We start from the raw sequence: 57671 nt of genomic DNA on the forward strand, positions 1-57671 counted from the left end.
TATTACCCACACCTCGCCAAGTCACTTTCAGCCGATGAATGCTAATTTTGGTATTATGCCGCCGTTAGCAGTCAAGGTTCGGAATAAAAAAGAACGGAATCAACAACTCGCAGAGCGCGCATTGAATGATCTGGCAACTTTTCAAACTGAATTACAAGGCGCACATCAGTCCTAAAATTGGAAAATGATCTCGGGTAACCGGGATTTTTTCATGATCACGGGTCGTCATGTTCGCCAAGTACTCAATGAGCGAATAATGGTGGCGGATTGCAGTTTTTTTAGCCCGTCTTCGCCTATATTTACGGCAGGTTTAGTGGCTGAAAACGTCAACAATCGTTCTTTTTATGTTAATCTATTAAGCGGAGGGATGTCGTGATGAAGCCACTTGCAGCGTTTCAGGAATACTTAACCGTTGAGCGCCAGTATTCGCCGGAAACGGTTACGGCCTATTTAAACGACATTCAGGAATTCCAGGCTTTTCTTAAGGCGAATGGTGGGTTTACCGACTTTAGCAAAGTGGACGACTTGGACGTTCAAACCTATTTAACGGACTTGAACAAGCAGGCGTTGGCGCGAACTTCCATTGCCCGTAAAATCAGTAGTTTACGGAGCTTTTATCGGTATCTTGTTCGGATTGATGTTGTGAAACGCAACCCGTTTGAATTGGTTGAGTTAAAAAAGCAGCATCATCATTTGCCGCAGTTTTTCTATGAGGCGGAAATACAGGAACTCTTTAAAACGGTAGAAGGAAAAACCCCGTTGGATCAACGTAATCGGGCATTACTCGAGGTTTTGTACGGTACCGGCATTCGTGTCTCCGAGTGTGCTAACTTGACGTTGAATCAAGTGGATTTTAATACCGGCTTATTGCTGATTCACGGGAAAGGCAACAAGGATCGCTATGTGCCGTTTGGCCGCTATGCCCAGCGTGCGTTGCAGACCTATCTCAAAGACGGTCGCCAGACACTGATGAACAAGCGCGATGTCCAGCATCGATTTGTGTTCGTCAACCAGTATGGTCGACCGATTACTGCACGTGGTATTGAATATATTTTGGATCAATTAATCAAGCAAACGAGTCTGATCGCGAATATTCATCCCCACATGCTCCGCCATAGCTTTGCCACGCATATGCTGGATCACGGGGCTGACTTGCGCACGGTTCAGGAGTTACTGGGGCACGCGAGCTTGTCAACGACGCAGATCTATACCCACGTGACGATGGCGCATTTGAAAAACGAATATATGAAATATTATCCGAAGCATAATTAAGACTAAAGCATGATGTAATTGCACGATGAATTTTTTAAAGTATGAACATTGGCAGATTTAACAACACTGCCAGTTCTGATTGATTATCCGATATCAAGAAACAAAAAAGGAGCATACCATGACAACAATTGCAGCAGTGAGAAAAGATGGCGTGACCGCTTTAGCCGGCGATGGCCAAGTTACTTTGGGCGAAAAAGTGATCATGAAAGGCAATGCCCAAAAGGTACGCCGAATCTATCATGATCAGGTCGTTATCGGTTTTGCCGGCGGGGTCGCCGATGCGTTTACGCTTCAAGACTGGTTTGAAAAGAAACTAGAGCATTATTCCGGTAACTTACGACGTTCAGCAGTTGCCTTGGCTCAAGACTGGCGTAAAGATCCAACCTTGCAAAAACTCGAGGCCATGATGATCGTCATGGATGAGCATGATTTGCTGCTTGTTTCAGGGTCTGGAGAAGTCATTGACCCAGACGAGGACGTGGTGGCGATTGGGTCGGGCGGTAATTTTGCCCAAGCGGCCGCAATTGCAATGTTGCGGCATTCACCAGACATGACGCCGGCTGATATTGCTAAAGAAGCGGTTAATATCGCTGGTAATATTGACATCTTTACAAATCATAATATTATCGTTGAGAGTTTCTAGGGCGTTCGTTGGTGCAGAGGTCTGGATGTAAAGGCTTATTGCGTGCTGGCTCACGCTCCGTAACGCGTTCACCGGCGCAGAAGTCTGCGTGTAAGGCCCTTAGGCGCAATGGCCAAAGCCCGGCCATCACGCCTAAGGCCACTTACACTCCGACTTCTAAGCGCGTCGGTTCACGCTCACTTTCTTTTAGGAGGTTCCCATGGTAGAAGTACAAACACCGAAGCAAATTGTAGAAAAGCTTGATCAGTATGTGATTGGTCAAGATGAGGCGAAGCGGGCCGTGGCGGTGGCTTTGTATAATCGCTATCGGCGGATGCAGTTGTCGCCGAAGATGCAAGAAGAAATCACGCCTAAGAACTTGCTCATGATCGGGCCAACCGGGGTCGGGAAGACTGAGATTGCGCGCCGCTTAGCCAAGATCGTGGAAGCACCGTTTGTTAAAGTTGAAGCGACTAAATTCACTGAAGTCGGCTATGTTGGCCGTGACGTTGAATCGATGGTGCGCGATCTTGCCGAAACGGCGGTTGCCATGGAGGAAGAAAAGCAGTTTAAAAAAGTCCGGGTTCGCGCGGAAAAAGAAGCTAACAAGCGGCTGGTTAAGATTTTGGTACCGGCTATTCGCAAAGAAAAAAATAGCAATCCGATGGCGGAAATGATGAGTATGTTGCAAGGCATGCAAAATGGCAAGATGCCCGCGGGTGACGATGCTGATGCTGGCGGTGAAGTGACGGATGACATTCGCAATCGCCGTTTAAGCGTGGCGGAGCAATTGGAAAAAGGCTTGTTAGAGGATCGTGAAATCACCGTTGCCGTCAATGACGAGAAAAAAGGCGGCGGCATGAGTGATATGTACGGCCAAATGGGCATTGACCTTAGTGACACGATTGGCGCTTTAATGCCGAAGAAAAAAGTTGAACGCACGATGACCGTCAAAGAAGCACGCGAAATCTTCATTAAAGAAGAGTCTGATAAACTGGTCAATCATGCCGATATTTATCATGATGCGATTCAAAGCGCGGAAAATAACGGCATCATTTTCATCGACGAAATTGATAAAATTGCAGCCGGTGATAAACACACGAGCGGTGAAGTTTCCCGTGAAGGCGTGCAGCGCGATATTTTGCCGATTGTTGAAGGCTCACAGATTAACACCAAATACGGACCGATTAATACGGATCACATTCTGTTTATTGGCTCGGGCGCGTTTGCAGAAGCCAAGCCAAGCGATTTGATTGCTGAGTTGCAAGGACGTTTTCCAATTCGCGTTGAGTTAAAAGATTTAACGGAACAAGATTTCGTGCGGATCTTGACCGAGCCGGACAATGCGTTGATTAAACAATACATTGCCTTAATTGGCGCAGACGGGGTCAAAATCACGTTTACGAAAGAGGCCGTTGAACGTATCGCAGAAATCGCCACTCAGGTCAACCATGATACCGATAATATCGGTGCCCGGCGACTGGCAACGATTCTCGAAAAACTGTTGGAAGATGTGCTTTATGAAGGTCCGGATATGGCGATGGGCAGCGTCACGGTTACCCAGCAGTATGTTGACGACAAGATTGGGCATATCGCCGCGGATAGCAACATGACGCGCTATATTTTGTAAGGTAACTTTGAAGAACTGTTAGGTAAAGGATGAGAATGTATGGTAACGATTGCAAATGACTTTTTAACGGTTAACATCAGTCGGCATGGTGCTGAATTGACCAGTATTAAGGATAATCTGACTGGCCGTGAGCGACTATGGCAGGCTGATCCTGAAGTTTGGCCACGCCATGCGCCGGTTTTATTTCCGATTGTCGGTGCATTGGCTGATCAGCAATATCATTACGCTGGCAAGACTTACCATATGGGGCAACACGGATTTGCGCGTGATCGTGACTTTACGGTTGTGTCCGCAACGCCTTTTAAAGCCAGTCTCGTGCTCAAAGATGATGACAAAACGCGGGCGATGTTTCCGTTTGCTTTTCGGCTCATCATTACCTATGCGCTAGAAAATAATAACCTGCACGTCACCTACCACGTCGATAACCCCGCTAAAACGGAACCGTTATACTTCAGCATCGGTGGACACCCGGGTTTTAACGTTCCCATGACGCCGGATACCGAATTTGCGGACTATTACATGAACTTCAAGCCGCGTAAGTCTCTGGTGCAGATTCCGCTTGTCGCTGGGCAAGGTATTGATTACAGTCATCGAACTTTGGCTGCGACCGATGCCAACCTAGCGCTGACACACGAAACGTTTAAAAATGATGCGCTTATTTTTGCGCCGCTTGGTAAAACCACCTTCAATTTACTTTCTGATGAAACCAAGCACGGAGTCAGTGTGACCATGGAAGACGCCCCTTACCTTGGTGTTTGGAGTCCATACCCTAAGACCGGCGATTTTGTCTGCATCGAACCGTGGTGGGGCATTGCGGATACGATCGGCACCACCGGAGATCTGACCAAGAAACTCGGCATCAACCGTTTGGAACCGGGAACGGCTTTTGAGAAAGGTTACACGATTAGCATTTTCTAACTGATTAACGAAGCTTGTTGTGCCATTACAAAAAGACATCCGCTAGGGGATGTCTTTTTGATTGTCAGGTATTTGGGTGATTATTCATGATGACGCTGATTGCGCAGGTATAGGCCGAGCCCAAACGGTACCATATTTTCGTCACCGGCCTTGATGCGTTTGAAATTGGCGCGATGTTTGATGAAAAAGACAACCAGTAAGCCGCAAGCAACTGTCGTCAGTAGCCAATCGTGATACACCAATGACCAGCACGTGATAATCACCATCCCCAGCGTACTGGCCACACTCACCATGGACGTTAATAAGATCAGGCTAAACCAGATGGCAAAGGCGATGAAGAAAAATGGCGGGTTATACGCTAACAAAATACCGGCACTGGTTGCGACAGCCTTTCCGCCTTTGAAACCAATGTAGATCGAAAAAGTATGCCCCAATACCGCTGCCAACCCGACAACCAAGATTAGCCAGTGGTGGTCAATCCCAAATAAAATCGGTAAACTGGCAGACAGTGTTCCTTTTAGAATATCCAATAGCAAGACTAGGGTACCGCCGACCGGTCCTAACATCCGGTAAGCATTGGTGGTTCCGATATTATGGCTGCCACCTTGGCGAATATCCGTATGATAAAATAGTTTGCCAACGACCACCCCAAACGGAATGGCGCCGATGAAATAGGCAAGTATAAAACAAAGCACAAGTACCAAATGTGCCCCTCCTCTCAGACTAAAAACTATTTTAGCATTTTTGACTTTTGAGGGATACGCCGGTAAAATAATACGAACACACATTCGATCTGTGAACTATATTGCATCTTGACAGCTTCATACAGGCGTTTTTGACTGTGATATTTTGCCGGTGATCACAGAAATTGGGTTTTCTTAAACGTTCCTGCGCTCGCCCTCCGCTTCTGCGTGGTGTATTCTATAAATTAGTTGTTTCAAAAAGGGAGTTTATTATGGACAAAGCAACGCAAGCATATAATGATTCATCCATTCAGGTGCTACACGGATTAGAAGCCGTTCGTAAGCGTCCCGGGATGTATATTGGTTCCACCGATAGCCGCGGGTTACATCATTTGGTTTATGAAATCGTGGATAACTCAGTCGATGAAGCGCTCGCGGGGTTTGGGGATGAAATTAATGTCACGATTCACGCCGATAATTCTGTGACTGTGCAAGATCATGGTCGAGGGATGCCAACGGGAATGCATCCTAGTGGTAAGCCGACCATCGAAGTCATCTTAACGGTGTTGCACGCTGGGGGTAAGTTTAACCAGAATAGTTATAAAACATCAGGCGGCCTTCACGGTGTCGGCTCAAGTGTCGTCAATGCGCTGTCTGAGTCATTGACGGTTCGGGTTGTCCGGGACAAACACGCCTTTGAAGAGCATTTTATTAATGGCGGACATCCTGATGGCGGGTTGCAGAAGTTGGGCAAGGTTAACGAACCCAACGGCACGACCATCACGTTCAAGCCGGATCCGACTGTTTTCCAGACCACGGTTTTCAATTACGATACCTTAGCCGAACGACTGCGCGAATCCGCGTTTTTGTTGAAGGCGATCACCATTAATTTAACCGATGAGCGGACCGGTAAGCATGATCAGTATCATTATCCTGATGGTTTGGTTAGTTTCGTGAAATACCTTAATGAAGGTAAAGACGCCTTATCGCAAGTCATTAATTTTGAAGGCAAGAAGGACGGCATTGTCGTTGATTTTGCCGGTCAATACAATGATGGCTACTCTGAAAACATTATTTCGTTCGTCAACAATGTTCGGACTGGCGATGGCGGCACGCATGAAATCGGATTGCGCAGCGGGATGACGCGTGCTTTTAATGAATTCGCCCGAAAAGTCGGGTTATTGAAAGACCGCGATAAGAATCTTGAAGGCAGCGATGTCCGCGAAGGTTTTGCGGGTATTTTGAGTGTCCGCATCCCGGAAGAGATCTTACAGTTTGAAGGCCAGACCAAAGGCAAGTTGGGGACGCCTCAGGCACGGACCGTTGTCGATGGGATTGTGTACGACCACCTTGCCACCTTCTTGATGGAAAACGGTGAAGAATCGCAAGAACTCGTGCGCAAAGCCATTAAAGCCCGCGATGCCCGTGAAGCCGCCCGCAAAGCCCGTGATGACAGTCGGACCGGGCGCAAACGCAAAAAGGATCAGGGGCTGCTTTCCGGTAAACTGACCCCGGCACAGACCAAAAACCCTAAACGCAACGAACTGTATCTTGTCGAAGGGGATTCCGCCGGTGGTTCTGCCAAGCAGGGACGCGATCGTAAGTTCCAGGCAATTTTGCCATTACGCGGGAAAGTTTTGAATACGCAAAAAGCCAAGTTGCAGGATATCGTCAAAAACGAAGAAATCAATACCATGATTTATACCATTGGCGCCGGTGTCGGAGCCGATTTTGACATCCAGCAGGCTAACTACAATAAGATCATTATTATGACCGATGCCGATACTGATGGTGCGCACATTCAGATCCTGCTGTTGACCTTCTTTTACCGATACATGCGGCCGTTAATCGATGCCGGGCGTGTGTATATCGCACTGCCGCCGTTGTACCGCTTGCAAAAAGGTGCTGGCGCTAAAACGAAGATCAGCTATGCGTGGACGGATGAAGAGTTAGCTAAGGAAACCAAGGCGATGGGCAAAGGCTATACCTTGACCCGCTTTAAAGGGCTTGGCGAAATGAACGCCGATCAACTATGGGAGACCACGATGAATCCCGAAACGCGGACGCTGATTCGGGTTCGGATTGACGATGCGCAGCTGGCAGAACGCCGGGTCACGACATTGATGGGCGATCGGGTTGAACCGCGACGTGAATGGATTGAACATCACGTGAAGTTTGATCTGGATGATGAAGGCAGTATCTTGGAAACTCCAACGGCAAACCATGAAAAGTTGCAATTCGGAGCTAAGCAAATCGTTAAGCAATTAGATAAGAAAAGGAAGTAAAAGCCATTGGCCAATCAGATTCAAGAGTTGACCTTAGAAGAGGTCATGGGCGACCGGTTTGGCCGGTACTCGAAATATATTATTCAAGAACGCGCACTGCCAGATGTTCGTGACGGGTTAAAACCGGTCCAACGGCGCATTTTATTTGCGATGAACCAAGACGGCAACACCTATGACAAAGGATTTCGTAAGTCGGCTAAAAGTGTCGGTAATGTCATGGGTAATTACCATCCTCATGGCGACAGCTCGATTTACGAAGCGATGGTGCGGCTTAGCCAAGACTGGAAACTACGCGCACCGTTAATTCAGATGCACGGTAACAATGGGTCAATGGACGGGGATCCGCCAGCAGCGATGCGTTATACAGAAGCGCGGCTAAGCAAGATCAGTAAGGAAATGTTGGCGGATATTGATAAAGAAACCGTTGATATGGTTTTAAACTTTGATGACACTGCCCAGGAACCGACTGTGCTGCCAGCGGGTTTTCCTAATCTACTCGTCAACGGTGCTACTGGGATCTCTGCAGGGTATGCCACTGAAATTCCGCCACATAATTTGCGGGAAGTGTTCAATGCCATTTTGTATCTGCTAAAACATCCGCAAGCTGATTTAGCCGACTTGATGCAGTATGTTAAGGGACCCGATTTTCCAACCGGCGGCATCATCCAAGGGCTTGACGGGATCAAGCAGGCATACGAAACCGGCCGGGGAAAGATTGTCGTTCGCTCACGCACCCACATTGAAACCATTCGCGGCGGCCGCGAGAAGATTGTGGTCACTGAAATTCCGTATGATGTCAACAAGGCCCAAATGATCAAAAAAATCGATGAACTACGACTTAACAAAAAAGTCGACGGTATCGCTGAAGTTCGCGATGAAAGTGATCGATTCGGCTTAAGTGTTGTCATTGAGCTGAAAAAAGAAGCGGATGCCCATGGAATTTTGAATTACCTCTTCAAAAATACCGATCTGCAAATCACATATAACTTTAATATGGTTGCGATTGCCGATATGCAACCGAAATTGCTTGGGCTCAAGGCGATGTTGGAAGCTTATGTGGCGCATCGCCGTGATGTGGTCACACGCCGGACACGTTATGAGTTAAACAAAGCGCAGGCACGGCAGCACATTGTTGAAGGCTTGATTAAAATGTTGTCCATTTTGGATCAGGTCATTGCGGCGATTCGTGCATCCTCAGATAAAGGGGATGCCAAACGCAATTTGGTCAAACAATTTGATTTTTCCGAAGCGCAGGCTGAAGCCATTGTTTCTTTGCAGTTATATCGGTTGACGAATACCGACATTACCGCTTTGCAGGACGAGGCGGCACAACTGGCCAAGGCGATTGCCGAATATCAAGACATTCTAGCGCAGCCGGCTTCGCGTGATCGGGTGATTGAAAAAGAACTTAAACGGATTGCTAAAGAGTACGGGGATGATCGGCGCAGCAGTATTCAAGCCGAGATTGAAACGCTCGAAGTGGCAACGACGGTCACAGTGGCTGATGAAACCGTGATGGTCCAGGTGTCACGCGACGGCTATGTCAAACGCAGCTCCTTGCGTAGTTACCAAGCTGTTGATCCTGAAGATAACGGTTTAAAACCCAATGATTTGGCGATTTTTACCGGAGAGTTAAGCACCCTGCAACATCTTTACATCGTCACGAATGCCGGTAATATCATTTATCGGCCCGTTTACGAAATTAGCGATGCGCGGTGGAAGGACACTGGGGAACATTTAAGCCAGACAGTTGGCTTGGGAACCGATGAAAAGGTTTTGGCGGTCTTTGCTTTTGATCAGCTAGATCTTGCTGGTACCTTTGTCCTTGGCTCCAGTGACGGCTACATTAAGCAGACGGCATTGAGTGATTTGCAGCCGCAGCGCACGTATAAACGCAAACCAATGATGGCAATGAAACTGAAAACACCGGGTGCCGTGGTTACCAACGCTTACTTCACGACCGATCAAGCCCAGGATGTTTTTGTTGTCAGCCGACATGCGTATGGACTCGACTTCCCACTGGATGAAGTTTCCACGGTCGGTGCCCGGGCTACTGGGGTCAAAAGTATGGATCTCAAACCGGAAGATGAGGTGGTTAACTTTATCTTAGTTAAGCAGCCAGAAAAAGCAGTGGTGGGCATTTTGACTCAGCGTGGTGCGTTTAAACGTATGGCGTTAAGCGAAGTCGGTCAAATGAGCCGTGCTCGCCGCGGATTGCTTGTTTTACGCGAATTAAAGCGTGATCCGCACCGCATTGTCGCCATGATGCAAGTCGATGACAACACGCGTCTGGACGTGTTAACCGATGCCGATAAAGTGATCACGTTAACGCCTGTGAACCACCCGACAGGTGATCGCTACTCTAATGGTTCCTTTGTGATTGATACTGATGTCCAAGGAAAACCGGTTTTCGTACGCACACGTGAAGAAACACCGGTTGAACCGTAACACAAAAAATTCTCCATCTGTATTAATACAGATGGAGAATTTTTTATTTATTATATGACAGTACGGTTGTGCACAACTTATCAAGCTAATGATTAAGCTTTTTTTATGAAACAGGAAAGTACACCGAAAAAAACAGCAAAACGCCTGTTATATCAGCGATAAAACGCTTGCATAGATTTGCCTTCGTGTTATACTGAGTTTGTAAGAACTGTCACATCTGTAATTCACTTTAGGAGGCAATACCTATGAAACAGCTTGACGAAACCAAAGTTCCTAATTATTGGGAAGGCTTTAACGGCGGCGACTGGCAAGAAGAAATTAACGTGCGCGATTTTATCGAGCATAACCTGAACCAATATGATGGGGACGAGAGTTTCCTTGCTGGCCCCACTGAAGCAACGACTGTTTTAAATAATCAGGTTTTGAATCTGAAAAAGCAAGAACGTGCCAATGGCGGTGTACTGGATGCAGATAACAATATTCCATCGACCATTACTTCTCATGGCCCCGGTTATCTGAATAAGGACCTCGAAAAGATTGTCGGTGTCCAAACCGATAAGCCGTTTAAGCGAGCATTCATGCCATTTGGCGGTATCCGGATGGCTGAGGATGCTTTGAAATCCTATGGCTTCGAAACCGACGCTAATGAGCACAAGATCTTTACCGAATATCGTAAGACGCATAACCAAGGTGTTTTTGATGCTTATACGCCGGAAATGCGCAAAGCCCGCCACTATAAGATTGTGACCGGCTTACCGGATGCTTATGGTCGTGGTCGGATCGTTTCGGACTTCCCTCGAATTGCTATTTATGGGATTGACCGGCTGATGGCTGAGAAGTTCAACGATTACAACCTGACCGGCGATGGCGAGATGACAGATGATGTTATCAAACTGCGCGAAGAAATTAATGAACAGTATCGTGCCTTGAATGACATGAAGAAGATGGCCAAAGAATACGGCTATGACATTTCCCGCCCAGCTGCTAATGCTCAAGAAGCTGTTCAGTGGATCTACTTCGGTTACCTGGCAGCCGTTAAGACCCAAAATGGTGCGGCAATGTCTGTCGGCCGTATCGATACAGTGATTGATGCCTATATTCAACGGGATATGCGTTTGGGCAAGCTGAATGAAGAGCAGGCACAAGAACTCATCGATCATTTGGTTATGAAGTTACGGATGGTACGTTTCATTCGGACTGAAGAATACAACTCACTGTTCTCCGGTGATCCGATCTGGGCAACACTGTCCTTGGCAGGGATGGGTAATGATGGCCGTCATCATGTTACCAAGACCGCGTTCCGCTTCCTGAAGACCTTGGACAACATGGGCGCGGCACCGGAACCAAACATCACCTTGTTGTGGAGCGAACGTCTTCCTGAAGGGTTCAAACGTTATGCTACTGAAGTGTCCATCCAAAGTTCAACCATTCAGTACGAAAACGATGATCTGATGCGCAACGAATGGGGAACCGACTATTACGGCATTGCTTGCTGTGTTTCCGCACAGCCAATTGCAGATGGTGTTCAGTACTTCGGGGCGCGAGCAAACCTAGCCAAGACCGTGCTGTATGCGATCAACGGTGGTAAGGACGAAATTCAGGAAGCACAGGTGGGACCTGAATACGAGCCGATCACCAGCGACTACATTGACTATGACGAGTTCATGAAGAAGTTCGACAAGATGATGGACTGGTTAGCAGATGTCTATGTCAATGCCCTGAATGTTATTCACTACATGCACGACAAGTACTACTATGAAGCTGCGCAGTTGGCATTGAAGGATACACGTCTGAATCGGACGTTTGCTACCGGGATTTCCGGTTTGTCACATGCGGTTGATTCCATCAGTGCCATCAAGTATGGCCACGTGAAGGCAATTCGGGATGAAAATGGCGTTGCAATCGACTTTGTTGCTGACAATGATGACTATCCGCGTTATGGTAACAATGATGACCGGGCAGACAACATTGCTAAGTGGTTGGTTAAGACCTTCTACAACAAGATGAATACACATCATCTGTATCGCGGTGCTAAGCTCAGTACCAGTGTTCTGACCATTACATCAAATGTGGTTTATGGTAAGAATACCGGGACAACACCAAACGGCCGTCAGAAGGGCGAACCATTCTCACCTGGAGCCAACCCAGCGTATGGCGCTGAAAAGAACGGTGCTTTAGCTTCCTTGATGTCAACCGCCAAGATCCCATATCACTATGCAACAGACGGGATCAGCAATACCTTTGGGGTAACACCGAACACCTTAGGCCATGACGATGAAACTCGTAAGGACACCTTGGTTCACATGGTTGACGGCTACATGGAAAATAGCGGCATGCACCTTAACATCAACGTCTTCAATAAAGAAACGTTGATTGATGCCCAGAAGCACCCAGAAGAATATCCAACTTTGACTGTTCGAGTTTCCGGTTACTGCGTCTACTTTGCAGACCTGACCAAAGAACAGCAAGACGATGTTATCGCTCGGACCTTCTTCGACGAAATGTAATCAAGTCAATCTATTCGCAAAACAGGAGATCATTCCTGTTTTGTCAAAAAACGGCAACGATGCTGTTGCCGTTTTTTGACAAACTGAAATGAAAATCGTTGAAAATTAGGTATTTATTTGCACTGGAGGCGGCATAGATGAAACTCATCGATCAATCACAAAGCCCGTTAAATATTTTGGAACAAGTGGGACAGGATCATGAAGGCCCAATAAAGGGATACGTTCATTCAGTCGAAAGCTTTGGTTCGGTTGATGGTCCCGGGATTCGGTTTGTCGTCTTTATGCAAGGATGCAGGATGCGGTGCCAGTACTGTCACAACCCTGACACTTGGAATATCGGTGTGGGCGAGGAAATGACCGCTGATCAGATCCTGGCAGATGCACAGCGATATAAAGCCTTCTGGGGTGAACAAGGGGGGATTACTTGTAGCGGTGGCGAAAGTCTCGTCCAAATTGATTTTATCCTGGAACTTTTTACCAAAGCTAAGGAACTGGGTATCTCAACTTGTTTGGATACTTCGGGTGGTCCATTCACCCGCGATCAGCCGTGGTTTGGTCAATTTGAGAAACTGATGGCCGTCACGGATATTTCGTTGGTTGATATCAAGCACATTGATTCCGCGGAACACAAAAAGCTGACCGGTTTCCCAAACGAAAACATTTTGGATATGGTTCAGTATATGTCGGATCATGGCGATGATATGTGGATTCGCCACGTACTTGTGCCAGAACGAACCGACTTTGATCCTTATCTCAAACGCTTGGGAGATTATATTGCCACTTTGGATAAACGCGTGGTCCAGAAAGTGGAAATTCTTCCGTACCATACGTTAGGGGTTAAGAAGTACCATGAACTAGGTATTACGTATCCGCTGGAAGGTATCGAGCCGCCTTCAGCTGATCGGGTCAAGAATGCAGAGAACTTGCTACACGTTGAGGACTATACTGGATGGCAAAGTTGGCGACCACAGCCAGCTAACAAGCAGTGATTTAGTTGAAACTTAACGTAACGATTAAAAACGCAGCAAATCCGTTGCGTTTTTTTTAAATGCCACTTATGATGATGGTTGAGTAACGTTATCAAATTATAAACGAAAGGGAAGCCGCCCTATGAAGACGAAACAAGAGCGCATTTTTTCCTCCAAAACTCTCACGTATTTTTTGCAATTAGCAGAAACCATGAACTACACCCAGTCAGCCCAGTTGTTGGGGATTACCCAGCCGGCACTGACGCAGCAAATCAAGAAATTGGAACGAACAGTGGGGGCACCATTGTTTTATTCCGTTGGTAAGAAGTTGCATTTATCCGATGCCGGTCGCACGATGTTGAAGGCGACACACGAGATTTATGAAATTTTGAACCAGACGACTGACGAGATTCAGCAAAGTACCAGTGCCACAGTCGGTAAGATTAATATTGGCTTGTTAAGTTCAATTGAAGACAGTGCGTTTAATGCTTTTATCGCGCACTACTATGATCTTAATCCTGAAGTAGAAATCACGTTGCGAATGATGACACGTCATGAGATCTGGGAAGCATTGGAGAACAACCAGATTGATTTGGCCATCATGAATCTGCCTGATGAGACGATTAAGAACTGGAAACCGTATGCCAGCAAGAAGATTCTTGATGAACAGTTATTGTTCCTGCACCATGATAATTCCCTGGCTAATCGCAAACGCCTGCATTTCAAAGATACGCTGGCTGAGCCGTGGGTAACTTATCCAGACGACTATTTCCTGGGTCAGTTGTTGCATGAGGCATATAAGAATCAGATGGTTGATTTTCCGCATGTTGTGGCGCATTTTACCACGCCATATCAGTTAACTCAGTTTGTCAACCATACCGGTGTTAACACCGCGTTACCAACCAGTTTTGTTGCCGCTCATGCTGATCAAATCAAGGCGCATGCCGTTGCCTTTGAACCAGCGATTCGCTTTGAGACCTCGTTTGTGTATCGCAAGGAAAAAGCTGATATTCCGCGGATTGCCAACTTCTTTAAGACGTTTGACGCACATTTATCTGAGAAAGATTATCTATCGCGGGTCAGCGAAAACAGTGGTAAAATTGAAAGGTAAACTATTCAGCTGAGGAGCGATCAGATAACATGACGACTTTGATTTTTGGACATCAAAACCCTGATACAGACGCGATTACAAGCGCCATGAGTTGGGCTGAATTTCAGAAGCAAGCAGGTAATACCGATGTTGAAGCAGTAGCACTCGGTGAACCAAACGATGAAACCAAGTTTGTATTGGATCATTTTAAGGTTGCTGCGCCGCGGGTCATTAAGACAGCCGCAAATGAAACCGGGCACGTAATGTTGGTTGATCATAACGAATTCCAGCAAAGCGTTGCTGATATCGAAGACGTGCAAATCGATTCAGTGGTTGATCACCACCGCATTGCCAACTTCCATACGGCGTCACCACTATATTACCGGGCAGAACCAGTGGGCAGTACCAACACGGTGATTTTCGAGTTGTTCCAGGAACACGGCTATGAAATTTCACCAACACTGGCAGGCTTAATGGCTTCTGGCTTGATTTCGGATACCCTGCTTCTGAAGTCACCGACTGCAACCGACAAGGACAAAAAGATCTTGCCGGAAATGGCTAAAATCGCTGGCATTGACCTGCAATCATACGGTTTGGCTATGTTGAAGGCGGGCACCAATCTAGCTGCCAAGTCGGATATGGATATCATTGAAGGCGATGCGAAGAGCTTTACGATGGGCGGTAAGTCTATCCGTATTGGACAAGTGAATACAGTTGATCTTGATGATATTTATGCGCGTCAGGATGAATTGGTGGCCGCTATGACCAAAGAAGCACAGGCGAAGGGCTATGATGACTTCCTGTTAATTGCAACCGATATTCTGAACAGCAATTCAACGGGCTTTGCTGTTGGCGCAGATCGTGACAAAGTGGCCGCAGCATTCAACGAAAAGTTTGATGCCAATGACCGGTTGGCACTGCCTGGCGTGGTTTCACGTAAGAAGCAGGTCGTACCGCCAATGCAAGGTGCGTTTGAAGGTTAATTTTGAACTTAATAATTGGTTTTATAAATCGCAGCCGTTTGTGGTTGCGATTTTTTTGTGCTCAAAAACTTGGAAGAACAAAAAAGTCGAATTTTTAGATCTGAAGGTGCAGAAATGTGATTATTGCGAAATTTTTCAGTAAGAATAGTTCAAATTTAAAACGAGGTGCAAAAAACGCAGCCTTATAACTACTTCGTATAATATATATTATGTAAACTAGAATGGAGATTTTGAGTCGTTGACTTTGACGTGACTTATTTGGTGTTCAAATGGCAAAACGATTGATGCAAGTCCCCTCACCTGACAGACAGCTCAAAAACTTTTGAGAGAAGCAAATCAATTGTACGGATGTGAGCGGTGCGCTTTATTTGTTTTTTTCTGGTTTGAAAATGACCAGTCGTTGCTAAATATATGTAAATTCAGCATTAATCAAAGCAGATTTGTAGAAAGTATCATTTTGAGTCATAAACAGCATTCAAGTCGCAAGTGTTGCTGTCAGCTGAATTCTGGATCAAAATACGAAAATTGATTTGATTGCAGCCAATGAATCGTTGGTTAATTGGTTAAACTGTTGCTAAAGCGGCGCCGTGGAATCAGGACATCAGCACAGATGTCCTGATCGTGCAGTGAATTCAAATTTGAAATGCAACTAAGTTTAGTGTCAAATGACAGATCAACAAATTTGGTGATTTAGCTGGCTTGATGATTAGAAGCCCATTTACCTTTGGATAATACTAAAACTTTATTCAGTTCTACACTGGTGCTTTTTTCGGCGCATATCGTTGCGAATTACCGATATTTTCGTCATTATCCCTCGCCACGCACTGGTTTTTTCGCGTATACTGAAATTATCCAAAAGAAAACATATGTTCGAGGTGACTTTATTTGTCGACACAGAACTACCCTAAATTAATACAAGCCATGCTACCTTCCCTGCCGGACTATATTCAGGATTACTATCACAGCCAAAAAGCAATTCCCATCGCGGATTCTACCCTTTACCAGTACCTGCACTTTTACCAGGAATTTCTGCATTGGCTTATTTCCAGTCGGGTCACGGATGCCGTTTCGCCACAGAATGTGCCTTTGAAGACCTTAGAGCGGCTTTCCTTGCGTGATGCGCAGGCGTTTGTGGCGTATTTACTTGAGCGGCCGTCGAAAACCCATCCGAATAAACGCATGACGCGGCGCAGTGTTGCGTTACGACTGGTCGGGATCAAGGCCCTTTATCGGTTCTTAACCGAAGAAAGCGAACCAAATGCAGACGGTGAGCCTTATTTTTACCGCAATGTTTGGAATAAGGTGAAACTTAAGACCCATGCGGAGACGACGACTTACCGTAATCATAAACTGCAGGAAATGTTGTTTGTAGATGGCGAAGATGCGCGCTTTTTACAGTGGCTGGATCGGCAATATGCTCAGCAGCTGCCATCGAAACCGCGCGCTTATTTTGAGGCGACGAAGGAACGAAATTTGGCGATTATTGCGCTGCTGTTTGGCTCCGGCGTGCGGGTTAGTGAATTGGTCAATATGAATTTGGAAGATCTCAATATGGATCGTCATACTGTGCAGGTGGTGCGTAAAGGTAATTTTCAGGATCGCGTTAACTTTGCTGACTGGATTGATCCTTATTTAACGGCTTATTTGAAGTCCCAAACCGCGATGATTGGGCACCAGAAGCCTACTTCTCCGCTATTTGTGACGCAAATCGGCCAAACGGTGAACCGCATTCGCCAAAATACGATTGAAGCATTCTTCAAACGCTATACAACCGCTTATGGCCGCCCATCAACACCCCATAAAGCACGCCATACCTTGGGAACCAATATTTATACCGTCACCAAGGATGTGCAGCAAGTTGCCGATCAACTCGGACAAACGACGACCAGCGCTACGGATCTGTACATCAATCTCAGCGATAAAAGTGGAAAAGCGGCCTTACGCGAAGTTTCGGAAACTGCCGCCAAAGCCGTGGATCAACATCCCCAGCAACCATAATGTCGGCGGTTAGTTGTCTGGTTAAGTCATGTTGCGGCGCTAATTAACGTTACAGTATTCAGTGAGATAACAGTGGCGACATTTTTTGATGCTGGTTGACATAGAAAAAAGCTACCTGATCGCCTTTGATGACTTGCGATCAGGCAGCTTTTTTATGCTCTGCATCAGGCCGCCCTCACCCACGGCTGGATGGCTGACGGCGGGAAACAATTCGATAATAAACGTTGCCAGTCAAGCGGTACATCAGCACGTAGATGACCGCAAAAATTGCAAGCGTGATTAACGAAACGGTTAAGAAGAATTGCCAATCCGGCAGGCCGAATAGCATCATAATACGTTGGACAAAGGGCAATGCAAAGCCCACGTGGATGGCAGCGACGATCAAAGGCAGGTAAAACAGTGTGAGTAGCTGACTGTTAATGGTAGCGCGAACTTCTCGAAGGCTCAGGCCGACGCGTTGTAAGATGGTATAGCGGCGTGCATCCGCGTAGCCTTCTGCCAACTGCTTGTAGTAAAGAATCAGCAAGGTTGCCAGGATGAAGGTCACCCCAAAGACAACCCCAAGGAATAGGAAACTGCTCATCATGCTGGCAGTATCATCGTAATTAGCGGCTCGCGACTGAACCGATTCCGGTAATGCAATCCCACTTTTGACGACTGCATGATAAAGTTTGACCTGATTGGCGTGACTGCCGCTTAATGTTACGTCTTGATTAGTGGTCACGTCGGCTTTGAGCAGTGCCATTGACCTTTTTGGATAAAGCGCGTGTAAAGCGGTTAATAGTTGTGCGTCAGATGGAAGCGCGACAAACAAGTTAGGAATAAACGTTTTAGGCGCATTTGGAAAACTGGTGACTTGTTTGGCGACGTGGTAAGTCTGTTTGCCAATACGCAACGTCGCGGGTTGGTAATGATTGGAGGCATAGATTAAAACCTCATCATGATTAAGAGCCACATGTTTGCCAGTATAGCGATTATAATTTTCGACGGTCATCAGCTGAACCGAACGGGCATTATTGAAGCTAAACGGGCCGTTAAAGTTAGCTTGAGAATCTAACTTGTTTTTTTCTAATAAAGCAAGCGTACTTGAGGGTCCGGTAAAGGTTCGCATCGAGTGGATTTTGACGTGATGTGTTTTAGCCAGGGTTCGTAGTTGGTTCGCTGCATCCGGCCGCTTGGGGTTGATTGAGTAAGCTAAATCAACCGGAGTTTGCGAGTTGACAATCTCATGAATGCCAAAGAATAGCGTTGCCGTGGTTGCAAGCGTAATCAGCGTCATGGTGACTAAAATAGCAATCGAAGCCAATCCCGCGCCGTTTTGCTGCATCCGGTAAAGCAGATTTGATACGTTGATAAAATGTTTAGGTTTGTAATAGTAGTTCTTGCGGTGACGCAGCCATTTTAAAACGAATACCGAGCCGGACGTGAAGAGACCGTAAGTCCCGACTATGACAAGGACGACCGCAAAGAAAAACAAACTCATCGCTTGAAGCGGATTCTTGACGGTGACCGCAATCGTATAACCGGCAGCCAGACTCGCAATGCTGACAATCAAAGTTAGCCACTTGGTTTTAGGTTCCCGTTCCCCGGCGTTTTGTTCGCGTACGAGTTCGATGGGATGTTTACGCAATAGCCAGAACTCGTCAACCAACATTAAAACAATGAACAAGCCAATCGTGATCAACCCGGCAATGCTAAAGGCGGTTTGACTCAAGCCAAAATCGAGATTGTGATTGACATGCAGCATTTTGGCCAAAGTGAGATAGCTAAGGCGTGACAGCACGGTTCCCAAAATCCCGCCGCACAATAAGGTTGTCAGCAACAGCAGCAGCTTTTCCGTAGCCATCATTTTGCTTAATTCACGTTTGCCAAAGCCGATGATGTTGTAGAGCCCCAACTGGCGGATACGCTGTTTACGCAAAAAGTTGTTGGCGTAGATGATTAAGATGACGGAAATGATTGCGGTCGTCATCGAGCCAAATGAAAACAGTGATTTGCCAGCTGCCTGCCCGAACTGGCGGAACAAAACATCACTGCTCGTGTAGGCGTTTAGCATGATCAAATTAATGGCCATCAAAAAGCTAGTGGTGATGACAAATGGCACAAATAAACGGCGATCGGCTTTAAGGTTGGTGGCGGCTAATTTGAAATAGAATTTCATTGCGCCTCGCCTTCCTTCGTCAGCATTGCGGTCATGGTTTCGCTGATTCGGGTCAAAAATTCGGGCTGCTGTAATTCACCGCGATACAGCTGATGGAAAATCTGACCATCGCGAATAAACAAAACACGCTGGCTATGACTGGCCGCAACCGCACTGTGCGTCACCATGAGGATTGTCTGCTTACTTTCGGCATTGACATCGGTTAGCAGGTCCAACAGCTCACTGGAGGTTCTAGAATCAAGTGCGCCGGTGGGTTCGTCTGCCAATAGGATTTCCGGCTCGGTGATCATTGCCCGAGCAGCGGCTACACGTTGTTGTTGGCCACCGGAAAGTTCATATGGGTATTTTTTCAGTAAATCGGTGATACCTAGACGCGGCGCCAGTTGGGTGAGCCGATTTTTCATGATTTCAAGCGGCTTCTTGGCTAAAACTAATGGCAGGAAAATGTTGTCCTGAACGTTAAAGGTGTCAAGCAAGTCAAAATCCTGAAAAATAAACCCGAGATGTTCCCGCCGAAATTTAGCCCGTGCGCCTTCTTTGACTTTGCGCAGGTCCTGTCCTTTAAGGCTGATTTCGCCACCGGTAGGATCATCAAGCGTGGCGATTAAGTTCAGTAAGGTACTTTTGCCTGAACCGGATTCCCCCATAATCGCGACAAATTCTCCTGATTCAACGGAAAAACTGATGTTCACGAGTGCCTGTACCGGTTGGGCACCGCGACTGGTATAAGTCTTTTCGACATTTTTTAACTTTAATAATGTTGACATAAGATCCGCCCCTTTCATTTATCAGCTTAAAAGGGATATTGCCGAAAAACTACTTACAGTCAGCGTGCGTTGCTTACAAGCTGGTAAGGTGGCTTACTCGGCTAGCCAGCGCGTTTGCGGGAAGTGAATGGCAAAGGTGCTGCCGACACCGACTTTTGATGAAACGGTCAGGTGTAACCCTAGCTTTTGGGCAATTTGCCGGCTTAAAAACAGACCTAAGCCACTTGCCTTTTGATTGGCGCGACCGTTGTATCCGGAATAGCCTTGTTCAAAAATCCGCGGTAGATCTTCTGGCAGGATGCCGATACCGGTGTCAGCCACCAGCACGGCATCGCCCTTGGCATAAATCCGGATGCTCCCATGCGGGGTATATTTGATGGCATTGGTTAGTAATTGCTCGAAAATAAATCGCAGCCACTGACTATCACTCACCACAGTTGGCAAAGTTTCTACCGTGACCGTTAAGTCTTTGGCAATAAACAATTTCGCTAAATCCCGCACGGTTTCGTTAACAAGCGGTTTTAGTGGTAATTCGGTTAACACCAAATCGGTATTCAGTGTGGTCAGTTTGAGGTAATTCAGCATCACGGTCAGATAACGGTTGATTTTACCAACTTCAAGCCGCGCATCGCTGGCATTGACAGGTTCAACCTGTAATAAGAGATCCAGTGCAGTCAGCGGTGTTTTAATTTGATGGGTCCACAGTTGCAAGGTATCGACCGTTTCTTGTTCCTGATCACGATACGTGTCATGATTTTGACGCAAGGCCTGTTGCAGCATTTGGATTTTTTGAAAATAAACCTGCCCAAGCGGATCGGAAATTTGATCAGCCGCAAGCAGTGTGACATCGCCTTGGAGCTGTGACCATTCACGGCGAAATCGCCAAAAATCGCAGCCGCCGATCACAAGTAACGGAATCAGTGCAAAAAACCAGCTGTTTAACGCGACTTCAAGCGAGGCGTTAATCAGCCAGTTTGCTAACAGACTGGCAACCAGTAAGATGAGTAAACTCAGCCAAACCATCCAGCGGGCGCGCAAAAAAGCTTTAATCATGGCCGCCCTCCTTATTCGCCAAACGGTAGCCTTTTCCTTTGACGGTTTCGATCAGTTGGTTGAGTCCTACCGGGGCGACTTTTTTGCGTAACCGATTCATGTTCACTGCCAAGGCGTTGCGGTCAATGAACTCATCGCCTTCCCATAACTTCTCGATCATCGCTTCTCGGGTGACCACTTCACCATCGGCACCAAATAACAGGCTTAATAACTTGGTCTCTGTCGGGGTGAGGTCAATCACTTGAGTCGGCGAGCGTAGTTGGTTGTCGGTCGGGACCAGCGTAAACTCACCGTGATTTAAATTGGTATCGGTTTGCTGGTATTGGTAGGTTCGCCGCAACATCCCCTGAATCTTCGCCAATAAAACCGGTAGCTCGATCGGCTTAGCTAAAAAGTCGTCCGCACCGAGATTCATCGCCATCACCAGATTCATATCATCCCCGGAACTGGTCAGGAAGATAACCGGGACCTTGCTATGTTTGCGCAATTCGCTCAGCCAGTGGAAGCCATTAAAATACGGTAGGCTAATATCCATAATCACCAGATCCGGTGCGGCGGCGCGAATTTCAGCGTCCACCTGATCGAATTTTTGGACCAATTCAACCGTAAATGCCCACCGATTAAGGTAGTTACCAATTGTCTTTGCAATCACATCGTCGTCTTCAACAATAAAAATCTTTTGCGGCATGTTTGTTATGCTCCCCTCGTGGTGATTCGTGGGCTTTTTAAGTCAATTGCTTTAAACTAAAGTCAGCTTCTATTTTAACTGATTTCAGGTGTTAAAAGTGAGACAAGCCAAAATTGGGTGGCAGGGGCAAACTGCCGCCTTTCTCTTAAGTCAAAATTTATTTGTTTTTGGAACGTCCACCGTCTTTTTTGCGGTGCTCTGGGATATTGCGCTAAAAACCTCTTCCGGCGCGTGGATGACCTATGTTTCGTTAGCAACCGCCCTGCCAGCTATTTTAATTTCGCTTTCAGCAGGCGTCTTGGCGGATCGCTACAATCGTAAATGGCTGATTGTGATTTCTGCAGTCGGCGTCACCGTTTTGACCCTCGCAGTAGCTTATGTGTTTGCGTTTGTGACGCAGGAGCTATGGTTGTTACTGGTCATCGCGGTGATTCGCAGTTTGGGGAATGGTCTGGAGAATCCGGCGGCTAACGCGTTATTGCCGCAGTTGGTACCGGAAAAGCAACTGACGCGGGTGAATGGATATAATCAAATGTTGATGGCGGCTATGCTCGTGATTTCCCCGCTGCTGGCCGGGTATATTTTGAGCGATCTGGGGATTTTTTGGATCTTTGTCATCGATGCGCTCACAGCGGTACTGGCAGTGTTGTGCTTAGGGATTGTTCACGTGCCAACACCGGTCACCAATCCGGATCAAACAACCAAGCAGCAAAATGGCATTGTTGCCGGATTGCGCTACGTGGGTCACACGCCGGTATTGCTGGCATTTATGCTCTTCACCGGACTGGCGTTTATTTTAATTGCCCCTTCTTCCCAATTATCGACATTATACGTCAATCGCACATTCGGTTCGGAGGTCTGGCATCTGACGTTTAACGAGTGGTCATGGACAATTGGTGCCGGGTTAGGCGGTTTGTTCATTGCACGGCAAAAAAAGTTTCGGGATCAGCTTGGTTTGATTGCGCTTGGCTTTGCGGGCAGCGGAATTGCATTTGCCGAAATGGGTTTGAAACAGCCGTTTATAACTTATTTGCTATTTATGTTTGTCTCAGGAATCTTTTATCCGCTGATTCAGGCCGGGCAAACTATCTACTTGCAGGAAAATGTGCCTGCGGATAAACTCGGACGGGTCTTTTCGCTGTGGGCGATTTTGTCGACCGGAATTTATCCGTTAGCCATGTTGGGTTACGGACCGCTGGCAGATCGTGTGCCGATCGGATGGATTTTCATTGTGACCGGTTTGTTGTTAATCGTTGTCGCTTATGGGTTCTGGCGGCGGCTTAAGCATCTGAATGGGTCATCAAATAAGTAGCATCTCTTATTGAAAAAAGAACGCTATCACGGTGCAGTCCACAACTACTGCCACCGTGATAGCGTTCTTTTCTGACGGATTAAAACTGCCGTTGAACTTTGAAAGCCGTCGGAACAGGTTTAAAGTCGACTTTGGGATAAAACTGCATGGCTGCTGGGGCCGATAGCAACATGATTGAAATGTTGGGTCCCTGGATGGTATGCAGTGTTTGCAATAGTGCCTTGCCCACACCTTGATGCTGGTGGCTTTTGACAACAGCTAGCTCGGAAACAAACGTGCAATAGGACTTGTCAGACACACCACGTAAAACGCCGATTAACTGGTGATCATCCCATGCGGTGAGCAACACATTTGCGTTATTAAGCATTCGCTGCATGCGCGCACGATCTTCAGTCGGCCGGTGAATACCGGATGCATCTAAAACGGCAATAAACTGCGAGGCCGAGATCGGCTGATTATTTTCAATATGTAACAAGGCTTATCCCTCCCGACCGATACGAAACATGTTGTCAGCGTGTGGCAAATTAATGCGTTCATAGAAACCTACTGCGCTGTCAGCCGCGCGCAATGATAAAGTAACCCTTGGGCCAATGTAAGCTTGTAACGTCGCGATCAATTGCCGCCCAATTTGGTGGCCTTCATAAGCGGGCAGAATTAAAATGTCACTCAGATAGCAACAGTACTCAAAGTCGGTCAGACAGCGTGCAAAGCCAATGAGATGCTCATCGTCCCAGACACTCAAGACCAGTTGGGTTTCATCAATCATCACTTGTAGACGGGCAGCATCATCGATGGGCTTGTCAAAATGCGTTTGCTGATAAAGATCATGAACTTGTTGAACCGTTAAGGGTGCGTTTACTTTGATGGTGTACGACACAACATCAGCTCCTTTATAAGTTTGTCAACGGTCAGGTTACCAAAAAGACCGAGCAGCACTCGGTCAAGGTTCATTATGAAAATCATATGGCAGGCACGTTTTTCAAAGTAAATAGTGATGTCATTGACGATTTATTTGAAAACAGTGACTTTGCTTGCCGGAATGCGATAAAGCGAGTCCGGTGCATTCTTGGGTTTGCCAATCGCAATCAGCAAGGTTGGCATGAAGTGGGCCGGATCCAAGTCAAGTGCCGGCAGAATCTTTTCGTGATCAAAGCCTGTCATCGGGCCGGTTTCATAGCCATAAGCGCGGGCGGCCAACATCAGCGACATCGCGGCCAGACTACTGTTTTGAATGATGAATTCCCGCAATGCTTGTTTGTCCTGCTTGAAATCAGCCACCAAGTGATCAATCATCGGCTTTTGGTGTTCCACTGCCCGGTCAGTCAACAATCCGGCCGTTGCCGCGCGTTTGAACAAATCGTCTTCAAATGGTCCAAGGTCTAATTCGCCGCCGATAAGCACGACCGCCGATGCAGATAAGATTTCCGGTGCATTGGTACCGGCGACACTGGCAATTTTTTCCTTGGCGGCATTATTTTGGGCGACCACGAACCGGGTTGGCTGCATGTTCAAGGCACTCGGCGCTTTGGTTGCGTAAGTAATAATTTGCAGCAGTTCCCCTTTACTGATGGTGATTTCAGGATCAAATTCACGGGCAGTATGACGCTTCATGACAACTTCATCAAAGTTATTGTTTTCCAACATCAAATTCACCTCTTAGATTTTTTAGACATCTTCAGGATACGCTATATGGTGGCGTTTTCCTAGTTGTTTTTAAAATGGTATAGGTTTTGATGGTTGGAATCGGTTGTCTTAGTTTTGCGGTGTTGGCATTGTCAGGTTCAATGCCCCTAACTGTGAAATGGCAGCCGTCACGTGATCACCCGGTTGCAAAAAGATTTGCGGGTCACGGCCCACGCCTGTTCCACTCGGTGTACCGGTAAAGATAAGATCTCCGGGTTGTAGCGCCACAATCCCGGCGAGATAGTGAATTAAAGCAGGCACTTTAAAAATCAATTGATCAAGTTTGGCTTGTTGCATGATATGCCCATTTACGGTGGTCGTGATTTGTAATTGGTCGAGGTTTGTGATGGCATCTGTTGACGTCACCCAGGGACCAATGGGTGAGTAGTTTTGGAAAGACTTGGCTAGCGAAAATTGCGGTTCGGCATTGGCAAACTGTACGGCACGATCGCTGAAGTCTTCGCCAACCAAAAATCCGGCGACATGCTTAAGTGCATCAGCCTCGGCAATATTGCGGCCACCTTTACCGATTAACACGACTAATTCGGTTTCCCAATCGGTTTTGGGCCCATGGATAGGTACCGTACTTGTCGGACCGGTCAGCGAGCTACTGAATTTAGTGAAGACGCTCGGAACTTCGGGTAACTTGATGTGAATCTCTTGCGAATGATCAAGAAAATTCATTCCGATAGCAAAAATCTGGGAACTAGCAGCTACCGGCGCCTCTAATTGTTCCGGTTTAAAGTTAATTTCAGAACCGAATGTTAAGGTGTCGCGGTGGGTTAAAGCTGTCAAAACATCGGCAGCATTGGTAATGGGTTGCGCTGTTGATGCAGACGTTATCAGATAGGGATGGTTGTTTAATTTGGCAATTTTCAAAATAAATGCTTCCTTTCAGATGAGCCATTAACCACACCTTTAGTTTACGCCTGCATGGTGGCGGTTCCAATCACTTCAGCGCATTTGGCCCAGTGAGTTCTGCCTGAAAAGTTTCAATGATGCGCTGTACCGCCGTGTTTTGTACCTCAGTGCCAAACGTGACGCGCAGCCAGCCGGGTTTTAAGCCATCACGGACAAGAAAACCTTGTTGTAGCAGGCGCTTTTTTAAAGCCGATGCCTGCATTTTTGGGGCCTGAAAGAATTGAAAGTTGGTTTGGCTCCGGGTGTGTGGCAGTCCAGTTTGGGTTAAAAAGCGTTCCCAACTATCGCGCGCTTGCTGCACTCGCTTGCGTGTCATCGCGACAAAATCTTGATCAGCCAAGGCCGCCTGTGCGCTAACTTGGGCAATGCTGCTTAAATTGTAAGGCAGCCGAACGGTTTGCAAGTAGTTAACAAGTTGTTTAGGAAAAACACCGAAGCCGACCCGGAAATTCGCCAGTCCATAGATTTTTGAAAATGTTCGCAGCACGACGAGGTTTGGAAACTTTGATAATAAGCTGATAGCGCTCGTGGCTGGATAGTCATCAGTGAACTCAATATAAGCCTCATCCATTAAAACCAGCACGTCTTTTGGTATCTGTCGCAGCCATTCGGTCAGTGTCGCAATTGACAGCAGCGTGCCCGTGGGGTTATTTGGGTTGCACACCCAAATCAGTTTCGTTTTCGCGGTTAGCGCCTGCGCCATTGCAGATAAATCAAAATTGCCAGTTTCAGTGACGGGCACATCAATCACGGTGGCCCCTTCAATTTGGGCATGCAAGCGGTACTCGGAAAATGTTGGCCATGGTTCAATGACTTCATCCCCCGGGCTCAAAAAAGTGCGGGCAATTAAGGCAATGACTTCATCCAGACCATTGCCAAAAACCAACTGCTCTGCGGCAACGTCTAAATGTTTTGCCACCGCGGTGCGTAGTTGACTGGCATAGCCATCGGGGTAATCACGACTTTGCGTAAAATTCCAGTTGGTCACGGCCTGCTGAACTTTGACGCTGGTACCGAATGGGTTTTCGTTTGCTGACATCCGCACCAGCTGTGGCAAGCCAAGTTCTTCTTTTAATACGGCAAGAGGCTTTTCTGGCGTATAGGGATGAAGTTGATGAATGGTGGGTTTAAACATAAACAACGCCTCCTTGTGATCTTGTTTGGTTTGGCCGAGCTTCAAACGTGAGCGCTGGCTGGCAATCGGTTGTCAATATTTGTTGATTTTATCGCGCTCTTTTAAGCGACTCATTTTTCCTTCACGGCTCGCCAGTTCAGTCGCAATCTGATCAAGGGAGATGCCGCGTTCGACCATGAGTACCAGCACATGATAAGTCAGATCGGCAACTTCGAGTATAAAAGCCGCATCGTCGGGATTTTTGGCTGCAACAATGACCTCGGTGCTTTCCTCCCCGACTTTTTTTAAAATCTTGTCCAATCCTTTGGTGAAAAGATAATCGGTGTATGAGCCTGAAACTGGCTGGCTTTTCCGTGACTGGATGAGATCATATAATTCGGTAATGCTTTGTTTGGCAGCTGTCATTGGGTGCCCTTCCTTTCTGTATACTGACGATAAAAACAACTGGTGTGGCCAGTGTGGCAAGCGGGACCAGCGGGATTGACGGTGATGAGTAAGGTATCCGCATCACAGTCAACGGCGATAGCTTGAACCGTTTGGGTGTTGCCGCTGGTTTCGCCTTTATGCCATAGCATGTTCCGACTGCGCGACCAAAACCAGGTTTCACCGGTGGTCATCGTTTTCTCAAGGCTTTCGGCATTCATATAGGCAACCATTAATACTTGCTTGGTCGTTGCGTCTTGAATGACGGTTGTGATTAAACCGGACGCCTTTTTAAAATCGAGTGGTATCATCGAATCGCCACCTTTGCTTGTTTTAGAACTGTCTTGACTTGCGGTATCGTTAATTCGCCGAAGTGGAAGATTGAAGCAGCGAGTCCCGCAGAAACATTCGTATTACGGAATAAGGCAACAAAGTCATTTGCGGATCCGGCACCGCCGCTTGCAACGACAGGCACCGTAACAATGGAGCTAAGTTGCTGGTAAAGTCGCAGGTCAAATCCTTGCTTGGTCCCATCGGCATCCATTGAGGTGATCAATAGTTCACCGGCCCCGGCCGCAACTGCTTGCTGAGCCCACGTGAGCACTCCTAGATCAACTGGGGTACGCCCGCCGTTAATCATCACCTGATAACGATTCCGGCTAGGTTGCCAACGCGCATCAATCGCGACAACAATCGCTTGACGGCCAAACTTTTCGGCCCCGGCGGTAATTAAATCAGGGTGTTTGACCGCCGCGGAATTTAAGGCAATTTTGTCAGCACCGGCACGCAACAATTGATGCATGTCGGTCACCGAACGGATACCGCCGCCGACCGTTAGCGGCATGAAAACCTGTGTGGCTACCGCAGCGACTGTTTGCGTCATGGTTTGCCGCGCATCGGTGGTGGCGGTGATGTCAAGAAAGACCAATTCATCTGCTCCCTGCGCCTCGTAAGCTTTGGCAATCGCTACCGGGTCGCCGACATCCTTAAGCTGGATAAAATGAACCCCTTTTTTGACGCGTCCTTGGTCAACATCAAGGCATGGAATAATGCGTTTTGTCAGCATCGTTGTCCTCCAATTCTTTAAGTTTGTTCAAGGGAAAACTGCCGGTCTGCCAAGCTTTACCGATAACAGCCGCCTGGATACCGGCTGTTTGCAAGGCTGTCAGATCAGCCAAAGTGTGCACGCCACCACTGGCCACGATATTGACGTTAGGCACGGTTTGATGAAGCATTGCGAGCAATGCCACGTTAGGACCTTTCATCATTCCGTCGCGGCCGATATCGGTTACGATAAAGGTAGTGACGCCGCGCCTGACCATTGCCTGCATTAAATGCGTTGGCGATTGGGTGCTTGTGGTCAGCCACCCATCAGTTGCAACCTTCCCGGCGCGGGCGTCAATACCAACGGCAATTTTATCGGCGCCGAATTTCTGAACGGCCTGTGTTACCAGTTCGGGGTTGGTGACAGCCACTGATCCGAGAATCAAGCGATCGATTCCGGCATTTAGATAGTGATCCATGATAGCTAAGGTACGAATACCGCCACCTAGCTCGATAAAAGCAGGTGTGTGTTGCCGAATCGTGCTAATGACGGCTTGATTGATTGGCTGTTGGGATCGGGCACCGTCGAGATCAACTAAATGCAAGTGTTTAAGACCAGTGGCGGTTAAATTTTTCACCTGAGTCAGCGGGTCGGCAGTCAGACTGACTTGGCGGTAGTCGCCTTGAGTGAGTCTGACACTTTGACCGGCTAATAAATCAATTGCTGGATAGAGTTGCATCAGTCGTCATCTCCTTAAAACGCTGTAATCCGGCAAGCCCTACTGCACCGCTTTTTTCCGGATGAAATTGCGTCCCCAGAATATTCTGGCGCCGGACGATGCTCGTTAGCGGTTGACCGTAGTCGGTGGTTGCCAAAGTGTAGGCGGGTTGGGTCTGGACGTAATACGAGTGGACAAAGTAAGTCGCCTGGTTGGCAAATCCGGCTGCGAAAGGATCAGGTTGGGTGATCGTATTGGTGTTCCACCCCATGTGCGGTGTCGGGAATCCTGCTCGTGGTGGAATTGCGACCACCGTGCCAGGGATGAGGCCCAGTCCCGCTGTTTCCCCGAATTCAAAGCTGCGATCGAATAACAATTGCATTCCCAGGCAAATGCCGAGTAAGGGTTTGCCGGTAGCCGCAAATTGACGGATAACCGGAACCAGGTCGCGTTGGGTCAATGCAGACATGGCGGTTTTAAAAGCTCCCACTCCTGGCAGGATTAAACCGGCTGCAGCCAGAATGACGGCAGGATCAGCTGAAAGTTGGTTGTCAATAGCCAGATAATCAAGCGCTTTTTTGACATTCAACGTGTTGCCCGTATCGTAGTCAACGATCACAATCATGAAATCACTCCTTTGGTTGAGGGAATCCCCTTCACTGCCGGATTCAGCGCCACCGCCGCCTGCATGCTACGGCCCAATGCTTTAAACAACGCTTCAATTTTATGATGCGTATTACGCCCGTATAAAACAGCGGCATGGAGATTGAATTCACCTGCAAAGGCCATAGCCTGGAAAAAATCTTCCGTCACTTCCGTATCAAATCCTCCGAGTCGTTGATTGGTTAATTCAGCATCAAACACAAGATAAGCACGCCCGGAAAGATCCACCACCACGCGGGCAAGGCTTTCATCCATCGGCACAAATGCGTTGCCAAAGCGTTCGATGCCAGCTTTGTCACCCAGCGTTTGTTTAAAGCAACTTCCCAAGACGATGCCTGTATCTTCAATCGTATGATGCGGATCCACGTCTAAATCACCTTGAGCTTTAACGATTAAACCAAAGCGTCCATGTTTAGCAAAAGCATCAAGCATATGATCGAAGAACCCAATGCCGGTATCAATATCAATACCGCTTTGCTGGTCAAGGTTCAAACTAATCGTTATCGCGGTTTCCTTAGTTGTCCGAGTGATCGTTGCTGTACGCATGATAAACCTCCTAGAAAAGTGAGCGCGAGCCGGCGCGGTTAGAAGTCGGAGTGTAAGCGGCCTTGGGCGTGATGGCCCGGTTTTGGCCATTGCGACCAAGGTCCTTACACGCAGACTTCTGCGCCGGGGAGCGCGTTATGGTGAGAGCGCGAGCCAGCGCGGTTAGAAGTCGGAGTGTAAGTGGCCTTAAGCGTGATGGCCGGGCTTTGGCCATTGCGACCAAGGTCCTTATACGCAGGCTTCTGCGTCGGGGGAGCGCGTCCTAAAACATCATTTCAACTCATAAAAACATGCTCTAACGCGTAATCCGTTTCAAAATCGCCTCCGCATGCCCATCCAGTCCTTCAGTTTGTGCCAGCGTCACAATTGCATCTGCTTGAGTTGCCAATGCCGCGGCACTATATTGAATGAATTGAGTACGCTTCACGAAGTCATAAACGCCCAGTGGTGAGAAAAATCGTGCCGATCCGGCTGTTGGAAAAACATGATTTGGCCCGGCAACATAATCGCCAACTGGTTCGGCGGCATTTTCACCTAAGAAAACGGAACCGGCATTGTGAATTTCATTGAGATAAGTGATTGGATTGGGTAATTGAATTTCCAAATGTTCCGGGGCGATGGTATTCATTAAGCAAAATGCAGAAGCTACGTCAGGAACAATCGCGATAAAACCTTGGTTGGTGATCGCTGCTTGTGCAATCGCCTTACGCGGCAAACTTAGCAGTTGTGAGTCAACCGCCTTACTGACGGCATCTGCCAGCGCTGGACTAGTCGTCACCAACATTGCGCGCGCGTTTGGATCGTGCTCTGCTTGTGACAAAAGGTCAGCTGCCACCCGTACCGGATCTGCTGAATCATCAGCAATAATGCCGATTTCGGATGGGCCAGCGATCATATCAATCGCAACATCGCCAAAAACCTGTTTTTTAGCTTCAGCAACGTAGCGATTTCCGGGGCCTAAAATTTTATCGACTTTGGGAATACTTTCAGTGCCATAAGTCAATGCGCCAATCGCTTGGGCACCGCCAACCTGATAAATTTCGTCCACCCCTGCTAGTTTTGCGGCCGCCAATACAGCTGGATTTAAACCTTTTGCTTGTGGCGGCGTTACCATGACGATTTTCTTGACCCCTGCGAGTTTAGCCGGAATTGCGGTCATCAGAATCGTGGAGGGATAAGCCGCGGTGCCGCCTGGGACATACAAACCTACCGCGGCTAGTGGCGTTAGTTTTTGACCACGGATAACACCGGGATATGGGCTATCAATAAAGCCTTGGCTCATTTCTAGCTGGTGAAAACTGGTGATGTTTTTTTTGGCAAGGGTTAATGCTGCCAGTAATTTTGGCGAGAGATCAGCCATTGCGGCATTGATTTGCGCTTGTGGTACGCGGAGGTCGGAGATAGCAACATCATCAAAAGTGGCATTGTAGGCAAGTAAAGCCTTGTCCCCATTTAGTTTGACGTCTGCCAGAATTTTTTGGACGGTGGTCTGCACTGCCGGATTCTGGGCAACGGTTTGCTGGCGGGTGGTCACTTGTTGTTGAAGCTCGGTTAAGGTACCGGTAAGAATTTTCATGTTAAGCCTCCTGAGGACGAACTTGTTGTAGCGACTGAATAAGCTGGTAAATGGCCGGCTTTTTTTGTTTTAATGCTAATCGATTAACCACCAGATGCGTTGAAACGGGCGTTAAAGTAGCAAAAATCTTGAGGTTGTTTTCGCGTAAGGTGGTGCCGGTTTCGGTGATATCGACAATGGCATCTGCCATCCCCGTGAGCGGCGCCAATTCTACCGATCCTTCAATCTTGATAATCTCAACATCTTCACCTTGGTTTTGAAAATAGCGCTGAGCAAGATGGGGGTATTTGGTGGCAATCAGTTTGCGTTTGGTTTTTTGCGGATCAAAGTCGGGTGTTGAAGCCAGGATGAATCGGCACCGGCCGGTTTTAAGATCAAGCATGTCAAACTGCTGATGGCCTTGTTCTTCAAGGACATCTGAACCCACAATCCCGATATCAACGGTTCCGCGATTCAAATAAGTGAGAACGTCCGCGGCTTTGACAAGAATAAAGTGGTAGTCAGGGTTTTCGGTAAAAATCAAACGGCGGCTTTTAGTCGAAAGTGCCTGGCAGTCAATGCCTGCTGCAGTGAGTAATGGCAAAACCTGAGTGGTCGTGCGCCCTTTTGCCAAGGCGATTGTGAGGGTCATTGCATTGCCTCCTTTGGGGATAAATCGATTAATTTGGCGTGATACTTTTGCGCCATCGTCTTGGCTTCAGCAAGCGAATCGACTAGGCAAAGTTGTGCGTGCGGGGTTGTCGCAACGACTGCCGCGGCCTCTTGCCATTGAGACGGACGGCCATAAACCAGTGTGAGGGCCGGTTTGGGATCATCCGGCAAAATATCGGTTAAGGCGTCCACATCAAAGGCCAAGCCGACAGCTGGCAGCAGGTCTTGCTGAAAGCTGGCCAACAGTTGATCATAGCGTCCGCCACTAAACAGATATTGACGACTATCACTGGCGTAGGCGTGGAAAAAGAGCCCGGTGTAGTAAGATTGTGGCGGTTGGCTGGTTAAATCAACGGTTATCGTGACTTGGGGAAATTGATGTTGAAGAAAAGCAACAGTTTGTTGTAATGGCTTTAGGCGACTGTGCAGTAACGTTGGCGGCAACAGTTGGGCAAGCTGAGTGAAAATCGTGGCAGCCTCACCGAACAACCATGGCCATTGCTGCAAGAATGGGTATAACGGTTCCGCACGTAATGGCGCAATGAGTTGTTGATAGGTACTGAGATTCTTTTTGAAAAATGCTGCTTGCAATGCGGATGCTGTCGCTGGATCAAGTGGTAATGCCTGCATGACTTGCGATACGAACTGGACATCAGACAATTCCAAGGTTAGGTCCGTTAATCCCAAGTCTTCACAGATCCGGGTTGCTTCGCTCAAGCAGGCCCATTCGGCTTTTATCGAGGCGTATCCGATTAATTCGATACCGGCTTGTGTCATTTGGTTATAGGTACCACTTAAGCTTTTTCGGACGCGAAAAACGTCTCCCACATACCACCATTGAACAGGAGGCTGAATGCTGGTGGTACTCAGTAAACGCGCTAACGGTAATGTGAGGTCGGGACGCATCACAACCGCCTCTCCGGCATCATCTAACATTTGGTAAGGTTGTTCACCGCGAACCGTCAATGGCTGGAAAACATCACGGTATTCCAATAATGGCGTTTTAACGCGCTCATACCCTGAAGCAATGAATCGGTGGCTCATCATTTGAATGAGATTTTCTTTACGAATCGCCCGGGGACCGAATTCATCGCGGGTGCCGACTGGTAAGTGTCGATTTGACATAGGGTTGCTCCTTCCGTTTGCACGAAGCTGTGGTCATTAAGTGATCGCGTGCACGTTTTGTTGGGAAAAATCGAAACGAATTCAACAAAAAAAACGCCCTCGAAAACGGTTTTTAACGTTTTCGAGGGCGAATCAACTTCGCGGTACCACCTCAATTTGTCTGGACCTTACGACCCAAACCTCATCTACCAATCCCATGTCGGCTTGCGCGAACTGTTATTGGCAGCGGTGATAACGCAACAGGTGCGTGATAGCTTACTCGGTTCGGCTATCAAGTTCTTAGATGTGTGTTCAGTCGGTCAATCACGCGTTCTCAGCAATCGGCGCTCTCTGTGGATTGGTGCCAACCTACTTGGTCTAATCACAACTTCATGGCTATTGATTTAATGTGACTCTCATCATAACGACATTTTAAAAATTGTCAACCATATTTTTTTAATGTGCGGCAAAAAAATTTTTCAATGATCGATTATTTGTTTTTTTATTTTGGCATTTTTATAAACAAATATACAAAAATTAGCTAATATTTGAAGTCTGTTTGATTCCTAAAAAAGTCAGTAACAGTTGTTGAACTTCTGCATCTTGCTTTGGCGTTCCAAAGCTTTGACGAATCCAGCCAGGAACCATGCTGTCACGCACCAGATAACCGTGCTGTTTCAGGAAAGTGCCCAGTGCTTGCGGATCATTGACCTGATAGAGCATGAAATTGGTTTGTGTGGCATAATGGCGGATTTGGTGCTGATCAAAAAATTGATGCCACTGCTTCCGGGCGGCAAAAATCTGTTGTTTTACCTTGCGTGTGAATGTCTGATCTTCCCAGGCCGCTAAAGCCGCTGCCTGACTCATGCCGCTGATGTTATACGGGAGACGGACATTTTGCATTTTGGGGATGAGTGCTTTAGGAACAATACTGAAGCCAACTCGAAAATTTGCTAACCCGTATAATTTCGAGAAGGTTCGCATGACGAGCAGATTGGGAAACTGATGAGTCAACGATAGCGTGGATGGCTCGGGCTGATTGACAAAATCGATATACGCTTCGTCCACGACAACGAGAATGTTGGGCGGCACCTGCTTCATAAACTGCGCGATTTGATCCGGGGGCAAATAAGTACCTGTCGGATTGTTGGGGTTGCATACCCAGATCACTTTGGTTTTTGTCGTGATGTGGGCTAATAACGCGTCAAGATCAATCAAACCGGTTGCGGCAATCACGGGGGCATTAATCGTTGTGGCTCCGGCAATGGCGGCTTGTAACTGGTACTCCGGGTAAGTCGGCCAAGGTTGTAGGCTCTCATCGCCTACTTCTAAAAAAGTGCGACAAATCAAAGCAATCATTTCGTCTAATCCACTGGAAAAAAGTAATTGCTCCGCTGGTATGTCCAACCGTTTGGCAACCGCGGTCCGCAATGGCAGCGCATCCGGATCAGGATAATTGCGTGCCTGGGAAAAGGCCCAGTTTTCAAGCGCTGCCTGGACCTTTGGCGAGGTACCGACCGGATTTTCATTGAATGACAAGCGCGTCATTTTAGCCAAACCGGCCGCTTTGGCGATTCTTTCCGGGGTGCTGTCTGAGACATAATCCGGCAGCCCGGCAATACTGTTGCGTAACATTACGCCACCTGCTTTCTTAATTGTCTTAGAGTTTACCCGTTATCTTGGAAAATGTAAATATATTATGCATAAATATCCACATGAGTGCAATCCCGTCTGCTCATTTTTTGCGCAATCATGTTATTAAAAAAGCCAAGCCAGTACGCAACAGAATCTGCTAACGATGCGGACTGGCTTGGTTAAAGTTGGTTATTCATTCGTCATAAAACGGCAAAAATGTGCGCTTTATTTTTTAGCGACAAAGGCGAGGTAATAAGTGACCGCTGCTACTGTCTGAGCGGAATTGATTTTGCCACTTTTAACTCCGGCGACTAGTTCGCTGAATGGCACGAGCCGGCTGGTGACAAATTCATCGGGATCAAAATCCTGAGAAGTTTTGGCCGCCAAATCAAGTTTTGCCAAGACGAGATGGACGGTTTCATCCGTCATGCCTTCGCTTGAACGGACGGCGGTTAACCACTGCAGATCATGCGTGATATAGCCGGTTTCTTCGCGCAGTTCCCGGCTGGCGGCAGTTTGCCAATCTTCACCGGCATCAATCAAGCCGGCGGGCAACGCATAAACTTCACTGTTCGTCGCCACGCGGTATTCACGATTAATTAACACCCGATTGTCATGAGTCAACGCCAACATTGCCACCGCGTTAGCATGCCGAATTAAGTCACGTTTAACGGTTAGGCCATCAGGCGTTTTGATTTTTTGCGTCACAATGTCAAAAATCGGGCCATGATAATGCGGGGTCTCACTCAAAATAGTCCCCTTTGCTAAGGGGTGATCAAAAAACATACCGCCATCTCCTCAATGAAAAAAGCCGCGCTGATACGCGACTTGAAATTAAGCTTTCGTAAAATCTTTCATCCATGCCAACGCAATCGCCTTTTCGCCTAAATGGGTACCGACAACCGGGCCAAAGTAAGACAGCTCGAACGGTACATTCGGAAATTTTTGCTCCAGATCGGCCATCCAGCGCTGCGCTTCTTCCGGATCGTTTGCGTGGATTACGACCGCCCGAACAGGATAGTCAACCTTCGCCAATGTTTCCTGGAAAAGTGTTTCAACACGCGCGTAAGCTTTCTTGATCGAACGTATCTTTTCAATTGCAACGATTTTGTGCGATTGATCATCAAACGTCAGTAACGGTTTGATCTTCAGCATACCGCCGATAAAGGCTGATGCATTGCTTAAACGACCACCTCGTACCAGATTCTGCAAGTCGTTGACAATAAAGTATTCACCCATGGTTGCCCGTAAATCATCCAGGCGCGCTAATATTGCTTGCGGGTCTTTGCCGGCTTCTGCCATTTGTGCGGCTGCCAGGACCAGCCAGCCCATTAAAATAACGGTGATCTGGGAATCATAAACATAAACTTTAGCACCATGAACCTCATCAACCGCACCTTTTAAAGTATTCACAAACCCGGAGATTGTGCTAGCTAAGTGGATACTAATAATGGTATCGTAACCTTCATTAGCAAGGTTTTCATATAACTTCAGCATTTCGCCCAGCGGCGGTTGCGTGGTACTTGGAAACGTTTTGGCAGTTTTGAGTTTGGCATAAAATTCTTGTGTGGTAATATCTTTACCTTCGTCATAAACTTCGCCGTCAAGAATGACCGGAATCGGCACCACAGTGATGTGATGTTGATCAATTTCGGTTTGCGGCAGATAACAGGTACTATCCGTCACGATAGCAATTTTCATACAGGCACCCACTTCTTCAAAAATGATTGTCTACATCATACCATAAAAAAACGAGTTGTAAGCAGCGCGCAACCAGGAGCGCTCGGAAATCCAAGCACGTTTGGCTGGGTTTGGAGCAGTTAGGTTCGTGGCTTTTTGAGTCAAGCCCAAAAGCTTTAGCTGATTAATTGGACCCCTCACCAGTTTGGGTAGTTCCGCTTGTTTGACTGCCAGTTGTACCGGTCGTATCACTGCTGTCATTGCCCGATGTTGCGGTGTCACTGGAAGTTGCAGCCGTATCATCCCCGGTTTCATTAGATGTGGTTGGCGGCGTGGCGGGCGTTGTATTTGAAATGCCTGTTGTGTTACCGGTTGCCGCGCCAGTTTGATTCCAGTAGCCATAGTTATTGTAATAGGGATAAGTATACTGAGAACTTGAGGTGTTGGCACTGTTGTTACCGTACGTATTCGCAGTCCCAGCCGTGTTGGCATTAGTTGAACTTGTCGCTGCATCGTTTGTTGTGGTCTGATTGGTTGCAGGTGTCGAAGTAGCGATGTTGTCAGCAGATGTCTGCGTTTCTGCAGGTTGGCTTCGCTTTTCCGGTGCTTTTTGAGCGATTTGTTTCTGATACGCCCGCTTCAACTTGCTGGCCTTTTGCTTAATTGTTTGTAAAACATCGCGATTGTAGACAACAAGGCCTTGCTTGGTCAGATTAGCCAGCAATTTCTCAATTCCATCAAGTTTCTTTTGTAAGTCGGTGACTGAGATTTCTTTGAGCGCTTTTTTTGTCAGCGTATTGTCTTTGAGTAATGCGTTATTTTGGTCCTGAAAATATTTAACATCGCGATCGACATAGCTTTGATAACGCGCCAGGACTTCATTGGTCGCGTTAGTCTGTTTGGCGTAACGCTTTTCGGCTGCTTTTAACTTTTTAAGTGTTTGCAGACGTTGGGTGTCGTTTTTTTGTGGTTGACCATACTGTTGCTTAAGATTATTCAAAATCACCTGAGTTTTTTCGGTTTGTTGCTTTTCGCCTTGAACGTGCTGGTATTTGACAACGCCCAATAATACCGCCGCAGCAATCAAAACCACTGTAACAAGCAATATAATGCTTCGTTTACCCTTCATTTTTCCCAATACCCTTTCATGAATAACTTTTTAACTGCCCTGCCCCATGCTGAGCAATTTTACGAACCAGACGCTGCCAAGAGCGATCAATCCCAAAATATTATGCGCGAAGATTAGAAAGCCGGGCTAGCCTAGTCATTTCGGTTGCACTATCAAATATATTCTACCTGTTGTGACGACTATTGCCTACCATTAACAGACGATAATTAGTTTTGATCGAAAATGGTATGTGAGCGTAAGCCGGGCGTTATTGACAGATATCTCTTAATTCGGCATGTCACGTGGCGTTGACAGCTTTGCCTTACGCGCCTAAAACCGGTAAAATGATTGGGACAATTGGAAAGCGAGCGGATCGATATGTCTTTTGACGGAATTTTTACCCATGCCATGGCCCAGGAGCTTAATACCACGTTAAGCGGCGGGCGGGTTGCTAAAATTCAACAACCTTATGAAAATGAAATTATCATCACGATTCGAGCTGGACGCAAGAACCATCCCTTGTTGCTCTCAGCTAATCCACAGTATGCGCGGGTGCAAATTACCCACATTCCATTTACAAATCCAGACGTTCCTGCAACCTTCACGATGACGTTGCGGAAGTATTTTAACGCGGCTACGTTAACAGAGATTCACCAAGTGCAAAACGATCGGGTACTACACTTTGAATTCTCCACGCGGGATGAATTGGGGGATGAACTGGGGCTGCGCTTGATCATTGAAATGATGGGTCGGCACAGTAACATCTTTTTAGTCAGCAAGCGCACCGGCAAAATTATTGATCTCATTCGCCACGTTTCTGCGGATCAAAATCGCTATCGTCCGTTGATGCCCGGTGCCCCGTATGTCGAGCCGCCTAAGCAAGATAAAGTGGATCCGTTTCATGATTCGGAGCGGATTTATCACGAACTTGAACGTCAGGTAACACCTTCATTGAGTCGCGCCGCCTTGCTCCAGCAACATTACCAAGGACTTGCCAAGGATTCTGCAGCTGAATTGGCCCTGCGACTCAATCAAGGCGATGCCGGCTGGGATAGCTTTTTTGCAGCGCTGGCAACCCCTGAACCGACTATTACAACCCAAGGGAAAAAAGCCGTTTTTACCGCGATCCCGTATCAGTCTCTGACCGGCGAGCAGCAACATTTTCCAACCTTAAGCGCGATGCTGGATGCCTATTATGCGCAAAAAGCGGAACATGATCGGGTTTTGCAACAAGGCGGGAACCTGATTCATGTGATCAAAAATGTGATTGATAAAGATCGCAAAAAGCAGCGCAAATTAAAGCGAACGCTGGAAGAAACCGAAAAAGCCGATGATTATCGAATTCGCGGCGAGATTCTGACGACTTATCTGAGTCAAGTCAAACGCGGCATGACGAGTATTGAACTGCCTAATTTCTATGCTGATAATGAGCCAATTAAGATCACCTTGTCCAATCAACTGACGCCATCACGCAACGCCCAGAAATATTTTGCCAAGTATACGAAATTACGCAATGCAGTGGCGCATGTTCACCAGCAAATGCAGGAAAACCAAGAAGAACTCGACTACCTTGAAGGCATCATGGCGCAGATTGATGTAGCTAGTCCGAAAGATTTAGTCGATATTCGATTGGAATTACAGCAACAAGGCTATCTACGTAAACAGAAATCCGGAAAAAAAGGCAATAAACGCCAAAAAGTCTCCAAACCAGATCAATTCTATGCTAGTGACGGCACTAAAATCTGGGTCGGAAAAAACAACTTACAAAATGATCAGTTGACCCTACACACCGCGAAAAAAACCGACATTTGGCTGCACGTCAAAGATATCCCGGGATCACACGTGATTATCGATAGCAGTGATCCCAGTGAGAAAACCTTGCTGGAAGCAGCCAAGCTGGCAGCGTATTTTTCCAAAGCGCGCGACAGTGCCAATGTTCCGGTTGACTGGATTGAGGTTAAAAAGATTCGTAAACCTAATGGGGCCAAACCCGGCTTTGTCATTTACGAAGGCCAAAAAACAGTGAGTGTCACGCCTGACGCTGATTTAGTCGCCAAGCTGCGTAACCCGCCGACAAAATAGGAGATGTCTTTTCATGTCAGAATCATCCGCCCAAATCAGCCGCCCACTTCAGGAACATATCATTGCCAACAAAGTCAAACATGGCTGGAATACCACCGACACTAACTTTGAAATGCTGCTGGCTTATCATGAAATGGCGGAATTAACGACAGCGTTGCTTAAACATGATCAAGCCAATATCGCTGAAGAACTGGCAGATGTTACCATTTACCTGCTGGGAATCGCTGAAATAAAAGGAATTGATTTAGCCCAGGCCGTGAATGACAAAGTGACAATCAATGATCACCGTGTATACGATGCTCAAGGACACAAGCATTTGGAGTAAGTATGCTGGCCTTAGTGAGCTAAGATTGCTGATAACTTTAAACTACAAAAAATCGACCTTAAGCTAGCATGTTGATTGCTGCTCAAGGTCGATTTTTTGATTAATCTGCTGGCACTACCCTATCCCAAAAACTTAAAGACAACTTTACTATCAAATAGCTTGAATGTTTTTTCAAATAGTAACTTACTTAAAAGTGCAGCGGCAATTGGCACCGCGAACCAGCACAGTAAGACCAAGGGAATTGCCAGACCGGCATCTAATGAAGCTAGTGGGCCAACCATACCGACCATACCAAAACCGGCTGATTGTGGGGTTCCGCTGACTCCTAGCAGCGCAACCGGAATGGCAGAAACGATGGCGGTGAATAGACACGGCAGTAGGATAATCGGATGTTTAAACAGATTGGGCATCATTAACTTCATTGCGCCCAGTGCAATTGCCAGCGTCACGCCGGATTTATTGACATTCCAGGAGAAAACAACCAACGCAATAGCAGTTGCCGCCACACCCATGGCCGATGCGCCTGCCGAAATACCGTTCAGTTGAATGGCTAGCCCAATGGCAACGGTTGAAATCGGACTGATAATCAAAGTAGCAAACGAGCAGCAAATTAAAATGGCCATGAGAATTGGCTGCAAGGTGGTAAAGCTGTTGATGAGTTCCCCAATGGCGGTTGTGAAAGCCGCAATAAACGGTAGCAGTAAGACACCTATATAAGCCGTACCACAACCAACCAGAATCGGCATGGCCACTACTGCCGTTGAACCGAACCGATCTTTAATCCAGATCAGGAGAAGTACAGCAATCGAGGCAGTAATCATGGTATTGATTAAATCGCCGGTACCTGAACCCACATAGGCTTTCAGCGCCGGATTAAACTTAACGACTCCGGAGCCAACAAATGCCGCTCCAGCTGTCACCATCATCTGCATGGGATTCAATTCGAACTGTAAGGCGATCAAGCCCCCGATAATCAATGGCGTGGCAAGTTGAAAAATGACGGCAATCTGTGTCAACGTCACCGCAAATGTATTCGTACCCAGATATTTCAGAATGCCGGATAAGACGGCATTGGGAATGAGGCCGATAATGACACCCAAAGCCGTACCTGATAAGACCTTATTAAGAAAAACTGTCACCGTTAATTTGGAAGACTTTTGCTTGGCGTGCCGATCTTCAACCAGCCCGCTTTCTTTGCCGGCTTCTTCCTCAGCTAGTGCATGTGCAGCAGCTGTTAACTCTTTATTTGCCGAATCTGCCATGGGACTTCACCTCTTCTATAATGTTGGATCTATATAAATCAAAACAACCATCCGCTTGTGATGATTGTTATGAGAATATTAACAGAAGATGGCATATTTAGTCCATAGTTAATTTTGATTTAATACTACTCTCACCTTTTTAATATACGCAAAAAAATCGGATGCAAGATATTTTTAATCTTCCATCCGATTTTTAGGTATCATAAGAGTCCTACTTGTGCAGTATCGTCACAAGCTTATGGTCGTTAAAACTGTTCGCCCCACTTGGCCGGATCTTCTCGCCATTGATGCAACGAAGCCAATTGGGCACTCGTAATCGCCCCTTGCGCTTCGGCGGTTTGAATCAAGGCTGTGTAATTCGTCAACGTGAAGAACGGTAGCCCTGCTTTGGCGAAGTTTGCTGTCACCGCGGCGAGTTGGTAACTGAAAATCGCTGCGACTCCGAGAACGTTCACGCCGTCTTTTTGCGCGGCGGCAACGGCTCCAAGAACCGAGCCACCGGTTGACAGCAAATCATCAATGACGACTAACTTGGCATCTGCAGGAAGGTGGCCTTCGATTTGACGCCCCTGACCATGGTCTTTCGGCTTACTGCGAATGTAAACAAGTGGCAGATTGAGTAAGTTGGCAACCAATGCGGCATGGGGAATGCCAGCAGTTGCAACGCCACCAATGGCAGTCACATCAGGATAATGGGCCACAATCTCTTGTGCTAATCCAGCCGCGATTTTGCTACGAACGTCTGGGTAGCCGATTGTGAGCCGATTGTCGGTATAGATCGGGCTTTTTAGACCACTCGCCCAAGTAAACGGTGCTTCTGGTCGTAAGGTAACCGCTTTGATCCGTAACAAGTCGCTGGCAATTTGATTTTCTAATTTAGTCATGTGCTGTCTCCCACGCTTTCTTAATTGATTGATAGGCTGCAACCGGGTCATCAGCTTGCGTAATCGGGCGACCGATGACAATAGCCGAACTACCCAGACGTTTAGCACGGCCTGGCGTCACGACGCGTTTTTGATCGCCCACAGCGGTGCCGCGCGGACGAATACCCGGAGTTACCACCAGAAAATCAGGTTTGGTGACACTGCGAATGAGTGGTGTTTCCAAAGCACTCGCAACCACGCCATCTGCGTCACTGGCCTGGGCGATCGCTGCTAATCGTTGAACCGCCTGGCTAATTGGCATATCAATCGATAACTGATTCTCCAACATAGCTTGATCAGTGGAGGTTAGATGGGTAATGGCCAACATTTTTGGTGCCGGATGGTGGGCTGCCTTGGCACCGGCTAATAACCCGCGCTTGGCTGCTAACATCATGTCTTTGCCGCCAGCTGCATGGACCGTTGTCAACGCGACCCCTAACCGCCCTAACTGCCACGCCGCCTTTTCAACGGTATTGGGAATGTCGTGTAGTTTTAAGTCTAAAAATATGTCGACAGGGTGAGCGGCTTGAATCGCTTTGATAACGGCTGGCCCTTCCGCATAGAAAAGTTCCATGCCGATTTTGACAAATAATCGTTCGGTTTGAGGAAAAGCCTTTAAAAAATCTAGCGTGGTAGCCTGATCTTTGAAATCGAGTGCAATGATGGGTGTCATACCGCCTGTCCTTCCTGAATACGTGCAAATTCTGCGGCAATTTTGGGGATTGCCTGTTCTTGGTAATAATTAGCTGAACCGATGGCGATTGCCTTGGCACCGGCTGCCAGCATCTCGGCTGCATCATGACCGGAACTGACGCCACCCATCCCGATAATCGAAATGTGAACCGCATGCGCGACCTGATAGACCATCTGTAACGCCATCGGGAATAGCGCCGGTCCGGAAACGCCACCGGTTACATTGGTCAAAATCGGTTCGCCAGTTTCGATGTCTAAGCGCATTCCGACAAAGGTATTGATCAAAGAAATCCCATCTGCACCTGCTGCTTCAACAGCTTTGGCAATCGTAGTAATGTCCGTTACATTCGGCGTCAATTTAACAAAGATAGGAACGGAACTAGCTGCCTTGACTGCTTGCGTTACAGCAGCGGCCACGGAGGGATCGGTTCCAAACGCCATGCCGCCTTGGTCGACATTCGGGCACGAGATGTTGACTTCCAGCGCTTTTACATTTGGGGCGGCGCTTAACTTTTTGGCTACTGCTGCATATTCAGCAACATCGGCGCCCGCAATGCTAGCGATAATCGGTAAGTCTGGGTAATGGGACGCGAGCCACGGCAACTTTTCGTGCAACACGACCTCAGCGCCGGGGTTTTTTAACCCGACAGCATTCAGCGTACTGCTTGGCCCGTCAGCATAAATCTTGCCTTGATTGCCGATTCGGGGCATTAAAGTCGTTGATTTGGTAACCAAAGCACCTAATAGATTGAGATCATATTGTTTGGCGTAACCTTCGCCAAACCCAAATGTCCCGCTGGCGGGCATAAATGGGTTCTTCATCGTCAAACCCGGTAACTGGATGGCCATGTGCGCTTCCTCCTCCGCTAACCTGCGTATCCTTTTTTGGATCAGCTGATACTAACTGCGAATCGGTGTCATTGAGAAGGCACGCGATTCCAATACTTTCAAAATGGCATCGGCCGTGTCAAGGCTCGTCATTAATGGCACGCCATGCTCAATCGCGGTTTCCCGAATGCGGAATCCGTCGCTTGACGCCTTTTTATCTGCCGTCATAGTATTAATGACCAGTTGAATCTTGCGGTCGGCAATGTCTTCGAGAATGGTTTCTTTACCACTGTCAAGCTTTTCAATCGTCGCGACCGTAATCCCGGCGGCCTCAAACGCCTTTGCTGTGCCGCTGGTAGCAACTAACTGGTAGCCTACTTCACGGAAGCGCTTAGCCAGCTCGGTAGCTTCAACTTTATCGGCATCCTTAACCGTGATTAAAGCGCGGCCAAATTGTGGCAAGTGCATACCTGCTGCTTCGAACGCCTTGTATAACGCCTTTGCCAGCGTTGTATCGCTGCCCATGACTTCCCCGGTGGATTTCATTTCCGGGCCAAGCAGGCTGTCGACATGATTGAGTTTGGAGAAACTGAAGACCGGCGCTTTGACGTGAATACCAGCTTGATTAGGCAGCAGACCAGTCGTAAAGCCTTGTTCCTTCAAACTTAAACCGAGGATCGCCAAGGTTGCGACTTGAGCCAGTTTAACGTTTGTGACCTTGCTCAAAAATGGAACGGTTCGACTTGCCCGCGGGTTAACTTCAATGACATAAGCCTTGCCTTGGTGAATGATAAATTGAACGTTCATCAAACCGATGCAGTTTAAAGCACGCGACAGTTTGATGGTTGCATCGGTAATCTGGTCAATAATATCCTGACTAAATGTTTGCGGTGGATAAACGGCCATTGAATCACCGCTATGAATGCCGGCGCGCTCAATGTGCTCCATGATGCCCGGCAGTACCACGGTTTCACCATCGGAAATACAATCGACTTCGCATTCTTTACCGACTAAATAGTGGTCAATCAAAACGGGATGGTCGTGCGAAACCGATACCGCGCGATCAATGTAACTCGCCAATTCGTCAGCATTGTGAACGATTTCCATTGCCCGGCCGCCTAAAACATAACTTGGGCGAACCAAAACGGGATAACCAATTTTATCGGCGACTGCTAAAGCGCCATCTTTGTCAGTAGCCGTACCGCCTTCTGGTTGCGGTAACTTAAGTTCTTTAATGACTTGATCAAACAAGTCGCGATCTTCGGCCCGATTAAGGTCGGCTACCGAGGTGCCTAAGATCTTAATGCCCCGTTTTGCCAGCGGTTCGGCTAAATTAATGGCAGTTTGGCCGCCAAATTGAACAATGACGCCTTTTGGTTGCTCCAGGTCAATGACATTCAGGACATCTTCAAGCGTCAACGGTTCAAAATACAGTTTATCCGCAATTGAAAAGTCGGTTGAGACGGTTTCGGGGTTGCTGTTCATGATGATCGCTTCATACCCGGCTTTTTGGATCGCTTTAACACTATGAACCGTGGCATAATCGAATTCCACCCCTTGGCCAATTCGGATGGGGCCGGAACCGATTACCAGAATGCTTGGTTTATCGCTCTTGGTGCTTTCCGTGCTGCTTTCATAGGTGCTGTAGTAGTATGGGGTGTCGCTGGCAAACTCGCCGGCACAGGTATCGACCATTTTATAAACCGGCAAAATATGCTGTTCCTTACGCATCTGGCGAATTTGGTCGGCGTGCAATCCCCAGAGCTTGGCAATTTCTTCGTCCGCAAACCCATACCGTTTTACTTCGGCTAGTAATGATAAATCAGCTTTGTGGGCGGCTAATTCCCGTTCCAATTCAACAATGTGCTTGATCTTGTCGAGGAAAAACGGATTCATTTTGGATAATTCCGCAACTTCATCAATCGTGTAATCACGACGGAAGGCTTCGGCTAGATAAAAGAGCCGTTCATCGTTGGCCTGAATAATGTGTTTGCTTAGCTCATCATCACTTAGCTTTGAAAATTCAGGGCGTCGCGGATGAATCAAACCGACTTCAAGCGAACGCACCGCTTTTAGTAAGCTTTCTTCAAGTGTGCGGCCAATTGCCATCACTTCGCCGGTTGCCTTCATTTGGGTGCCGAGGGTTCGATCACCATTTTCAAACTTGTCAAATGGGAACCGCGGTAATTTGGTGACCACATAATCCAGTGCCGGCTCAAATTCGGCCCAGGTTTTCTTGGTGACCGGGTTTTTAATTTCGTCAAGGTTTAAGCCAACTGCGATTTTAGCGGCCATTTTAGCGATCGGATAACCGGTTGCTTTAGAAGCCAAAGCACTTGAGCGGGATACCCGAGGATTGACTTCGATAACGTAATATTTGAAGCTGTTACGATCAAGCGCGAATTGGACATTGCAGCCACCTTCGATCTTCAAGGCCCGGATGATCTTGAGTGCCGAGTCACGTAACATCTGGACTTCTTTATCCGTCAAGGTTTGAGTTGGCGCAAAGACCATCGAATCACCGGTGTGCACCCCGACTGGATCAAAGTTTTCCATGTTGCAGACAACGATTGCGGAGTCGGAAGCATCGCGCATCACTTCAAATTCAATTTCTTTGTAACCGGCAATGGAGCGTTCGATTAAGACTTGGGTGACCGGGCTGAGGTTCAGGCCGTTTTCAGCAATTTCGGCTAATTCTTTTTCGTTGTCAGCGATACCGCCGCCAGTGCCGCCCATGGTGAACGCTGGTCGAATGATAACCGGGAACCCGATTTTGTCGGCAAATTCCTGCGCTTCTTGGACGTTATTGGCGATGGCTGATTCTGGAACCGGTTCGTGCAATTTTTGCATCAGGTTCTTGAACAACTCGCGATCTTCGGCTTGGTCAATGGCGCTTAATTTGGTTCCCAGCAATTCGATCCCAAGTTCGTCTAAAATGCCGGTATTGCTGAGCTTCATTGCAAGATTCAACCCGATTTGGCCGCCGATGGTTGGTAAAATGGCATCTGGCAACTCTTTGCGCAAAATCTGACTGACAAATTCGACAGTTAACGGTTCAATATAGACGCGATCAGCAATTTCGGTATCGGTCATAATCGTGGCCGGATTGGAGTTTACCAAAACAACTTCATAGCCTTCTTCACGTAATGCGAGACAGGCTTGCGTTCCTGAGTAATCAAATTCTGCGGCTTGACCGATGATAATTGGGCCAGAGCCGATCACTAAGATTTTATGAATATCTTGACGTTTTGGCATGATTATCCTTTCTGCGTACGATCTGAGAATGCATCCATCATTTCCATAAATTCATCAAAAAGATGGTCGGCGTCGTGTGGACCCGGCGCAGCATCCGGATGGAATTGGACGGTGAAAGCCGGATACAGGCGATGCCGCAACCCTTCTACCGTGCCATCGTTAATTTCCACGTGGGTGACCAGCAAGGTGTCCGGGTCAATGCTGTCAGGATCGACGGCGTAACCGTGGTTTTGACTGGTGAAATCAATGCGGCCGGTTGCAATTTCACGAACCGGATGATTGAACCCGCGGTGGCCGTATTTCATTTTGAAGGTATCGGCGCCATTTGCCAGTGCAAATAACTGGTGGCCAAGACAAATCCCGAATAGTGGAATCTTACCTTCAATGCCACGAATCATATCCAATGCTTCCGGCACATCTTTCGGATCCCCAGGGCCATTGGTTAACATGACGCCATCCGGTGCTAATTCAAGAATGGTGGCTGCAGTGGTTGTGGACGGCAACACGGTCACATTACATTGACGTTTAGCCAGTTCCCGTAAAATGCTATGTTTGAGGCCAAAGTCAATGACCACCACATTGCGGCCAGTTCCCGGTGCCGGATAAGCCTGCTGAGTCGAGACTTGTTGTACTTGATTCTTTGGCAGTACCAATGCTTTGAGCTGGTCAAAGGCATGTTCGTCGGCGGCATCCACAATACTGGCTTTCATGGCGCCGACTTCCCGGATCTTTTTGGTCAGCGCCCGGGTGTCAACGCCGCTGATACCGGGAATATGTTTGCGCTTGAGAAATTCATCCAGCGTCATCTGACTACGCCAATTACCGGTGACCCGCGCAACGTCCCGGACCACAATCCCCTTTGCAGTCGGATCAATGCTTTCGTAATCATCACGGTTAATACCGACATTGCCGATGAGCGGTTGCGTGAATGTAATGATTTGGCCATTGTAACTTTGATCCGTAATGGTTTCTTGATAGCCGCTCATGCCGGTGTTAAAAACAATTTCACCAGTCGTGACCGTTTCCGCACCAAAGCCGACGCCAGGAAAAACACTGCCGTCTTCCAGAATTAAATAGCGCTTCATGCTTGTCCTCCCTTTTGATAGGCGATTTGGCCGTGACTAATGGTATATAACGCCTGGCCTTGCACCTCTTCACCGATAAATGGTGAATTTTTACCTTTTGAAAACCAATCGGCGGGATCGATTTTATAAGAAGTTTCCAGATCCAAAATGGTTAAATCGGCGGGCCCACCAACTGTGATGTGACCACCTGGCAGTCCGAATTTGGCTGCCGGAATCGTGCTCATTTTGGCAATCAGTTGTTGGAGCGTGAACATTTTGGATTTAACGAACTTGGTGTACAGCAGTGGAAAGGCCGTTTCCGAACCGACGATCCCGAATGCGGCGGTTTTAAACGATCCCGTCTTTTCTTCAGCCGTGTGGGGTGCGTGATCCGTGGCAATCATGTCTAGTGTGCCGTCTTGCAAGCCTTCCAGTAATGCCAAATGATCAGCCCGTGAACGTAACGGTGGATTCATTTTAAACATGGGGTTATCGCCGGGGATGTTATTTTCATCAAGTAACAAATGATGCGGTGAGACTTCAGCGGTCACGTTGACGCCGCGTTTCTTGGCTTCGCGAATCAAGGCCACACTTTGGCGGGTTGAGATATGACAGGCGTGATAATGAACGCCTGTGGCAGCTGCCAGGTCTAAGTCCCGAGCTAATTGACTGCTTTCGGTTTGGTTAATGATGCCAGGCAGGTTCAATTTTTTGGCAACCGGACCGGCGTTGATCACGCCACCGTGCATGAGGCTTGCGTCTTCAATGTGAGCCACAATCGGCGCGTTTAACTTGGCTGCCTGTAGCATGGCTCGATACATGGTGTCAGCATCTTGCACCCCGACACCGTCATTGGAGAAGCCAAGTGCACCGGCTGCTTGTAAGGCGGGCATGTCAACCACTTGATCCGAGTGCAGGTCCCGTGTAATGGGGGCAAACTGGCGAACGGTGATTTTGGCATCGCTACGATTCTTGGCCAGTAACGGCTTCAAAGTGGCAACTGTATCCGGCACCGGGTTTAAATTACTCATGGCGACAACAGTTGTAAACCCACCATGTGCTGCTGCCTGCGCACCGGTTTTAATGGTTTCTTTCGCGGTAAAACCGGGTTCGCGAAAATGAACATGAACGTCAATCAATCCTGGCACAACTGTCGCACCGGTGGCATCAATCACCGTTTCATCGGCTCGAGCTGTCAGTTGCTGGCCGATTGCCGTGATCTGCTCGCCGGTGATCTGAATATCGGCAGTGTATTCGGTGTCGCTAACGATGTGGGCATTTTTGATGAGCATGAGTTACTCCTCTCCGAAGTGACGGGCATTGATGACCGCTTCCAGCATGGCCATTCGCATGAAGACGCCATTTTGCATTTGCGTAAAGATCCGTGATCGTGGTCCGTCAACTAAATCACTGGCTAATTCAACATCACGGTTAACCGGTGCCGGGTGCATGAAAATGGCATTGGGTTTCATGGTTTTAGCCAAGTCATCGGTAATGCCATACTTAGCATGATAACTTTCTTTAGAAAAGGCTTCGCGATTATCCTGATTGAAGCGTTCTAACTGAACCCGCAGCAGCATCAACACATCGACCTGTTTAACCAACTCCGGCACGCTGATGAAGTCGCCATAACGGTCAAAGCTAGGATCATACCACTGTTGCGGACCAGCAAAATGTAACGTAGCACCAAGTTTGTGCAGCATCTGCATATCACTGCGGGCAACCCGACTGTGGCTAAGGTCGCCGACGATCCCGATGCTCAAACCTTCAAAATGACCGAATTCTTCGTGAATGGTCATCAGATCCAGCATCATCTGGGAAGGATGTTGCCCTGCACCGTCACCTGCATTCACAATGGCGGTTGTTGGCCAGGCACCCATGAGTTCTTTATAATAGCCGTCTTTTGCGTGCCGCATCACCGCAATATTGACGCCGATTGCCCCAATGGTTTTAATGGTATCTTCCAGCGTTTCGCCTTTTGATACTGAACTGTGGGCCGGGTCGAACGGGATGACGGTTAGCCCTAGTTTGCGTTCGGCCATTTCAAAACTGGTATGCGTACGGGTGCTATTTTCAAAAAATAAATTAGCAGCATAAATTGGTTCCGGAAAATGAACGGTTTGGCCGGCTTTGAAGTCTTCGGCGCGGTTGATTAACGCCATGGCACTTTTTTCATCAACTTGTTCAGCGGAAACAAAATCTTTAAACGGTGTATCTGTCAGATTAGATAAGGTCATTTTTCTCTGCCCCTTCTTCATTAGCGGCATGTTCTGGTAAAACAAAGTTCAGGAAGATTCCGATCACGGTTGCCAGTGCAAGGCCGGAAAATTGATAGCCGGCAAATTGCAGGCTGGCATTGCCGATGCCGATCACAAGAATGGTCGAGGCAATCATCAGGTTGCGCTTCTTATCGAAGTCGACTTTGTTGTCAATTAAAACCCGTAAGCCATTGGAAGCAATCACCCCGAACAGCAGGAAACTAATGCCGCCAATAACCGGACTTGGGATGCTACGAATTAATGCGCTTAGCTTACCGATGAAGGCGAACAAAATCGCGAACAATCCTGCACCGCCTAAGACATAAACACTGTGTACCTTCGTCATGGCAAGCACACCGATATTTTCGCCATAACTGGTGACAGGCGGGCCCCCGACGAATCCAGCGATGATTGACGCAGTTCCGTCACCGGCTAAGGTATGGTTCAAGCCGGGATCCTTAAAGAAATCACGCTTAGTCAATTTGTTGAGTACCATGATGTGGCCCATATGTTCGGTCATCGTGACAAACGCAATCGGTGCCATGGATAAAATGGCTCCCCAGTAAAGTTGCGGCTGATAGCTGATAAAAGGCAGTTCAAACTTTGGCAGATCAAACCAGGCCGCTTGTTGTACCGGCGTCAGATCAACAATGCCAAACAGCAAGGCCACCACATAGCCGGTGACAATTCCGAGTAAGATCGGCAAAAGACTAATAAACTTTTTGAGATACATGTTGTAAATGATGACGGATGCCAAGGTGATCATCGCAACGGCAAAGTATCGCAGGTCATAAACGCTCTTGGTGGCACTGATTGTACGCATGGTCGCATCGGTGGCGGCTGTGCCTGCCAAGGATAAGCCAATGACCATGACAATCGGACCGACCACGATTGGCGGGAGTGCCCGATCAATCCAAGCTGATCCGCTGCGAGCAACAATCAAGGCAACGATGAGATAAACGACACCGACTGCTACGGTTCCTTGTGCGATGGCTGGATAACCCGCACCTTTCATCAAAGCTTGCATGATCGTGATAAACGAGAAACTCGATCCCATGTACGCAGGAATCTTACCACGAGTAATCAGGATATAAACTAAGGTGCCGACACCGCTTGAAAATAAGGCAATGCTTGGATCCAGTCCGACTAAAATCGGTACCAGCACAGTTGAACCGAACATGGCAAAAAGGTGCTGGATTGAAAGTCCCACCCATTGACCGAATTTCGGCTTATCACCGATATCCAGTACTGCTTCGTCATTATGAAAAGCCATTGATTATTCCCCCATCTTTTCGATGCTGATGCCGTCTTTGCCATCAAGTTCGGCCACCTGCACCTGAATTTGCTCGTCAAGTGAGGTTGGAATGTTTTTACCGACAAAATCCGGTCGAATTGGCAACTCGCGATGTCCGCGATCGACAAGCACGGCCAAGCTGATCTTACGTGGCCGACCTTCATCCATCAACGCATCTAAAGCGGCGCGAATGGTGCGGCCGGTGAAGATGACATCATCGACTAAAATGACATGCTTGCCGGTGATATTAACCGGTAACTGTGCTCCTTCAACATCTGGTTGGTGTTCATGGTCGATTTTATGGACATCATCGCGATAAAACCGGATATCCAATTCGCCAACCGGAACTTTTAAACCTTCTAGTTGTTCGAGGCGTTTGGCGATGCGGTGGGCCAAATAAATGCCACGGGTTTTGATCCCGACTAGAACAAGATCGTTCAAACCCTTATTTTGTTCGATGATTTCATAACTGATTCGTGTCAATGCGCGTTTCATAGTTACCTCGTCTACAACCTGTTTTGACTGTGCCATTGATGTGCCACCCTTTCTTGTATGTATGCTGATAAAACTTGGTGCCAGTGAGTTTGCTTGGTGATGAAAGCTGTGCTCCGACTTCTAACCAGGCTGGTTCACGCTCGGTCATAACGCGTTCACCAGCCCAGAAACCTGCACATAAGGACCTTGGTCGCAATGGCCAAAGCCCGGCCATCACGCCCGAGGCCACTTATGCTCCGGTTTCTAACCGGGCTGGTTCACGCTCACTTTCTATAACGCGCTCCCCGGCGCAGAAGTCTGCGTGTAAGGACCTCAGTCGCAATGACCAAAGCCCGGCCATCACGCCTGAGGCCACTTACACTCCGACTTCTAATCGCGCCGGTTCACGCTCAACAAAAAACGCCTCCTACCCAATTTGGATAGAAGGCGACCGTAGCCTGAATAATCCGCCGCAACGGAAAGGAAACCTTCTAAGCCTCACTGGACTTAGTTAAAGGTGCTTGTTCGATTGAGTTAAGATTACCGAACGTTGCGGGTCTTGTCAATGCCTGCACGCAGATCGGTTAAGGTTTTTTCAAAAATTGGCGGTACCGGCGCGGTAAAAGTTAATAATTTTCCCGTGACCGGATGCACGAAGCCGAGTTTTGCCGCGTGAAGAAACTGACCATGACCAGGAAGGGTACGCTTAGGGCCATAGAGAGGATCGCCTGCTACCGGGTGATGGGTGTAAGCCATGTGTACGCGAATCTGATGCGTGCGCCCGGTATCCAGAATGCATTTTACCAAGGTGTAGTTTGTAAAGCGCTCCAGTACTTGAAAATGGGTCACAGCATGGCGGCCATCTGCGACCACTGCTTGGCGTTTGCGATCGCGCGGGTCCCGACCCAACGGCGCATCAATTGTGCCCTCGTCTTCTTTAAAAGTACCATGAACCAGTGCCAAATATTCCCGAATCGACGTTTTAGCCTTAAGCTGGGCGGATAGACTTAGCTGGGCGGCTTCTGTTTTTGCAACCATTAGCAAGCCGCTCGTATCTTTATCAATACGATGAACGATTCCAGGCCGAATGACGCCATTAATGCCAGGTAGCTTGGTGTGATACAGCAACCCATTCACCAGCGTGCCGTCCGGATGACCCGGTGCCGGATGAACAACCATGCCTTGAGGTTTGTTAACCACAATGACTTGATCGTCTTCGTAAACAATCTCGAGTGGAATCGGTTCAGCAACGGCCTTAAGTGGTTTAACTTCCGGAATGGTCACTGTAACAACATCACCGGCCGTCACCTTAAAATTAGCTTTCACGGGATTGCCATTAACGGTGACCAAGCCGTCTTGGAGCCATTTTTGCACCTGGCTGCGGGTGTGGGTGGTCTCGTGGGCCGTGATGATCTTATCAATTCGGCCGCTTTCGGTGGTAATGGTGAAGGTATCGCTCATGCTACCGCCGCCTTGTCACGATCAAACAGAATGTAGATCAAGACGAAAATAACCCCAAGTGTGATGCAGACATCTGCAAAATTAAAAATCGCATTAAAACGCCACTGATCAAGAAATTCGAGATGGAACATATCCGTTACATATCGAAAACGCAAACGATCAATAAAGTTTCCAATCGCCCCCGCTGTGATCAAGGTCAACCCCATCCGATAAAACGGTTTATGCAGACTATCGCGCCACAGCATGGCAACAACAACAAACGCTAGAATCGTAGTAACGTAAAAAAACCACTGCTTACCTTCAAACATCGAAAAAGCAGCACCAGTATTACGGATATGGGTGAGATCAATCACACCTGGAATTAATGACTGACTGTCACCAAGCGGAATATGAACCCTAACCCAAGTCTTAATCCCAAAATCAAGCAAAACCAAGACAGCAGCAACCATGACATAAATAAGCAAAGAAAAATCCTCCTGAGCGCGAGCCAGCGCGGTTAGAAGTCGGAGTGTAAGTGGCCTTGAGCGTGATGGCCCGGTTTTGGCCATTGCGCTCAAGGTCCTTACACGCAGACTTCTGCGCTGGGGAGCGCGTTATGATGTGAGCGCGAGCCGGCGCGGTTAGGGATCGGAGTATAAGTGGCCTTGGCCATTGCGACCAAGGTCCTTATACTCCGATCCCTGCGCCGGGGAGCGCGTTATGATATAAGCATCAGCTGACTCCTACCTCAGCCGCGCATCTAATGTTTGCTTCCTAGTGTACCGCGCCCAAAGAAAAACCGCCATCTTGAAAATGGCGGTTAACGTTTATCGTAGCGATGGCCTCATTAGAAAAGTCCGGAAATCTTACCATCGTCGGTAACATCCATGTTTAAAGCAGCTGGTGCTTTTGGTAAGCCTGGCATTGTCAAAACCGTGCCGGTCATGACGACCAGGAACCCGGCGCCTAGCTTAGGGATAATATCGCGCACATGAATGGTGAAGCCTTCAGGAGCGCCTAGTGTTTTAGGGTTATCGGTTAACGAATACTGGGTTTTAGCCATGCAAATCGGTAAGTCCTGCCAACCGTTCTTAGCGATGGTTCGAAGTGCAGCATTTGCTTTACCTTCATAGACAACATCGGCCCCGCCATAAATCTTTTGAACAATGGTCTTGATTTTTTCTTTGACGTCGCTGTTGCGATCATAAAGCGGTGTGAAGTGACTTGGCTGATTCAAAGCATCTAAAACTGCATCCGCAACTGCCAAACCGCCGCGGCCACCATCTGCCCAAACCGTTGCAGTGACCGCCTTGACATTGAGTTTGGCACAGGCATCAATTAACCACTGGATTTCGGCATCGGTGTCACTTGTGAACCGATTGACCGCAACGACAACCGGCACACCGTAACCTTGCATACTGTGGATATGGCGTTTCAGATTGGCAAAACCTTTAGCTAACGCGTCCAGGTTTTCCTGTTGCAGATCGGCTAATGCAACCCCGCCGTTATACTTCAGTGCGCGAACGGTTGCGACGATGACAACAGCATCCGGGGTTTTACCTAACACGGGGGTCTTGATATCCATGAACTTTTCACCGCCCAGATCAGCGCCGAAGCCAGCTTCCGTAATCGCGATGTTACCCAGTTGCAAAGCGGTGCGGGTTGCTAAAACGGAATTACAACCATGTGCGATGTTGGCAAATGGGCCACCATGAATAAATGCTGGCGTATGTTCAAGTGTCTGTACTAAGTTAGGCTTCAGGGCATCGCGCAATAACATGGCAATGGCACCGGTGACTTTTAAATCGCCGACCGTGACGGGTTTGCGGTCATAGGTATACCCAATCACAATCCGGCCAATTCTTGCTTTTAGATCGGCAATGTTTTCGGCCAGACATAGAACGGCCATTAATTCGCTGGCGACCGTAATGTCAAACCCATCTTCGCGCGGCACGCCACTGGTTGGACCGCCTAAGCCAATTGTTACATGGCGCAGTGCCCGGTCGTTGATATCCAACGCACGCTTCCACAAAATTCGGCGAGGGTCAATATTGAGTGTGTTTCCTTGCTGCAGATGATTGTCGATTAAAGCGGCCAGTGTGTCGACGGCAGTGGTCAAAGCATGCATGTCACCGGTGAAATGTAAGTTAATATCTTCCATCGGTACCACTTGCGCATAGCCGCCACCGGTTGCGCCGCCTTTCATTCCCATGACCGGACCTAACGAAGGTTCCCGCAATGCGATAACAGGATGCTGGCCGCGTTGTTGCAAAGCATCACCTAAGCCGACAGTAATGGTTGATTTGCCTTCACCGGCGGGGGTCGGATTGATGGATGTGACCAAAACGAGCTTGCCAAACGGCTTATCTTTCAACGCATTAAGCGCCGTAAAGCTGAGTTTGGCTTTTGATTTGCCATAAAGTTCCAAATCGTCAGCGGTTAAACCGATACTTGCGGCAACTTTCGTGATTGGCCACATTGAGCTGGCTTCGTTAGCCTGGGCAATTTCAATATCAGACATACAACACACTCCTTATTTAGTGGATGTTTCCAAACGTTTTTTGATCAACGCCACGATTTTTTGTTTTCGCTTTTTGCCGAACATCAGAAACGAAACGCGACCGTATTGTTTGGTTTTAAGCATAACGGTCAAACGGCCATTCGTAAAGTCCTCAATGTCCGCCCAAGCTAAATTAATCGTGTTACTTTTAAAAAAGCTGGTTAAACGAAGGCCTTTGGGCGTTGCGACTAGGCGGAGCAATAAGATTTGAACAATCGCAACTAAAATTGTGACGCCTGCAACCGCGACCGCCAGCCATGATAAACTGGTGCTTTCCAGCTGAAGAATGATCGCTAAACTAAGTCCAAATACGATCGCGCTCCAAAACATGCTAAAATCGATCCATGCAGGTTGATAATGTGTTCGATATCCTGCCAATTTGCCACTTCCTTAGGAGAAATCATGCTTAAACTATACACAGATGGCGCTACAAAAGGCAACCCGGGACCGGCTGGCATCGGCATTCTGGTTAGCGGATTGCCTCAGCAAATTCAACATCATGCCGCTTTACCTGCGATGAGCAACCACGAAGCGGAATTTGCTGCTGCCATTGCCGGGTTTAAATTATTGATTGAATCCAGCTTGACAACAGGCACAGTCGCTTACTACAGCGATTCCAAGTTAGTGATTCAAGCCATTGAAAAGCGCTATGCCAAACACTATCCGGCGTTAACGGCAGAGCTGCTGAGCTTAATTGACGAGTTTCCGCTGGTATTACCCAACTGGATCCCGGATCGGCAAAATCGCGGTGCCCATCACCTGGCTCAACAAGGTTTGCACCAAGCCGAAACTGAAAGTTAGTGTCAGTCATCTTGTCGTTTCATGGATCGATTGACGTAAAAAAAAGCCTGAAACTCCAGCAATATTGGAAGTTTCAGGCTTTTTGATCGAAACGTACCAGCTTGGGTTATAGCTGATTATTTAAGAACTTTGAATTGTT

General features: G+C 47.8%; 54 protein-coding genes and 1 other annotated feature (2 of these 55 only partly in view). Of the genes, 16 read left to right on the top strand and 38 right to left on the bottom strand.

Going from position 1 to position 57671, the window contains the following annotated elements; all coding sequences use genetic code 11:
• The 5 genes from trmFO to ACWP87_RS00800 all read left to right on the top strand — a co-directional run.
• Positions 1–175 carry the 3' portion of a methylenetetrahydrofolate--tRNA-(uracil(54)-C(5))-methyltransferase (FADH(2)-oxidizing) TrmFO gene (gene trmFO, locus ACWP87_RS00780; protein WP_005688020.1) on the top strand. Its footprint begins 1145 nt before the window's first position, so the window shows 175 of its 1320 coding nt (coding positions 1146–1320); its start codon lies beyond the left edge, outside the window; it ends in the stop codon at positions 173–175.
• 200 nt (positions 176–375) lie between these two features.
• Entirely contained in the window at positions 376–1272 is an 897-nt protein-coding gene (gene xerC / locus ACWP87_RS00785) for a tyrosine recombinase XerC (RefSeq protein WP_005688018.1), read from the top strand.
• Positions 1273–1390: 118 nt separating this feature from the next.
• The gene (gene hslV / locus ACWP87_RS00790; RefSeq protein WP_005688016.1) at positions 1391–1915 is read left to right on the top strand and encodes an ATP-dependent protease subunit HslV; all 525 of its coding nucleotides are present in this window, start codon (positions 1391–1393) and stop codon (positions 1913–1915) included.
• Between the two features lie 199 nt (positions 1916–2114).
• Entirely contained in the window at positions 2115–3524 is a 1410-nt protein-coding gene (gene hslU / locus ACWP87_RS00795) for an ATP-dependent protease ATPase subunit HslU (RefSeq protein ID WP_005710545.1), read from the top strand.
• 39 nt (positions 3525–3563) lie between these two features.
• Positions 3564–4442 carry an aldose 1-epimerase family protein gene (locus tag ACWP87_RS00800; RefSeq protein WP_005688012.1) on the top strand — a complete coding sequence of 293 codons (879 nt, stop codon included), beginning with the start codon at positions 3564–3566 and terminating at the stop codon, positions 4440–4442.
• Between the two features lie 80 nt (positions 4443–4522).
• Here ACWP87_RS00800 and plsY read toward each other — a convergent pair whose 3' ends face one another.
• A complete protein-coding gene (plsY, locus tag ACWP87_RS00805; RefSeq protein WP_005688010.1) occupies positions 4523–5146 on the bottom strand; it encodes a glycerol-3-phosphate 1-O-acyltransferase PlsY in 624 nt (207 codons plus the stop codon).
• A gap of 251 nt (positions 5147–5397) precedes the next feature.
• On the opposite strand from plsY, the gene parE reads away from it, so the two are divergent.
• From parE to xerS, 7 genes are all read left to right on the top strand, one after another.
• Entirely contained in the window at positions 5398–7410 is a 2013-nt protein-coding gene (gene parE, locus ACWP87_RS00810; protein WP_005688009.1) for a DNA topoisomerase IV subunit B, read from the top strand.
• A 6-nt stretch (positions 7411–7416) separates the two neighbouring features.
• Positions 7417–9858, top strand: coding sequence for a DNA topoisomerase IV subunit A (parC, locus tag ACWP87_RS00815; RefSeq protein WP_005688007.1), 2442 nt, complete (start codon positions 7417–7419; stop codon positions 9856–9858).
• A gap of 245 nt (positions 9859–10103) precedes the next feature.
• Complete coding sequence (gene pflB / locus ACWP87_RS00820) at positions 10104–12365, top strand: formate C-acetyltransferase (protein ID WP_005687528.1); 2262 nt, start codon at positions 10104–10106, stop codon at positions 12363–12365.
• A gap of 137 nt (positions 12366–12502) precedes the next feature.
• Positions 12503–13354 carry a pyruvate formate-lyase-activating protein gene (gene pflA / locus ACWP87_RS00825; RefSeq protein ID WP_005687526.1) on the top strand — a complete coding sequence of 284 codons (852 nt, stop codon included), beginning with the start codon at positions 12503–12505 and terminating at the stop codon, positions 13352–13354.
• A gap of 121 nt (positions 13355–13475) precedes the next feature.
• Positions 13476–14444 carry a LysR family transcriptional regulator gene (locus ACWP87_RS00830; RefSeq protein WP_005687524.1) on the top strand — a complete coding sequence of 323 codons (969 nt, stop codon included), beginning with the start codon at positions 13476–13478 and terminating at the stop codon, positions 14442–14444.
• Positions 14445–14473: 29 nt separating this feature from the next.
• Positions 14474–15406, top strand: coding sequence for a manganese-dependent inorganic pyrophosphatase (locus ACWP87_RS00835; RefSeq protein WP_005689334.1), 933 nt, complete (start codon positions 14474–14476; stop codon positions 15404–15406).
• An 885-nt stretch (positions 15407–16291) separates the two neighbouring features.
• Complete coding sequence (xerS, locus tag ACWP87_RS00840) at positions 16292–17404, top strand: tyrosine recombinase XerS (RefSeq protein ID WP_005687520.1); 1113 nt, start codon at positions 16292–16294, stop codon at positions 17402–17404.
• A 175-nt stretch (positions 17405–17579) separates the two neighbouring features.
• Here xerS and ACWP87_RS00845 read toward each other — a convergent pair whose 3' ends face one another.
• The 4 genes from ACWP87_RS00845 to ACWP87_RS00860 form a co-directional block, all read right to left on the bottom strand.
• Positions 17580–19565, bottom strand: coding sequence for an FtsX-like permease family protein (locus ACWP87_RS00845; protein WP_005687518.1), 1986 nt, complete (start codon positions 19563–19565; stop codon positions 17580–17582).
• Entirely contained in the window at positions 19562–20332 is a 771-nt protein-coding gene (locus ACWP87_RS00850) for an ABC transporter ATP-binding protein (RefSeq protein WP_005687516.1), read from the bottom strand. Before ACWP87_RS00850 ends, ACWP87_RS00845 begins: the two co-directional genes overlap by 4 nt.
• A 93-nt stretch (positions 20333–20425) precedes the next feature.
• Positions 20426–21385: a sensor histidine kinase gene (locus tag ACWP87_RS00855; protein WP_005687514.1), complete on the bottom strand. Its 960-nt coding sequence runs from the start codon at positions 21383–21385 to the stop codon at positions 20426–20428.
• On the bottom strand, positions 21378–22073 hold the full coding sequence (locus ACWP87_RS00860; RefSeq protein WP_014569644.1) for a response regulator transcription factor: 696 nt from the start codon (positions 22071–22073) through the stop codon (positions 21378–21380). The genes ACWP87_RS00855 and ACWP87_RS00860 overlap by 8 nt, the downstream gene beginning before the upstream one ends.
• Before the next feature lie 97 nt (positions 22074–22170).
• Here ACWP87_RS00860 and ACWP87_RS00865 point away from each other — a divergent pair, with 97 nt between their 5' ends.
• Positions 22171–23385, top strand: a complete 1215-nt coding sequence (locus ACWP87_RS00865; RefSeq protein ID WP_005687510.1) for an MFS transporter — start codon at positions 22171–22173, stop codon at positions 23383–23385.
• Positions 23386–23464: 79 nt separating this feature from the next.
• Here ACWP87_RS00865 and ACWP87_RS00870 read toward each other — a convergent pair whose 3' ends face one another.
• The 18 genes from ACWP87_RS00870 to ACWP87_RS00955 form a co-directional block, all read right to left on the bottom strand.
• Positions 23465–23860: a GNAT family N-acetyltransferase gene (locus ACWP87_RS00870; RefSeq protein WP_005687508.1), complete on the bottom strand. Its 396-nt coding sequence runs from the start codon at positions 23858–23860 to the stop codon at positions 23465–23467.
• A 3-nt stretch (positions 23861–23863) separates the two neighbouring features.
• Entirely contained in the window at positions 23864–24262 is a 399-nt protein-coding gene (locus tag ACWP87_RS00875; RefSeq protein ID WP_005687506.1) for a GNAT family N-acetyltransferase, read from the bottom strand.
• 131 nt (positions 24263–24393) lie between these two features.
• Positions 24394–25029 carry a nitroreductase family protein gene (locus ACWP87_RS00880; RefSeq protein ID WP_005687504.1) on the bottom strand — a complete coding sequence of 212 codons (636 nt, stop codon included), beginning with the start codon at positions 25027–25029 and terminating at the stop codon, positions 24394–24396.
• 108 nt (positions 25030–25137) lie between these two features.
• Positions 25138–25947: a fumarylacetoacetate hydrolase family protein gene (locus ACWP87_RS00885; RefSeq protein ID WP_005687502.1), complete on the bottom strand. Its 810-nt coding sequence runs from the start codon at positions 25945–25947 to the stop codon at positions 25138–25140.
• 70 nt (positions 25948–26017) lie between these two features.
• On the bottom strand, positions 26018–27124 hold the full coding sequence (hisC, locus tag ACWP87_RS00890; RefSeq protein ID WP_005687500.1) for a histidinol-phosphate transaminase: 1107 nt from the start codon (positions 27122–27124) through the stop codon (positions 26018–26020).
• Between the two features lie 72 nt (positions 27125–27196).
• Positions 27197–27529 (bottom strand): phosphoribosyl-ATP diphosphatase, encoded by a 333-nt coding sequence (hisE, locus tag ACWP87_RS00895; protein WP_005687498.1) that lies wholly within the window; start codon positions 27527–27529, stop codon positions 27197–27199.
• Positions 27526–27858: a phosphoribosyl-AMP cyclohydrolase gene (gene hisI / locus ACWP87_RS00900; RefSeq protein WP_005687495.1), complete on the bottom strand. Its 333-nt coding sequence runs from the start codon at positions 27856–27858 to the stop codon at positions 27526–27528. The genes hisE and hisI overlap by 4 nt, the downstream gene beginning before the upstream one ends.
• Positions 27855–28613 carry an imidazole glycerol phosphate synthase subunit HisF gene (hisF, locus tag ACWP87_RS00905; protein ID WP_005687493.1) on the bottom strand — a complete coding sequence of 253 codons (759 nt, stop codon included), beginning with the start codon at positions 28611–28613 and terminating at the stop codon, positions 27855–27857. Before hisF ends, hisI begins: the two co-directional genes overlap by 4 nt.
• On the bottom strand, positions 28582–29331 hold the full coding sequence (locus ACWP87_RS00910; RefSeq protein WP_005687491.1) for a 1-(5-phosphoribosyl)-5-[(5-phosphoribosylamino)methylideneamino] imidazole-4-carboxamide isomerase: 750 nt from the start codon (positions 29329–29331) through the stop codon (positions 28582–28584). The genes hisF and ACWP87_RS00910 overlap by 32 nt, the downstream gene beginning before the upstream one ends.
• Positions 29309–29935 carry an imidazole glycerol phosphate synthase subunit HisH gene (hisH, locus tag ACWP87_RS00915; protein ID WP_005687489.1) on the bottom strand — a complete coding sequence of 209 codons (627 nt, stop codon included), beginning with the start codon at positions 29933–29935 and terminating at the stop codon, positions 29309–29311. Before hisH ends, ACWP87_RS00910 begins: the two co-directional genes overlap by 23 nt.
• Positions 29932–30519, bottom strand: a complete 588-nt coding sequence (hisB, locus tag ACWP87_RS00920) for an imidazoleglycerol-phosphate dehydratase HisB (RefSeq protein WP_005687487.1) — start codon at positions 30517–30519, stop codon at positions 29932–29934. The genes hisH and hisB overlap by 4 nt, the downstream gene beginning before the upstream one ends.
• 295 nt (positions 30520–30814) lie before the next feature.
• Positions 30815–32095: a histidinol dehydrogenase gene (gene hisD / locus ACWP87_RS00925; protein WP_014569645.1), complete on the bottom strand. Its 1281-nt coding sequence runs from the start codon at positions 32093–32095 to the stop codon at positions 30815–30817.
• A gap of 1 nt (position 32096) precedes the next feature.
• Positions 32097–32726 carry an ATP phosphoribosyltransferase gene (gene hisG / locus ACWP87_RS00930; RefSeq protein WP_005687483.1) on the bottom strand — a complete coding sequence of 210 codons (630 nt, stop codon included), beginning with the start codon at positions 32724–32726 and terminating at the stop codon, positions 32097–32099.
• Positions 32723–33871, bottom strand: coding sequence for an ATP phosphoribosyltransferase regulatory subunit (locus tag ACWP87_RS00935; RefSeq protein WP_005687481.1), 1149 nt, complete (start codon positions 33869–33871; stop codon positions 32723–32725). Before ACWP87_RS00935 ends, hisG begins: the two co-directional genes overlap by 4 nt.
• A 120-nt stretch (positions 33872–33991) precedes the next feature.
• Positions 33992–34245 (bottom strand) — a binding site (T-box leader).
• Between the two features lie 142 nt (positions 34246–34387).
• A complete protein-coding gene (gene hisC / locus ACWP87_RS00940; RefSeq protein WP_005687479.1) occupies positions 34388–35485 on the bottom strand; it encodes a histidinol-phosphate transaminase in 1098 nt (365 codons plus the stop codon).
• A gap of 225 nt (positions 35486–35710) precedes the next feature.
• Positions 35711–36271: an NUDIX hydrolase gene (locus ACWP87_RS00945; protein WP_005687478.1), complete on the bottom strand. Its 561-nt coding sequence runs from the start codon at positions 36269–36271 to the stop codon at positions 35711–35713.
• Positions 36272–36319: 48 nt separating this feature from the next.
• Positions 36320–37186 carry a DegV family protein gene (locus ACWP87_RS00950; protein ID WP_005687475.1) on the bottom strand — a complete coding sequence of 289 codons (867 nt, stop codon included), beginning with the start codon at positions 37184–37186 and terminating at the stop codon, positions 36320–36322.
• A gap of 163 nt (positions 37187–37349) precedes the next feature.
• Positions 37350–38294: a hypothetical protein gene (locus tag ACWP87_RS00955; protein WP_005687473.1), complete on the bottom strand. Its 945-nt coding sequence runs from the start codon at positions 38292–38294 to the stop codon at positions 37350–37352.
• Positions 38295–38651: 357 nt separating this feature from the next.
• Here ACWP87_RS00955 and ACWP87_RS00960 point away from each other — a divergent pair, with 357 nt between their 5' ends.
• On the top strand, positions 38652–40355 hold the full coding sequence (locus ACWP87_RS00960) for an NFACT RNA binding domain-containing protein (protein ID WP_005687471.1): 1704 nt from the start codon (positions 38652–38654) through the stop codon (positions 40353–40355).
• Positions 40356–40368: 13 nt separating this feature from the next.
• Entirely contained in the window at positions 40369–40680 is a 312-nt protein-coding gene (locus ACWP87_RS00965; protein WP_005687469.1) for a MazG-like family protein, read from the top strand.
• 119 nt (positions 40681–40799) lie between these two features.
• On the opposite strand, the gene ACWP87_RS00970 is transcribed toward ACWP87_RS00965, so the two are convergent.
• The 14 genes from ACWP87_RS00970 to ACWP87_RS01035 form a co-directional block, all read right to left on the bottom strand.
• Positions 40800–41942 (bottom strand): PTS sugar transporter subunit IIC, encoded by a 1143-nt coding sequence (locus ACWP87_RS00970; protein WP_005687468.1) that lies wholly within the window; start codon positions 41940–41942, stop codon positions 40800–40802.
• Positions 41943–42187: 245 nt separating this feature from the next.
• The gene (pyrE, locus tag ACWP87_RS00975; protein ID WP_005685850.1) at positions 42188–42826 is read right to left on the bottom strand and encodes an orotate phosphoribosyltransferase; all 639 of its coding nucleotides are present in this window, start codon (positions 42824–42826) and stop codon (positions 42188–42190) included.
• Positions 42819–43538: an orotidine-5'-phosphate decarboxylase gene (gene pyrF, locus ACWP87_RS00980; RefSeq protein ID WP_005685851.1), complete on the bottom strand. Its 720-nt coding sequence runs from the start codon at positions 43536–43538 to the stop codon at positions 42819–42821. Before pyrF ends, pyrE begins: the two co-directional genes overlap by 8 nt.
• Entirely contained in the window at positions 43535–44407 is an 873-nt protein-coding gene (locus ACWP87_RS00985) for a dihydroorotate dehydrogenase (RefSeq protein ID WP_014569647.1), read from the bottom strand. Before ACWP87_RS00985 ends, pyrF begins: the two co-directional genes overlap by 4 nt.
• Before the next feature lie 51 nt (positions 44408–44458).
• On the bottom strand, positions 44459–47641 hold the full coding sequence (gene carB, locus ACWP87_RS00990) for a carbamoyl-phosphate synthase large subunit (RefSeq protein WP_005685853.1): 3183 nt from the start codon (positions 47639–47641) through the stop codon (positions 44459–44461).
• Positions 47642–47643: 2 nt separating this feature from the next.
• The gene (locus ACWP87_RS00995) at positions 47644–48726 is read right to left on the bottom strand and encodes a carbamoyl phosphate synthase small subunit (protein WP_005689380.1); all 1083 of its coding nucleotides are present in this window, start codon (positions 48724–48726) and stop codon (positions 47644–47646) included.
• Positions 48723–49997 carry a dihydroorotase gene (locus ACWP87_RS01000; protein ID WP_014569648.1) on the bottom strand — a complete coding sequence of 425 codons (1275 nt, stop codon included), beginning with the start codon at positions 49995–49997 and terminating at the stop codon, positions 48723–48725. Before ACWP87_RS01000 ends, ACWP87_RS00995 begins: the two co-directional genes overlap by 4 nt.
• 3 nt (positions 49998–50000) lie before the next feature.
• A complete protein-coding gene (locus tag ACWP87_RS01005; RefSeq protein ID WP_005685857.1) occupies positions 50001–50942 on the bottom strand; it encodes an aspartate carbamoyltransferase catalytic subunit in 942 nt (313 codons plus the stop codon).
• Entirely contained in the window at positions 50929–52236 is a 1308-nt protein-coding gene (locus tag ACWP87_RS01010) for a uracil-xanthine permease family protein (protein WP_005685858.1), read from the bottom strand. The genes ACWP87_RS01005 and ACWP87_RS01010 overlap by 14 nt, the downstream gene beginning before the upstream one ends.
• A 3-nt stretch (positions 52237–52239) precedes the next feature.
• Positions 52240–52788: a bifunctional pyr operon transcriptional regulator/uracil phosphoribosyltransferase PyrR gene (pyrR, locus tag ACWP87_RS01015; protein ID WP_005689384.1), complete on the bottom strand. Its 549-nt coding sequence runs from the start codon at positions 52786–52788 to the stop codon at positions 52240–52242.
• A 483-nt stretch (positions 52789–53271) separates the two neighbouring features.
• A complete protein-coding gene (locus ACWP87_RS01020; protein WP_005685862.1) occupies positions 53272–54192 on the bottom strand; it encodes an RluA family pseudouridine synthase in 921 nt (306 codons plus the stop codon).
• The gene (gene lspA, locus ACWP87_RS01025) at positions 54189–54656 is read right to left on the bottom strand and encodes a signal peptidase II (protein WP_005685864.1); all 468 of its coding nucleotides are present in this window, start codon (positions 54654–54656) and stop codon (positions 54189–54191) included. The genes ACWP87_RS01020 and lspA overlap by 4 nt, the downstream gene beginning before the upstream one ends.
• A gap of 362 nt (positions 54657–55018) precedes the next feature.
• A complete protein-coding gene (locus ACWP87_RS01030; protein WP_014569651.1) occupies positions 55019–56692 on the bottom strand; it encodes a formate--tetrahydrofolate ligase in 1674 nt (557 codons plus the stop codon).
• A 12-nt stretch (positions 56693–56704) separates the two neighbouring features.
• Positions 56705–57109, bottom strand: a complete 405-nt coding sequence (locus tag ACWP87_RS01035) for an EbsA family protein (RefSeq protein WP_015764950.1) — start codon at positions 57107–57109, stop codon at positions 56705–56707.
• Positions 57110–57133: 24 nt separating this feature from the next.
• Between ACWP87_RS01035 and ACWP87_RS01040 the strand changes: the two genes are divergently transcribed.
• Positions 57134–57532: a ribonuclease HI family protein gene (locus tag ACWP87_RS01040; protein ID WP_005689390.1), complete on the top strand. Its 399-nt coding sequence runs from the start codon at positions 57134–57136 to the stop codon at positions 57530–57532.
• A 116-nt stretch (positions 57533–57648) separates the two neighbouring features.
• Here ACWP87_RS01040 and ACWP87_RS01045 read toward each other — a convergent pair whose 3' ends face one another.
• On the bottom strand, positions 57649–57671 hold the 3' end of the coding sequence (locus ACWP87_RS01045) for a nitroreductase family protein (protein ID WP_005689392.1). 580 nt of this gene lie beyond the right edge of the window; 23 of the gene's 603 nt are visible here — the last part of the coding sequence; the start codon falls outside the window, past its right edge — the gene reads right to left on this strand; the stop codon is at positions 57649–57651.

The sequence above is a fragment of the Lacticaseibacillus sp. 22 genome, assembly GCF_055413445.1.

Excerpts from the sequence above, each read along its gene's own strand:
- xerC (WP_005688018.1), top strand. The coding sequence starts at position 376 with ATGAAGCCACTTGCAGCGTTTCAGGAATACTTAACCGTTGAGCGCCAG.
- hslV (WP_005688016.1), top strand. The coding sequence starts at position 1,391 with ATGACAACAATTGCAGCAGTGAGAAAAGATGGCGTGACCGCTTTAGCC.
- hslU (WP_005710545.1), top strand. The coding sequence starts at position 2,115 with ATGGTAGAAGTACAAACACCGAAGCAAATTGTAGAAAAGCTTGATCAG.
- ACWP87_RS00800 (WP_005688012.1), top strand. The coding sequence starts at position 3,564 with ATGGTAACGATTGCAAATGACTTTTTAACGGTTAACATCAGTCGGCAT.
- parE (WP_005688009.1), top strand. The coding sequence starts at position 5,398 with ATGGACAAAGCAACGCAAGCATATAATGATTCATCCATTCAGGTGCTA.
- pflB (WP_005687528.1), top strand. The coding sequence starts at position 10,104 with ATGAAACAGCTTGACGAAACCAAAGTTCCTAATTATTGGGAAGGCTTT.
- pflA (WP_005687526.1), top strand. The coding sequence starts at position 12,503 with ATGAAACTCATCGATCAATCACAAAGCCCGTTAAATATTTTGGAACAA.
- ACWP87_RS00830 (WP_005687524.1), top strand. The coding sequence starts at position 13,476 with ATGAAGACGAAACAAGAGCGCATTTTTTCCTCCAAAACTCTCACGTAT.
- ACWP87_RS00835 (WP_005689334.1), top strand. The coding sequence starts at position 14,474 with ATGACGACTTTGATTTTTGGACATCAAAACCCTGATACAGACGCGATT.
- ACWP87_RS00845 (WP_005687518.1), bottom strand. The coding sequence starts at position 19,565 with ATGAAATTCTATTTCAAATTAGCCGCCACCAACCTTAAAGCCGATCGC.
- ACWP87_RS00850 (WP_005687516.1), bottom strand. The coding sequence starts at position 20,332 with ATGTCAACATTATTAAAGTTAAAAAATGTCGAAAAGACTTATACCAGT.
- ACWP87_RS00855 (WP_005687514.1), bottom strand. The coding sequence starts at position 21,385 with ATGATTAAAGCTTTTTTGCGCGCCCGCTGGATGGTTTGGCTGAGTTTA.
- ACWP87_RS00860 (WP_014569644.1), bottom strand. The coding sequence starts at position 22,073 with ATGCCGCAAAAGATTTTTATTGTTGAAGACGACGATGTGATTGCAAAG.
- ACWP87_RS00880 (WP_005687504.1), bottom strand. The coding sequence starts at position 25,029 with ATGTTGGAAAACAATAACTTTGATGAAGTTGTCATGAAGCGTCATACT.
- hisC (WP_005687500.1), bottom strand. The coding sequence starts at position 27,124 with ATGTTTAAACCCACCATTCATCAACTTCATCCCTATACGCCAGAAAAG.
- hisE (WP_005687498.1), bottom strand. The coding sequence starts at position 27,529 with ATGACAGCTGCCAAACAAAGCATTACCGAATTATATGATCTCATCCAG.
- hisI (WP_005687495.1), bottom strand. The coding sequence starts at position 27,858 with ATGATACCACTCGATTTTAAAAAGGCGTCCGGTTTAATCACAACCGTC.
- hisF (WP_005687493.1), bottom strand. The coding sequence starts at position 28,613 with ATGCTGACAAAACGCATTATTCCATGCCTTGATGTTGACCAAGGACGC.
- ACWP87_RS00910 (WP_005687491.1), bottom strand. The coding sequence starts at position 29,331 with ATGCAACTCTATCCAGCAATTGATTTATTAGCCGGTCAAAGTGTCAGA.
- hisH (WP_005687489.1), bottom strand. The coding sequence starts at position 29,935 with ATGATTGTGATCGTTGACTACGATACGGGCAACACGTTGAATGTCAAA.
- hisB (WP_005687487.1), bottom strand. The coding sequence starts at position 30,519 with ATGCGTACAGCAACGATCACTCGGACAACTAAGGAAACCGCGATAACG.
- hisD (WP_014569645.1), bottom strand. The coding sequence starts at position 32,095 with ATGAAAATTCTTACCGGTACCTTAACCGAGCTTCAACAACAAGTGACC.
- hisG (WP_005687483.1), bottom strand. The coding sequence starts at position 32,726 with ATGACCCTCACAATCGCCTTGGCAAAAGGGCGCACGACCACTCAGGTT.
- ACWP87_RS00935 (WP_005687481.1), bottom strand. The coding sequence starts at position 33,871 with ATGTCAAATCGACACTTACCAGTCGGCACCCGCGATGAATTCGGTCCC.
- hisC (WP_005687479.1), bottom strand. The coding sequence starts at position 35,485 with ATGTTACGCAACAGTATTGCCGGGCTGCCGGATTATGTCTCAGACAGC.
- ACWP87_RS00945 (WP_005687478.1), bottom strand. The coding sequence starts at position 36,271 with ATGTTTTTTGATCACCCCTTAGCAAAGGGGACTATTTTGAGTGAGACC.
- ACWP87_RS00950 (WP_005687475.1), bottom strand. The coding sequence starts at position 37,186 with ATGAAAATTGCTATCGTGACGGATAGTACCTGTTATCTGCCGCAAACC.
- ACWP87_RS00955 (WP_005687473.1), bottom strand. The coding sequence starts at position 38,294 with ATGAAGGGTAAACGAAGCATTATATTGCTTGTTACAGTGGTTTTGATT.
- ACWP87_RS00960 (WP_005687471.1), top strand. The coding sequence starts at position 38,652 with ATGTCTTTTGACGGAATTTTTACCCATGCCATGGCCCAGGAGCTTAAT.
- ACWP87_RS00965 (WP_005687469.1), top strand. The coding sequence starts at position 40,369 with ATGTCAGAATCATCCGCCCAAATCAGCCGCCCACTTCAGGAACATATC.
- ACWP87_RS00970 (WP_005687468.1), bottom strand. The coding sequence starts at position 41,942 with ATGGCAGATTCGGCAAATAAAGAGTTAACAGCTGCTGCACATGCACTA.
- pyrE (WP_005685850.1), bottom strand. The coding sequence starts at position 42,826 with ATGACTAAATTAGAAAATCAAATTGCCAGCGACTTGTTACGGATCAAA.
- pyrF (WP_005685851.1), bottom strand. The coding sequence starts at position 43,538 with ATGACACCCATCATTGCACTCGATTTCAAAGATCAGGCTACCACGCTA.
- ACWP87_RS00985 (WP_014569647.1), bottom strand. The coding sequence starts at position 44,407 with ATGGCCATCCAGTTACCGGGTTTGACGATGAAGAACCCATTTATGCCC.
- carB (WP_005685853.1), bottom strand. The coding sequence starts at position 47,641 with ATGCCAAAACGTCAAGATATTCATAAAATCTTAGTGATCGGCTCTGGC.
- ACWP87_RS00995 (WP_005689380.1), bottom strand. The coding sequence starts at position 48,726 with ATGAAGCGCTATTTAATTCTGGAAGACGGCAGTGTTTTTCCTGGCGTC.
- ACWP87_RS01000 (WP_014569648.1), bottom strand. The coding sequence starts at position 49,997 with ATGCTCATCAAAAATGCCCACATCGTTAGCGACACCGAATACACTGCC.
- ACWP87_RS01005 (WP_005685857.1), bottom strand. The coding sequence starts at position 50,942 with ATGACCTTATCTAATCTGACAGATACACCGTTTAAAGATTTTGTTTCC.
- ACWP87_RS01010 (WP_005685858.1), bottom strand. The coding sequence starts at position 52,236 with ATGGCTTTTCATAATGACGAAGCAGTACTGGATATCGGTGATAAGCCG.
- pyrR (WP_005689384.1), bottom strand. The coding sequence starts at position 52,788 with ATGGCACAGTCAAAACAGGTTGTAGACGAGGTAACTATGAAACGCGCA.
- ACWP87_RS01020 (WP_005685862.1), bottom strand. The coding sequence starts at position 54,192 with ATGAGCGATACCTTCACCATTACCACCGAAAGCGGCCGAATTGATAAG.
- ACWP87_RS01030 (WP_014569651.1), bottom strand. The coding sequence starts at position 56,692 with ATGTCTGATATTGAAATTGCCCAGGCTAACGAAGCCAGCTCAATGTGG.
- ACWP87_RS01040 (WP_005689390.1), top strand. The coding sequence starts at position 57,134 with ATGCTTAAACTATACACAGATGGCGCTACAAAAGGCAACCCGGGACCG.